56 protein-coding genes (1 of these 56 only partly in view) are annotated in these 56,904 nt (G+C 67.6%); 42 read left to right on the top strand and 14 right to left on the bottom strand.

The annotated features are described in order from the left end of the window. A protein-coding gene (locus VKV57_04870) for a hypothetical protein (GenBank protein HLW59243.1) crosses the window boundary here: on the bottom strand, positions 1-22 show its start. 227 nt of this gene lie to the left of the window's left edge; 22 of the gene's 249 nt are visible here — the first part of the coding sequence; its start codon is at positions 20-22; the stop codon falls past the left edge of the window. Between the two features lie 280 nt (positions 23-302). Between VKV57_04870 and VKV57_04865 the strand changes: the two genes are divergently transcribed. The 3 genes from VKV57_04865 (at position 303) to VKV57_04855 (ending at position 2,704) form a co-directional block, all read left to right on the top strand. After that, positions 303-932: a response regulator gene (locus VKV57_04865; GenBank protein ID HLW59242.1), complete on the top strand. Its 630-nt coding sequence runs from the start codon at positions 303-305 to the stop codon at positions 930-932. A gap of 74 nt (positions 933-1,006) precedes the next feature. Then, entirely contained in the window at positions 1,007-1,711 is a 705-nt protein-coding gene (locus VKV57_04860; protein HLW59241.1) for a protein phosphatase 2C domain-containing protein, read from the top strand. Between the two features lie 21 nt (positions 1,712-1,732). Beyond that, positions 1,733-2,704 (top strand): serine/threonine-protein kinase, encoded by a 972-nt coding sequence (locus VKV57_04855; protein ID HLW59240.1) that lies wholly within the window; start codon positions 1,733-1,735, stop codon positions 2,702-2,704. A 39-nt stretch (positions 2,705-2,743) separates the two neighbouring features. On the opposite strand, the gene VKV57_04850 is transcribed toward VKV57_04855, so the two are convergent. Next, a complete protein-coding gene (locus tag VKV57_04850; GenBank protein ID HLW59239.1) occupies positions 2,744-3,226 on the bottom strand; it encodes a YbaK/EbsC family protein in 483 nt (160 codons plus the stop codon). Positions 3,227-3,332: 106 nt separating this feature from the next. On the opposite strand from VKV57_04850, the gene VKV57_04845 reads away from it, so the two are divergent. The 5 genes from VKV57_04845 to VKV57_04825 all read left to right on the top strand — a co-directional run bounded on the left by VKV57_04845 (position 3,333) and on the right by VKV57_04825 (position 8,172). Then, complete coding sequence (locus VKV57_04845; protein ID HLW59238.1) at positions 3,333-4,550, top strand: CoA transferase; 1,218 nt, start codon at positions 3,333-3,335, stop codon at positions 4,548-4,550. Positions 4,551-4,604: 54 nt separating this feature from the next. Further along, a complete protein-coding gene (locus VKV57_04840; protein ID HLW59237.1) occupies positions 4,605-5,792 on the top strand; it encodes an acyl-CoA dehydrogenase family protein in 1,188 nt (395 codons plus the stop codon). Positions 5,793-5,821: 29 nt separating this feature from the next. Then, positions 5,822-7,111 (top strand): MFS transporter, encoded by a 1,290-nt coding sequence (locus VKV57_04835; GenBank protein ID HLW59236.1) that lies wholly within the window; start codon positions 5,822-5,824, stop codon positions 7,109-7,111. Positions 7,112-7,232: 121 nt separating this feature from the next. After that, positions 7,233-7,709, top strand: a complete 477-nt coding sequence (locus VKV57_04830; GenBank protein ID HLW59235.1) for an MOSC domain-containing protein — start codon at positions 7,233-7,235, stop codon at positions 7,707-7,709. Continuing rightward, on the top strand, positions 7,702-8,172 hold the full coding sequence (locus VKV57_04825) for a hypothetical protein (GenBank protein ID HLW59234.1): 471 nt from the start codon (positions 7,702-7,704) through the stop codon (positions 8,170-8,172). Before VKV57_04830 ends, VKV57_04825 begins: the two co-directional genes overlap by 8 nt. 13 nt (positions 8,173-8,185) lie before the next feature. On the opposite strand, the gene VKV57_04820 is transcribed toward VKV57_04825, so the two are convergent. Further along, complete coding sequence (locus tag VKV57_04820) at positions 8,186-8,617, bottom strand: hypothetical protein (GenBank protein HLW59233.1); 432 nt, start codon at positions 8,615-8,617, stop codon at positions 8,186-8,188. Positions 8,618-8,739: 122 nt separating this feature from the next. Here VKV57_04820 and miaB point away from each other — a divergent pair, with 122 nt between their 5' ends. Next, positions 8,740-10,074, top strand: coding sequence for a tRNA (N6-isopentenyl adenosine(37)-C2)-methylthiotransferase MiaB (miaB, locus tag VKV57_04815; GenBank protein ID HLW59232.1), 1,335 nt, complete (start codon positions 8,740-8,742; stop codon positions 10,072-10,074). 80 nt (positions 10,075-10,154) lie between these two features. Here the strand turns inward: miaB and mutL are convergent, their stop codons facing one another. Both mutL and mutS read right to left on the bottom strand, forming a co-directional pair. After that, positions 10,155-11,888 (bottom strand): DNA mismatch repair endonuclease MutL, encoded by a 1,734-nt coding sequence (mutL, locus tag VKV57_04810; protein ID HLW59231.1) that lies wholly within the window; start codon positions 11,886-11,888, stop codon positions 10,155-10,157. After that, complete coding sequence (gene mutS, locus VKV57_04805) at positions 11,885-14,590, bottom strand: DNA mismatch repair protein MutS (protein HLW59230.1); 2,706 nt, start codon at positions 14,588-14,590, stop codon at positions 11,885-11,887. The genes mutL and mutS overlap by 4 nt, the downstream gene beginning before the upstream one ends. A gap of 78 nt (positions 14,591-14,668) precedes the next feature. Between mutS and VKV57_04800 the strand changes: the two genes are divergently transcribed. The 4 genes from VKV57_04800 (at position 14,669) to hflX (ending at position 19,214) form a co-directional block, all read left to right on the top strand. Beyond that, positions 14,669-15,685, top strand: coding sequence for a hypothetical protein (locus VKV57_04800; protein ID HLW59229.1), 1,017 nt, complete (start codon positions 14,669-14,671; stop codon positions 15,683-15,685). 9 nt (positions 15,686-15,694) lie between these two features. Beyond that, positions 15,695-16,636 carry a tRNA (adenosine(37)-N6)-dimethylallyltransferase MiaA gene (gene miaA, locus VKV57_04795; GenBank protein ID HLW59228.1) on the top strand — a complete coding sequence of 314 codons (942 nt, stop codon included), beginning with the start codon at positions 15,695-15,697 and terminating at the stop codon, positions 16,634-16,636. Between the two features lie 44 nt (positions 16,637-16,680). Continuing rightward, on the top strand, positions 16,681-17,865 hold the full coding sequence (locus VKV57_04790) for an LL-diaminopimelate aminotransferase (GenBank protein HLW59227.1): 1,185 nt from the start codon (positions 16,681-16,683) through the stop codon (positions 17,863-17,865). A 122-nt stretch (positions 17,866-17,987) separates the two neighbouring features. Beyond that, positions 17,988-19,214, top strand: coding sequence for a GTPase HflX (gene hflX / locus VKV57_04785; GenBank protein ID HLW59226.1), 1,227 nt, complete (start codon positions 17,988-17,990; stop codon positions 19,212-19,214). Positions 19,215-19,252: 38 nt separating this feature from the next. On the opposite strand, the gene lexA is transcribed toward hflX, so the two are convergent. Continuing rightward, a complete protein-coding gene (gene lexA, locus VKV57_04780) occupies positions 19,253-19,867 on the bottom strand; it encodes a transcriptional repressor LexA (protein ID HLW59225.1) in 615 nt (204 codons plus the stop codon). Positions 19,868-19,981: 114 nt separating this feature from the next. Then, the gene (locus tag VKV57_04775) at positions 19,982-20,746 is read right to left on the bottom strand and encodes an SDR family oxidoreductase (protein HLW59224.1); all 765 of its coding nucleotides are present in this window, start codon (positions 20,744-20,746) and stop codon (positions 19,982-19,984) included. Between the two features lie 63 nt (positions 20,747-20,809). Here VKV57_04775 and amrB point away from each other — a divergent pair, with 63 nt between their 5' ends. Next, positions 20,810-22,066, top strand: coding sequence for an AmmeMemoRadiSam system protein B (gene amrB / locus VKV57_04770; GenBank protein ID HLW59223.1), 1,257 nt, complete (start codon positions 20,810-20,812; stop codon positions 22,064-22,066). Beyond that, positions 22,041-22,841, top strand: coding sequence for a hypothetical protein (locus tag VKV57_04765; GenBank protein ID HLW59222.1), 801 nt, complete (start codon positions 22,041-22,043; stop codon positions 22,839-22,841). Before amrB ends, VKV57_04765 begins: the two co-directional genes overlap by 26 nt. A 5-nt stretch (positions 22,842-22,846) precedes the next feature. Here VKV57_04765 and VKV57_04760 read toward each other — a convergent pair whose 3' ends face one another. After that, on the bottom strand, positions 22,847-24,202 hold the full coding sequence (locus VKV57_04760; protein ID HLW59221.1) for an aminotransferase class III-fold pyridoxal phosphate-dependent enzyme: 1,356 nt from the start codon (positions 24,200-24,202) through the stop codon (positions 22,847-22,849). A gap of 89 nt (positions 24,203-24,291) precedes the next feature. Here VKV57_04760 and VKV57_04755 point away from each other — a divergent pair, with 89 nt between their 5' ends. From VKV57_04755 to VKV57_04745, 3 genes are all read left to right on the top strand, one after another. Further along, positions 24,292-25,341: a zinc-dependent alcohol dehydrogenase family protein gene (locus tag VKV57_04755; GenBank protein ID HLW59220.1), complete on the top strand. Its 1,050-nt coding sequence runs from the start codon at positions 24,292-24,294 to the stop codon at positions 25,339-25,341. Between the two features lie 65 nt (positions 25,342-25,406). Then, a complete protein-coding gene (locus VKV57_04750) occupies positions 25,407-26,198 on the top strand; it encodes an SDR family oxidoreductase (GenBank protein ID HLW59219.1) in 792 nt (263 codons plus the stop codon). Positions 26,199-26,218: 20 nt separating this feature from the next. After that, entirely contained in the window at positions 26,219-26,761 is a 543-nt protein-coding gene (locus VKV57_04745) for a carboxymuconolactone decarboxylase family protein (GenBank protein ID HLW59218.1), read from the top strand. Positions 26,762-26,775: 14 nt separating this feature from the next. Here the strand turns inward: VKV57_04745 and VKV57_04740 are convergent, their stop codons facing one another. After that, complete coding sequence (locus VKV57_04740; protein HLW59217.1) at positions 26,776-27,180, bottom strand: VOC family protein; 405 nt, start codon at positions 27,178-27,180, stop codon at positions 26,776-26,778. 139 nt (positions 27,181-27,319) lie between these two features. Between VKV57_04740 and VKV57_04735 the strand changes: the two genes are divergently transcribed. From VKV57_04735 to VKV57_04710, 6 genes are all read left to right on the top strand, one after another. Further along, complete coding sequence (locus VKV57_04735; GenBank protein HLW59216.1) at positions 27,320-28,501, top strand: acetyl-CoA C-acyltransferase; 1,182 nt, start codon at positions 27,320-27,322, stop codon at positions 28,499-28,501. A gap of 76 nt (positions 28,502-28,577) precedes the next feature. Then, entirely contained in the window at positions 28,578-28,850 is a 273-nt protein-coding gene (locus tag VKV57_04730) for a hypothetical protein (GenBank protein HLW59215.1), read from the top strand. After that, positions 28,850-30,322, top strand: a complete 1,473-nt coding sequence (locus VKV57_04725) for an FAD-linked oxidase C-terminal domain-containing protein (protein ID HLW59214.1) — start codon at positions 28,850-28,852, stop codon at positions 30,320-30,322. The genes VKV57_04730 and VKV57_04725 overlap by 1 nt, the downstream gene beginning before the upstream one ends. Next, the gene (locus VKV57_04720; GenBank protein ID HLW59213.1) at positions 30,319-30,891 is read left to right on the top strand and encodes a hypothetical protein; all 573 of its coding nucleotides are present in this window, start codon (positions 30,319-30,321) and stop codon (positions 30,889-30,891) included. Before VKV57_04725 ends, VKV57_04720 begins: the two co-directional genes overlap by 4 nt. Before the next feature lie 52 nt (positions 30,892-30,943). Then, entirely contained in the window at positions 30,944-31,924 is a 981-nt protein-coding gene (locus VKV57_04715; GenBank protein ID HLW59212.1) for an aldo/keto reductase, read from the top strand. A 101-nt stretch (positions 31,925-32,025) separates the two neighbouring features. After that, complete coding sequence (locus VKV57_04710; protein HLW59211.1) at positions 32,026-32,820, top strand: glucose 1-dehydrogenase; 795 nt, start codon at positions 32,026-32,028, stop codon at positions 32,818-32,820. A gap of 60 nt (positions 32,821-32,880) precedes the next feature. Here the strand turns inward: VKV57_04710 and VKV57_04705 are convergent, their stop codons facing one another. After that, entirely contained in the window at positions 32,881-33,405 is a 525-nt protein-coding gene (locus VKV57_04705; protein HLW59210.1) for an LOG family protein, read from the bottom strand. 259 nt (positions 33,406-33,664) lie between these two features. Between VKV57_04705 and VKV57_04700 the strand changes: the two genes are divergently transcribed. From VKV57_04700 to VKV57_04680, 5 genes are all read left to right on the top strand, one after another. After that, positions 33,665-34,051: an ATP-binding protein gene (locus VKV57_04700; protein HLW59209.1), complete on the top strand. Its 387-nt coding sequence runs from the start codon at positions 33,665-33,667 to the stop codon at positions 34,049-34,051. A 161-nt stretch (positions 34,052-34,212) separates the two neighbouring features. Then, positions 34,213-35,298, top strand: coding sequence for a GDP-mannose 4,6-dehydratase (gmd, locus tag VKV57_04695; GenBank protein HLW59208.1), 1,086 nt, complete (start codon positions 34,213-34,215; stop codon positions 35,296-35,298). A 14-nt stretch (positions 35,299-35,312) separates the two neighbouring features. After that, positions 35,313-36,293 carry a GDP-L-fucose synthase gene (locus tag VKV57_04690; protein ID HLW59207.1) on the top strand — a complete coding sequence of 327 codons (981 nt, stop codon included), beginning with the start codon at positions 35,313-35,315 and terminating at the stop codon, positions 36,291-36,293. Positions 36,294-36,766: 473 nt separating this feature from the next. Beyond that, entirely contained in the window at positions 36,767-37,168 is a 402-nt protein-coding gene (locus VKV57_04685; GenBank protein HLW59206.1) for a type II secretion system protein, read from the top strand. Positions 37,169-37,456: 288 nt separating this feature from the next. Next, positions 37,457-37,747, top strand: coding sequence for a hypothetical protein (locus tag VKV57_04680; GenBank protein ID HLW59205.1), 291 nt, complete (start codon positions 37,457-37,459; stop codon positions 37,745-37,747). A 254-nt stretch (positions 37,748-38,001) separates the two neighbouring features. Here VKV57_04680 and VKV57_04675 read toward each other — a convergent pair whose 3' ends face one another. From VKV57_04675 to VKV57_04665, 3 genes are all read right to left on the bottom strand, one after another. Further along, positions 38,002-38,805 (bottom strand): HAD family hydrolase, encoded by an 804-nt coding sequence (locus VKV57_04675; protein HLW59204.1) that lies wholly within the window; start codon positions 38,803-38,805, stop codon positions 38,002-38,004. Next, the gene (locus VKV57_04670; protein HLW59203.1) at positions 38,802-39,800 is read right to left on the bottom strand and encodes a phosphotransferase; all 999 of its coding nucleotides are present in this window, start codon (positions 39,798-39,800) and stop codon (positions 38,802-38,804) included. Before VKV57_04670 ends, VKV57_04675 begins: the two co-directional genes overlap by 4 nt. A gap of 165 nt (positions 39,801-39,965) precedes the next feature. Further along, complete coding sequence (locus tag VKV57_04665) at positions 39,966-41,213, bottom strand: Glu/Leu/Phe/Val dehydrogenase (protein ID HLW59202.1); 1,248 nt, start codon at positions 41,211-41,213, stop codon at positions 39,966-39,968. A gap of 172 nt (positions 41,214-41,385) precedes the next feature. Here VKV57_04665 and VKV57_04660 point away from each other — a divergent pair, with 172 nt between their 5' ends. The 10 genes from VKV57_04660 (at position 41,386) to VKV57_04615 (ending at position 53,494) form a co-directional block, all read left to right on the top strand. Beyond that, positions 41,386-42,783 carry an aspartate aminotransferase family protein gene (locus VKV57_04660; protein HLW59201.1) on the top strand — a complete coding sequence of 466 codons (1,398 nt, stop codon included), beginning with the start codon at positions 41,386-41,388 and terminating at the stop codon, positions 42,781-42,783. A gap of 309 nt (positions 42,784-43,092) precedes the next feature. After that, on the top strand, positions 43,093-44,127 hold the full coding sequence (locus VKV57_04655) for a tyrosine-type recombinase/integrase (protein ID HLW59200.1): 1,035 nt from the start codon (positions 43,093-43,095) through the stop codon (positions 44,125-44,127). A 218-nt stretch (positions 44,128-44,345) separates the two neighbouring features. Next, complete coding sequence (locus VKV57_04650) at positions 44,346-44,948, top strand: DUF1326 domain-containing protein (protein HLW59199.1); 603 nt, start codon at positions 44,346-44,348, stop codon at positions 44,946-44,948. A gap of 25 nt (positions 44,949-44,973) precedes the next feature. Next, positions 44,974-45,753: a DUF2182 domain-containing protein gene (locus VKV57_04645; protein ID HLW59198.1), complete on the top strand. Its 780-nt coding sequence runs from the start codon at positions 44,974-44,976 to the stop codon at positions 45,751-45,753. Positions 45,754-45,912: 159 nt separating this feature from the next. After that, positions 45,913-46,704, top strand: a complete 792-nt coding sequence (locus tag VKV57_04640; GenBank protein HLW59197.1) for a TetR/AcrR family transcriptional regulator — start codon at positions 45,913-45,915, stop codon at positions 46,702-46,704. Next, the gene (locus VKV57_04635; GenBank protein HLW59196.1) at positions 46,679-48,832 is read left to right on the top strand and encodes an alpha/beta fold hydrolase; all 2,154 of its coding nucleotides are present in this window, start codon (positions 46,679-46,681) and stop codon (positions 48,830-48,832) included. Before VKV57_04640 ends, VKV57_04635 begins: the two co-directional genes overlap by 26 nt. Positions 48,833-48,896: 64 nt before the next feature. Beyond that, a complete protein-coding gene (locus tag VKV57_04630; protein ID HLW59195.1) occupies positions 48,897-49,151 on the top strand; it encodes a DUF1059 domain-containing protein in 255 nt (84 codons plus the stop codon). Positions 49,152-49,538: 387 nt separating this feature from the next. Further along, positions 49,539-50,741, top strand: coding sequence for a M20 family metallopeptidase (locus tag VKV57_04625; GenBank protein HLW59194.1), 1,203 nt, complete (start codon positions 49,539-49,541; stop codon positions 50,739-50,741). 63 nt (positions 50,742-50,804) lie between these two features. After that, a complete protein-coding gene (locus VKV57_04620; protein ID HLW59193.1) occupies positions 50,805-52,199 on the top strand; it encodes a DUF1800 domain-containing protein in 1,395 nt (464 codons plus the stop codon). An 11-nt stretch (positions 52,200-52,210) separates the two neighbouring features. Beyond that, positions 52,211-53,494 (top strand): DUF1501 domain-containing protein, encoded by a 1,284-nt coding sequence (locus VKV57_04615; GenBank protein HLW59192.1) that lies wholly within the window; start codon positions 52,211-52,213, stop codon positions 53,492-53,494. 87 nt (positions 53,495-53,581) lie between these two features. Here the strand turns inward: VKV57_04615 and VKV57_04610 are convergent, their stop codons facing one another. Next, complete coding sequence (locus VKV57_04610; protein HLW59191.1) at positions 53,582-54,079, bottom strand: hypothetical protein; 498 nt, start codon at positions 54,077-54,079, stop codon at positions 53,582-53,584. Positions 54,080-54,256: 177 nt separating this feature from the next. Here VKV57_04610 and VKV57_04605 point away from each other — a divergent pair, with 177 nt between their 5' ends. The 3 genes from VKV57_04605 to VKV57_04595 all read left to right on the top strand — a co-directional run. Continuing rightward, positions 54,257-55,183, top strand: a complete 927-nt coding sequence (locus VKV57_04605; protein ID HLW59190.1) for a dihydrofolate reductase family protein — start codon at positions 54,257-54,259, stop codon at positions 55,181-55,183. Between the two features lie 43 nt (positions 55,184-55,226). After that, a complete protein-coding gene (locus VKV57_04600; protein ID HLW59189.1) occupies positions 55,227-56,327 on the top strand; it encodes a M20/M25/M40 family metallo-hydrolase in 1,101 nt (366 codons plus the stop codon). A 253-nt stretch (positions 56,328-56,580) separates the two neighbouring features. Next, positions 56,581-56,904: hypothetical protein (locus VKV57_04595; GenBank protein ID HLW59188.1), on the top strand; the 324-nt coding region annotated here is incomplete at its 3' end.

Below are 56,904 nucleotides of genomic sequence, written 5' to 3'. Positions count from 1 at the left end.
ACAGCTGTAATTTCGCCATCATGCGCTCACCCCTCCCTCGGCGTCACTCCCGAGCAAGTGCCAGGGGGAGGACCCTGGTGCTCGCATCTATGATGGCCCGGGACCGGATCATCAACAATCCCCCAAGTGGAGGATTGGTCGCGTGTCGAGCGAGGAGGCTCCAGGAGGGTTGCCAAGATCTTCTTGAAGATTGCCGGAGACATGTGATAGCATGGCCGTGGGCCGAGACGCCCCTGCCATTTCGGAGGGGCGTCTCGGCTTTCTTGATCACCGGATCGGGCGCTCCAGCGGGGGGAAGGCAGATGGAGGAACCGTCGAAAGGGCGCATTCTCCTCGTCGACGACGAGGCCCTGATCCGGATGGGGATGCGGGCGATCCTGAAGGATCTGGGCTACGAGGTGGTGGGCGAAGCGGCCGACGGCCGGGAGGCGCTGCAGAAAGTCGCGGCGCTGCGCCCCGACGTCGTGCTCATGGACATCAAGATGCCGGGGATGAACGGGTTGGAAGCGACCCGCCGGATCATGGCCACTCACCCCGTGCCGATCATCGTGCTCACGGCGTATAACCAGCGCAGTCTGGTGGAGGAGGCGGCGGACGCGGGAGTCCTGGCCTACCTGATGAAACCCGTGCGGGAGTCGGACGTCGCCCCGGCGATCGAGGTGGCGCGCGCACGCTTTGCGGACCTGTGGTGGTTGAGTCGCGGGAGCGAGCCGGCGTCGGGAGACGAGGCCCGGGACGACGATGGGGTGGAAGGCCGGGTCGCGCTCCGCCTCGAGGCGGCCGCCCGCATTCTGCGGGATCGGTATCAGCTCACCGGGGCCCAAGCGACCTCCCGCCTGCGCCGACTGGCCCGGACCTCCCGCAGAACGCTGGCCGAGGTCGCCGAGGCCGTCATCGCGCTCGAGGGCGAAGCGTCCGGAGACGTGGGGTGATGCGCCTTCACAAGGGGCCCGCGCCCCCCCGCCCGGCTACCCTCGATTTCGGCGCATCGACAGATCCGGGCAGAGTGCGGCCAAAGAATGAGGACTATCACCGCTGCGAGATCCCCGAGGATCGGGCGTTGCTCGACAGCCGCGGTAGCCTGTTCCTGGTCGCGGACGGGGTCGGCGGGTCGGGGGGAGGAGCGGTGGCCAGCGCCGAGGCCGCTCACGCGGTGATCCAGGAATACTATCTCGGGCCGGGCGGCGATCCCGGGCGGGCGCTCCGCCGGGCGGTCGAACGCGCGAACCTGCACATCTGCCATCTCCGGGCGGGCCACCCGGGATTGGCGGGGATGCAGACCACACTGACGGCGCTCGTCCTATGCGGCAGCCGCTATTGGATCGGGCACGTCGGAGATTCCAAAGCATTTCTGATGCGCGGCGGATCGCTGCGCCAACTCACACGGGACCACACGATGGTGCAGGAGATGCGCCGCCTCGGGCTCGTGTCCGCGAGGCGTGCGACCCGCCACCCGCACCGGCACCTGCTGACCCGTACGATCGGGGGGGATCTCCTGGTCGCGGTTGACCTGCAACGCGGCGAGGCCTGCCCCGGGGACTGTTTTGTCCTCTCGACGGACGGGCTCTTCGAGCACTTGGAGCCCGAGGAAATCCGCGCGACGTTCGCGGGCTCTTCGGCGGCCGCCGCGGCCGCCGCGTGTGTCGCCGAAGCCAAGCGGCGGGGCGGGTTTGACAACCTGACCGTCGTAGCCGCCCGGATCCCAACCTGAACCCGTCCCGCCCCTCCTCGCATGCCAACCCCCGGTGACCGCGTCGGCCCGTACCTCGTCGAGCGCCCGCTGGGGAGGGGCGGAGAGGCGGCGGTATTTCAAGGGAAGGATCTTCGGTCTCAAGCCGCGGTGGTGCTGAAGTTTCTCGAGCCCACCCGGTTGGGCGAAGTCGCCGCGTACGAGCGGTTCCGGCGGGAGGTAGCGATCGGCCGATTGCTCCACCATCCCGGCGTTCCCCGACTCCTCGACGCCCAGGAGGATGCCCACCCCCCGTTTCTCGCCCTCGAGTACACCGAGGGGGACTCGTTGCGGACGCTGATCGATCCCGCGCGCCCCCTCCCGGTGGGGCGTGCCGTCGACATCGGCGCCAACCTGGCGGAGGTCGTCGCCTACTGCCACCAACACCGCGTCTATCATCGCGATCTCAAGCCGGAGAACGTCCTGGTGAGTGAGGGCGATCGGGTGAAGATCATCGACTTCGGGATCGCGCTGCTCGAGGGCGCACCGCGCGTGACCTGGCGCGGGTTTTCCGGCCTCGTCGGGACCCCCGAGTACATGGCCCCCGAGCAGATCCAGGGGGAGCGCGGCGGCCCGGAGGCGGATGTCTACGCGCTTGGCGTGATCCTGTACGAACTGCTCGCCGGGCGCCCGCCGTACCGGAGCACGAACCCGCTCAGCACGATGTACCAACATCTCAACATGGATCCTGAGCCGCTCACCCGGCGGCGGCGCGACGTTCCCCCGGCGGTGGCCGCGGTCGCCGCCCGGGCCATGCGTCGCCGGAAGCAGGAGCGGTACCCGAACGCGGAGGAGTTCGCTCGGGCGCTCCGCCATCCCGAGTCGGTGGATCTGAATGTGCTGGCCCGGCGAGACCCCCCCCTAGGCGCCCCGATCCGCGACCGTCTCCTCCGCCATCCGTTCATCATCCTCGGGCTCGTCGCGCTGGGGACGGCGGCGCTGGTGCTGATCGCGGAGTTGCTGGCGCGGCGCTGAGCGCGTCTTCGGCCCGCGCTGGGCCCGGCCGCCCCGGCGTCAGACGTCCTCCCCGACCTCGACGACGATCGCGCCGGTCGCCCGGATCAGCGCTTCCGCTTCGAGTTCGAGCTGGAGTCCGCGCATCCCGCCGTTGACGAACACCCGAGCGACGCCCAGCACCGAGACGTCGCAGTACACCGGATGCTTCGTTCGGCCGCCGAGGGGGGAGACCCCGCCGCGGAGGTATCCGGTGAGACGACGCAGATCGGCCACCGGGACCAGGTCGACCCGCTTGTTCCCCGAGGCCTGGGCCAGCTTTTTCAGGCTGAGGCGTTTGGTTCCCCCCACGCACACCCGCAGCACCCCGGTGCGGTCACCACGCAGGACGAGAGTCTTGACGATCGCAGCCAGGGGCGCCCCGAGCGCCAGGGCCGCTTCTTCGGCGGAGAGGGCCGTCGCCTTGAATCGGCGGAGCGTGTAGGGGATGGCCAAATCGTCGAGCGCGCGCACGGCCTCGGTTTTCATGGGTTGGATGGGCATTTGGCGCTGCCCCTCGCCGCCCCTTCCGCCGCCCCGGGGGGCGGGGTACAATGGCGTCATCCGCGGAGACGAATGCGCAGATGCAGGCACTTCACGGGAGGGCACTGTGGCGCGCACATCACCAGGAGCAGTCGCACCGACGTCCCCGCTCGAAGGGGTCCGGGTCGTCGATCTGACCCGGTTCATGGCCGGCCCGTTCGGTACCGCGATGCTGGCGGACTACGGAGCGGAGGTGCTGAAGATCGAATCGCCCGGCGAGGGCGACGGCGCCCGAGCCTGGGGTCCACCGTTCGCGGGGGGGGAGAGCATCTATTTCCTCAGCGTGAACCGCAACAAGCGGAGTCTGACCCTCAACCTCCGGCATCCTGAAGCGACCGCGATCTTCCTCCGACTGGTGGACCGGGCCGACGTCGTGGTCGAGAATTTCACCCCCGGCACGATGAGCCGGCTCGGGATCGGCGAGGAGGTCTTGCGTCGACGGAACCCGCGGGTGATCTACTGCGCGATCTCGGGATTTGGGCAGACCGGTCCCTACCGCGACCGTTCCGCGTTCGACCTCATCCTCCAGGGGATGGGCGGCGTGATGGGGACGACGGGGGAAGAGGGAGGGGGGCCGGTGCGGGTCGGCGTGCCGATCACCGACATCGCCGGCGGTATGTACGCGGCGTACGCGATCACGCTGGCGCTCTTCGCCCGCGACCGCACGGGCGTCGGTCAGTCGCTGGATGTGTCCATGCTGGACGCACAAATTTCCTGGCTGTCCTACTACACGGGAATCTACCTGGCCTCGGGGGAGATCCCTCCCCGCCGGGGATCCGCGCACGCCACGGTTGTTCCGTACCAGGCGTTTCTCTGCGCCGATGGCCGCTACATCACGCTCGGGACGGGCAACGACCGCCTCTTCCGCCGGTTCTGCGAATTGGCCGGCCTCGGGCTCGCCGACGACCTGCGGTTCCGCACCAACCCGGACCGGATCCGCAACCGGCACGAGTTGATCCCGCTGCTCGAGGTTCTGTTCCGAACCCGCCGCGCGGCGGAATGGCTCGAGGCGCTGACCGCGGCGGGCGTGCCCTGCGGGCCGATCTCCACGGTCGATGAAATCGTCCGCGACCCACAGGTCCGCGCGCGCGAGATGCTCGTCGAGATCGACCACCCGACCGCCGGGCGCATCGCCATCCCGGGACTGCCGGTGAAATGCTCCGCCACGCCGGGGTCGATCCGGCGGCCGCCCCCCCTTCTGGGGGAGCACACGGACGACGTGCTCGCCGAGCTCGGCCTGGCGGCGGAGGAGATCGCCCGCCTCCGGCGCGAGGGGGTGGTGTAGTCCCGGGCGCGGCGGAGCACAGGAGACCCCCGATCGTCCGCGAATGGTTGGCCCATGACGACAGGGACGGGCATGCTCGATTACTTCAACATCGATCCACTGCTCACCGAGGAAGAGCGGCTGACCCGGGAGACCGTGGCGCGGTTGGTCGACCGCGAGGTGATCCCTCGCATCGGCCGAGCCTGGCTCGCGGGCGAATTTCCGCGCGACCTGGTCCAGACGCTCGGCGCCCTCCGGCTGTTTGGCGCCACCCTGCCCCAGGAGTACGGGTGCGCGGGCATCACCAACGTTGCCTACGGGCTGATCATGCAGGAGCTGGAGCGGGGGGACAGCGGCGTGCGGTCGTTCGCCTCGGTGCAGGGCGCGCTCGTCATGTACCCGATCTTTGCGTACGGGAGCGAGGCGCAGCGCAGACGGTGGCTGCCCCCGATGGCGGCGGGCGAAAAGATCGGCTGTTTCGGACTCACCGAGCCCAACGCCGGCAGCGATCCGGCGGCGATGCAGACCCGCGCGCGCCGCACGGACGGCGGGTGGGTGCTCGACGGAACGAAGATGTGGATCACCAATGGGTCGCTCGCCGATGTCGCGCTGATCTGGGCCAAGACGGAGGATGGGCAGATCCGAGGGTTCCTGGTCGATCCCCACACGCCGGGGTTCTCCGCGCACGACATCCATACCAAGGCCTCGATGCGCGCCTCGGTGACGAGCGAGCTGGTGCTGGAGGACGTCCGAATCCGAGACGAGGACGCACTCCCCGGGGCCACCGGGCTGGGGAAGGCGCTGGGCTGCCTGACGCAGGCTCGGTACGGGATCGCTTGGGGGGCGGTGGGCGCGGCGATGGCCTGTTACGAGGAAGCCTTGGCGTATGCGCGCGGTCGGATCGCGTTCGGCCGGCCGATCGCGGCGACGCAGATCATTCAGGAGCGGTTGGTGAACATGCTGACCGAGATCACCACCGCCCAGCTGCTTGCGTACCAGCTCGGTCGGCTCAAGGATGCCGGCACGATGCGGTACACCCACGTGAGCATGGCGAAACGGAACAATGTCCGGATGGCGCTGCGCGTCGCTCGGGAGGCGCGGACCATTCTCGGCGGGTACGGGATCACCCTGGAATATCACGCGATGCGGCACGCCGCCAACCTCGAATCCGTCGACACCTATGAGGGTACCTACGACGTCCACACGTTGATCCTCGGGCGCGATATCACGGGGATCGACGCGTTTGGCGCCGTCCCGTCGTGATGCAGGCGGTCGCGCAGGTCCGGTCCGGGATGGGAAGGCTCCCCGTCCGGGTCACCATCCTCGCCGGCCTGGCATTCGGCAGCAACGGGATGAACCTGGGGGTGCTCAGCTTTGCGCTGCTGGGGCTCAAAGCGTCCTGGGGGCTGACGCCGGGGCAAGCCGGGCTGCTGATCATGGCCGCGGGGGCGGGGCAGCTCGCGGGCGGCCTCCTTATGGGATTTGTGGCGGACTGGGTGGGGCGCCGGGTCGGCTTCGGCGCGACGGTCGCGCTCAGCAGCCTGGGCACCGGCGCCGCGGCGCTGGCGCCGTCGCTCTCCTGGATCGTGCTCGCCCTCTTCCTCGCCGGGATCGGCTTCGGCGGGGTGGCCCCGGTGGCGACAAGCCTGGTGGGGGAGTTCGCCCCCCGCAGGTCCCGCGGCGCGCTGATCGGGTGGACGCAGGTCGTCTGGATTCTCGGGTGGATCCTGGCGGCGGTCGGCGGCGTGGTCGCGGGGCACGGGCTGGGGTGGCGCGCGGTCTTCCTGGTCGGGCTGCTGCCCGTCGTCCTGGCCGTGATCGGCCCATGGCTCGTCCCCGAGTCGCCCCGGTACCTGCTGGCCCACGGCCGGCGCCGCGAGGCAGAGGCGCTGGCCCGAACCCTCTCCGAGCGCTATGGGGTGGCCCTCGAACTCCCAGACCAGGAGCAAGCCGGACGCGCCTCGATCTTCGCGCACCTCGCCGAGCTGTGGAGCCCGCGGTTCCGGCGGCACAGTTTCTTGATCTGGGCCGTTTGGTTCGTGATGATCGGGGCCTACAACGGCCCGATCATCCTGCTTCCGGCGCTCCTGTCGGCTCAAGGCTTCCCCAACCCCGATCAAGCCTCGCTCCTGGTCGCGATCGTGATGGGCCTGCCGGTGGTCGCGGCGACACTGCTCATCGACCGGGTGGGACGCAAGCCCGTGATCATCTGCGGCCTGGTCCTGGGCGCGGCGGGGGCTGTGGGGGTCGCCGCGGCACGCACCGAGGCCGGGATTCTCGCGGCGGCGATGACCCTCGCCGGCGGGGTGCTGGCATCCTGGCCGGTGATCCTGAGCTACGCCGCGGAGCTGTACCCGACCCGGATTCGGGCGACGGCGATGGGGTGGGCGTCAGCGGCGGGCCGCACGGGCGCGATCCTGGCGCCCGCGATGCTGGGGATCGTGATGCGGTCGTGGACGACCGGGCGCGGGCCCGCCTTGAGCATTTTCGCCTTCACCCTTGTCGTCGCCGCCCTGATCATCCTCTTTTTGGGAGAGGAGACCGCCGGGAGGTCGCTCGAGGAGACGGCCGGCGTCGCTTGAACCATCCGGCCGCGGGTATTACCATCGTGTCGGGGTTGGCTCCCGCCCATAACGGCGGTCCCCGGGCGCCGCGCCCCCACAAGCGCCGGCAGCATCACGAAGGAGGATGAGTTTCCGTCCGATGAACACTCGCGGGATCGTCAGACAGATCAACATCTCACACGGCGGAGTTCCCAAGCGTCCCGTCCCCTCGGCGCACATCGGCTCGGCGGGGGTCGAGGGGGACGGACACGACGATCCCCGCCATGGCGGACTGGACGCCGCGATCTGCCTGTACTCGTTCGAGGCGATCCAGCGCGTGGCGGCGGAGGGGCATCCAATCGCGCCCGGCACCGCGGGCGAAAACCTCACCGTCGAGGGGTTGGATTGGTCGCTGGCCGCACCGGGGGCGCGCTTTCGGTGCGGGGACGTCGTGCTCGAGGTCACCCGATACACGACTCCGTGCCGGACGATACGCGGGTCGTTCCGCGACGGTGCGTTCGATCGGATCCACCACCAGCATCACCCCGGCGATGCTCGTGTCTACGCGCGGGTCCTGGCGACGGGAACGATCGCCGTCGGGGAGACGATCGAGTGGATAGGAGGCGACAATGCGTAGGGTCTTTGCAGTGTGGGTCGTCACGGCCCTTCTCGCGGGGGTGCTGATCGGCGGAGCGATTCAGCCGGTGATGGGCCAGGGGAACCTGATCATTCAAGGCATCAAGTTGTTCGGCATCGGCTACGTCGTCAAGCTCTACGGCCCCCAGATCAACGACGCGATCAACAAGTTGATGCTGAACAACAAGGCGCAGAACACGCAGATGACCAAGGTAGTGCCGATTCTGAGCGTGGGGATCGGCATCGTCTCGAGCAACCCCGGGTCGTACATTGGAGCCGCCCAGGTGCAGGGGCCGGCGTCCGCGGTGAACAAGGTGCAGGCCGTGGCCCAGGTCGAGGGATCGTTCCTCAGCGTGGTGCGGATCAAGGCGCTGATCCCGGTCGACAGCCTCAACCCCCTTCCCGGTAACATTCACCGGATCCAGGGCGTCGGCGTGACGGCGCTGGTGGATTTTCAGCTCTAGCCGGTCCGGGCGGTTAGGTGTTGGAGATCGCGCGCAGCCGCTTGAGCGGGACGCCGCACCCCTGGCAGTAGTGCTGATCCAGCGAGACGATCCGGGCGCCACACTTCCAGCAGTGTGAGACGAGCGGCGAGTGGCACTGCGGGCAGCGGGAGGGAAACGTCACCGTGTGGCGGGTTTCGATCCCGCCGCTGCATTCGGGGTTGGCGCAGATGGCGAGCAGGGGTTCCGGCCGGGTTACCTGGGGGAGGATGCGCTTGAGCGGCACCCCGCAGTCGACGCAGTAGGACGTGAACGGGTTGGTCAGCAGCCGCTCGCACTTCCAGCATCGCGCGAGCATCACCGCCCCGCAGGAGGGGCAGTCCACGGGGAGGTCGCTCGCCCGCGCCGAGGCAGCGTGCCGGGTGCACTCGGGATTCGAGCAGATCGCGATCAGGACCGCCGGCATAATCGGTCCCTCCTTTGGCCCCTTCTTCGAGGCGCCGCCGCAATCTCCTGTTTGGGAGCGGGCGGGGCGTCCCGGGAGGACCATTCGGGGGGCGGGGCGTAGACTCCCCGGGGGGAACGCCGATGTCAACGGGATCGCGTTTTCATATCATCACCCAAGGCTGCCAGATGAACGTCCGCGACTCCGAGGCGATGGCGGGGTTGCTGCTGGAGCTCGGGTACCAGCCGACGGACAGCCCCGCCGATGCCGATGTGATCCTCATCAACACGTGCACCATCCGCGAGGGAGCGGATGACCGGGCGTATGGCCGGCTGGGGGAGCTGCGCGACCTCAAGCGGCACCGGCCCGGCCTGATCCTCGGGCTGGCCGGGTGCCTGGTGCAAAAGGACCGCGAGCGGGTTCGCGCCCGAGCCCCGTACCTGGACTTGGTCTTCGGCGTCCACAACATCCACCGGCTCCCGGAATTGCTTCGCCAGGTCCGCGACGGGTGCCAGCCCGTGTACGAGGTCTGGGATCGATCCGATCGAGCCCATCCGTTGCCCATCCTGCCGGCGCATCGGGGGAGCGCGGTCCGCGGTTTCGTGAACATCATCCACGGCTGCAACAAGTTTTGTACCTTCTGCGTCGTGCCCTACGTGCGCGGGCGCGAGCGCAGCGTGCCTCCAGCGACGGTCGTCGCCGAGGTCGCCGGCCTCGCGGCGCGGGGGTATCGGGAGGTCACGCTGCTCGGCCAAAACGTGGACAGCTACGGGCACGACCTGGCCCCGCGGTGCAATTTGGCGGATCTGCTGCGGCTCGTGCACGAAGTGGATGGGATCGAACGGATCCGGTTCACCACCAGCCACCCCCGGGACATGACCCGCGCCTTGATCCGCACGGTGGCGGATCTGCCGAAGGTCTGCGAGCACATCCATCTCCCCGTGCAATCGGGGGACGACGGGGTGCTCCGGCGCATGCACCGCGCCTACTCGACCGCGCAGTACCGGGACACCGTGGCCGCGATCCGCGAAGCGGTGCCGGCCGCAAGCGTGACCACCGACGCCATCGTCGGTTTTCCCGGCGAGACCGAGGAAGAGTTCGAAGGGACCGTTCGGCTGGTCAACGAGGTCCGGTTCGACGCGATGAACACGGCGATCTACTCGGCCCGCCAGGGCACCCCCGCTGCGGGATACCCCGACCAGGTCCCCGACGAAATCGCCCGGCGCCGCCTCCTCGATCTCAACCGCGTGGTGGAGCGCGTCGCCTGCGAGGTCAACCAGCGGCTCGTGGGGACCCCTCAAGAGGTGCTCGTGGACAGCCCCGGCGCCCGGGGGGGTGTCGTCGGTCGCACCCGGACGAACAAGGTGGTGACCCTTGAGGGGGACGAGCGCCTGGTCGGCTCGACGGTCGTGGTGGAGATCACCGCGGCGGGTTCCTGGGTGCTCCGAGGGCGTGAGACCGCCGGCGTCCGCACCTGAGCGGGCACCTGCGGTTCAGTGCCGTCCGTCGATGGCGTCCAGGGAGGGCGGGCGCCCGGGGGGTCGACCCCGTCCGGCGGTTACGTCCGGCGGTAGAACCATTTCTCGATCTCGGCCCCTCGAACCCTCACCAGTGTCGGGCGTCCGTGGAAGCACGAGAACGGGTCCTTCGCCCGCGCCAGGGCGGTGAGGAGATCCGCCATCGTCTCGGCGTTCAGAGGATCGCCGGCCCGCACGGCGGTGTGACAGGCGGTCGCAATCGCCAGCCGCTCTTCGAGTGACCGGCCGGCGTGCGCGCCGTGATCGTCCGCGAGATCCGTGAGGCAGGCGCGGAACACGTCCCCCGGCGCCCGGGCGGCCGCGATCGCCGGCACCGACGAAAGCCGGACCGTTGCCCGCCCGAAGTCCTCGATGCCGAATCCGAGTTCCTCCAGCGCGGGCGCCAGCTCCGGCAGGAGCGCGGCTTCGCCCGGCGTCAACTCCACGACTTCCGGGACCGCGAGGCCTTGGGCCCGCCCGCCTTCGCCAGTCTTGCGCGCGATCAACTGCTCGTAGAGGACGCGCTCGTGGGCCGCGTGCTGGTCGATCAAGACGAGATCTCCGCCGGATTGGCCGACGATATACGTGAGGGCCAGCTGCCCGATCACCCTGATCGCCGGCCACCGTCGATCCGTGAGCGGGGCCCCGGCTTCCCAGAGGGTCCCTCCCGTTGCGGGCGCGGTCGGAGGAACGCGCAGATCGGGAGACGATCCGCGGGCGGCCGGGATCGGAGCCGGGTCCTCGCGGGCCATTCCGGCCGCATCTGACGGGACGACGTGCAGCAGCGGCACGCGGTGCAGAGCGCGCCGGACCTCGCGCACGACCTCGTCGAAGATCTGCCGCTCGCGGACGAACCGGACCTCGGTCTTGCGGGGGTGGATGTTGGCGTCGACCTCGGCGGGGGGCAAGCGAAGGCCGAGCACCGCCGCTGCGTACCGGTCGTCCGGGATCAGCGTGTGGTAGGCTTGGGCGAGCGCGCGGGCCAGCAGAGGGCTCCGCACCGGACGGCCGTTGACGAGGAACCACTGGTGCGTCCGCCGCCGCTGCGCGACCTGGGGCATGCCGAGCACCCCGGCGAGTGCCGCGATCCCACCACCGGCCGACAGGTCGATGGCCTGCTCGGCCGCCTGCGACCCCAGCACGCGCCGCGCCCGCTCGAAGAACCCTTCCGGGGGATACCAGAACACCTCGCGCCCGTCATCGACCAGCCGGAAGCCCACCTCCGGCGCGGCCAGGGCCAGCGCCTCGACCGTCTCGACGATCACCGCGGCCTCGCGGGCGGGCGACTTCAAGAATTGCCGCCGCGCCGGGGTGTTGAAGAAGAGGTCCTCCACGGCGACGGTGGTCCCGTAGGGGCCGCTGGCGGGGCCGACGGCTTCCTCGGTGCCCCCGGAGACGAGAATGCGGGCCGCCTCCTCGCCGGCGGGGCGCGTCACCATCTGAACCCGCGCGACGGCGGCGATGCTGGGGAGCGCTTCGCCCCTGAACCCATAGGTGTGGAGCCGCTGCAGATCCTCCGCGCTGCGGATCTTGTTGGTCGCGAACCGCTGGAAGGCGACCCGGAGCTCCACCTGCGGGATCCCCGTGCCGTCGTCGCTGACCCGGATCAGCCGCCGGCCCGCCCCGGCGATCTCGACGGTGATGCGGCGGGCCTCCGCATCGAGGCTGTTCTCGACCAGCTCCTTCACCACCGACGCCGGGCGTTCTACGACCTCGCCGGCCGCGATGCGTTCCGCGGCGCTTCGGGGAAGGACTTGGATCGGGCTCTGCGTCATGATCCGCGTTGGGGACGCGGGGGGAACGGGATCACGGTGCTGCCGGATCGCCCGCCCCCGCCGGGGTCGGATTCGGGGGCCTCGGGCGTGGCGGTCTTCGGCTCGAGCTGCGCCCGCAGGGTGGACAGGAAGTTCAAGGCATCGAGCGGGGTCATCCGGGCGAGATCGGCTTGGCGGAGGGCCTCTTCGACGGCGGAGGGGAGCAGCAGCGGCAGCTGCCGGCCGCGCGACGGGCCCCGTCGACCGCGGGGGGGCCGCGCGGATCCGGAGGCTGCCTCCAACCCCGCCAGCACCTCGCGTGCCCGCTCGATCACCGGCTCGGGGACCCCGGCCAGGCGAGCCACATGGATCCCGTAGGACGACGCCGCCGCTCCGTCGGCGACGCGGTGGAGGAACACGATATCCCGGCCGGCCTCCTTGATGAGGACCTGGATGTTGCCCACGCGGGCGAGTTGGGGGGCCAGCTCCGTGAGCTCGTGGTAGTGTGTGGCGAAGAGGGTGCGGGCCCCCACCCGGTCGTGCAGGTCCTCGACGACGGCCCAGGCCAGGCTCATCCCATCGTACGTGCTGGTGCCCCGGCCGACCTCGTCTAAGATCACCAAGCTGCGGGCCGTGGCCTGGGTGAGGATGCGGGCGACCTCGATCATCTCGTTCAGGAATGTGCTGCGTCCGGCGGTGAGGTCGTCCGTGGCCCCCACCCGGGTAAAGATCCGGTCGACCAGACCGATCTCCGCCTCCCGCGCGGGAACGTAGGAGCCGATCTGGGCCATGATCACGATGAGCGCGGCCTGGCGGATGTAGGTGCTCTTCCCGCCGAAGTTCGGACCGGTGACGATGAGGATGGTGCGGCCGTCGACCCCCAGGGAGAGATCGTTTGGGACGAACCGCTGGGGGCCGATCGCCCGCTCCACCGCGGGGTGCCGCCCTTCCACGATTCGCAGGCCCCCGTCGAGGGAGAGACGCGGCCGGACGTAGCGGTGGCGGACCGCGACCTCGGCGAGCGCGGACAGGGCGTCGAGCTCGGCGAGCGCGCGGGCGGCGGATTGGAGCGGGCCGAGGTCGGCGCGGACGGCGTCGCGAAGCGCGCAGAAGACCTCGTATTCCCGCATCGCGATGCGCTCTTGCGCCGTCAGGATCAGCGCCTCGCGGTCCTTCATCTCCGCCGTGATGTACCGCTCCGCGCCGACCAGCGTCCCTTTGCGGATGTAGTCGGGCGGGACGAGGCGTTCGTTGGCCTTGCTTACCTCGATGTAGTAGCCCATCACCTGGTTGTAGCCGACCTTGAGGCTGCGGATGCCGGTTCGGGCGCGTTCGGCCGCCTCCAACGCCGCCATCCACTCGCGGGCCTCCCGGCTCCCCGCACGCAGGCGGTCGATTTCGGGGTCGACCCCCGGCCGGATCAGCCCACCGTCCTTTGGAGAGAGCGGGGGGGCATCGACCAGGCTAAGCTGCAGAAGCTCGCCGACCTCCGGCGGGACCGCAAGGGCCGGCAGGAACCCCTGGATGCCGACGTCGGCCATCCCGGCGAGGAGCGGCGGAATGGGCGGCAGCGCCTGGAGGGAGTTCCGGAGGGCGGCGAGGTCGCGAGGGGACCCCGCCTCGTGGGCCAGCCGCCCGGCCAACCGCTCGATGTCCCCCACGGTCCGCAGGCGGGCGCGCAGCGCCTCGCGGGCGGAGGCGTTGCCGACGAAGGATTCCACTCCATTCAAGCGCGCCTCGAGCGCGGCGAGATCGATCAAGGGGTGCTGCAGCCACCGCCTGAGGAGTCGGCCGCCCATCGGGGTCTCCGACAGATCGAGCACATCGAGGAGCGTCTCGCCTCCCCTGCCGTCCCTCGACGCCGGCCACAGGGCGAGCGCCCGCTGGGTGGCCTCATCGAAGACCAGCGCGGATTCGCGGGGGATCAGTCGGAGGTTGCGGAGGTGCGGCAGCGCGCCCTTTTGGGTCTCGCGGAGGTACAGGATGAGCGCTCCTGCCGCGCCGGTGGCGAGGGGGGCCTCCGCGAGCCCGAAGGCGTCGAGGGTCGCCACCCCCAAATGGTCGCGCAGGATGCGAGCCGCGGCCTCGGGGTCGAACCATTGCGCGTCGCATGGCGTGGTGGTGATCCCCTCGACGGTGACCGCGATCATCTCGGGATCATCGGGAACCAGAACCTCTCGCGGGTGCCACAGCGCCAGCGTGTCGGACAGCTCGACCCCGGCCTCTCCCTCCATCGCGAAGAACTCGCCGGTGGAGAGGTCGGCCCAAGCCATCCCCCAGCCGTCGGCCCGACCTGCCCCCTCGGCCCCTCGCGTCGACCGCGGTCGCCGCATCACCGCGGCAAGGAAGTTGTTCTCGCGGGGGGTGAGGAGGTCGTCCTCGATCACGGTGCCCGGCGTGACGATGCGGACGACTTCCCGGCGAACCAGCGTCCGCGTGTGTTTCGGATCCTCGACCTGGTCGCAGATCGCGACCCGGTGTCCCCGATCGATCAGCCGTCGCACGTAGGTGTGCAGCGCGTGATGGGGGATGCCACACATCGGGATTCGCCGGCCCTTGGCCACCGGCCGGCTCGTCAGGGTGAGCTGGAGCTCGCGCGCCACAATGGCCGCGTCCTCGTCGAACGCTTCGAAGAAATCACCGAGGCGGAAGAGCAGAACCGCGTTGGGGTGTTGATCCTTCAGCGAGCGGTACTGCTGCATCATCGGGGTAAGGCTGCTCATGGCCACCCCTTTCTTCGGCGCCCCCGGTCGGGGTCCCCCTTGGGGGGAGGCGCGAGCGGAGCCGCCGAACTGAGATGTATGACCAGGCCGAGGCAGCGCCGGCGGCACCGCCCCGCCGGGATCACTCCCCTCCCGGAGGCGCCCTCCGCATTGCCGGCGCCCCCGCCGGCTCCGATCGCCCCCGTGTTCAGGGACGTTGCCACCGAATCCAGCACGGACGGGCAGGCGCCGGGCGTCACGCCCTCGGACCAGCCGGCGGTCGGGGGCGCGGCCAAGCCGATCCGGCGTCGGCGGCGCCGTCCCACCAGAAAATCTCCGGCCGCGCTCCCCGCATCTCCCGGTGTCCCTCCCAGCCCGGCTGCGGTGGGGGGAGCGGCGGCGGAGGCGGGGACGGGGGAGCAGGCATGGGAGCGAACCCATCTCGAGCAGACAATGTTTGCCCTCGCCCGCGAGCATGCGGATGCCGCGGCGCGGTGCGCGCACGCCTCGCCGCCAAACCGGGAGGGGGAGCAGACTCACAGCTTGGTCGCGCTCCTGATGTCGTTCCTCGCCCTGGAGGCGTTCATCAACATGGTCGGGGCGGATCGGCTGGGCGGCCGGTATCGGCATTACGATCGGATGTCGCCGGAGGGCAAGTGGATGGAGGTCACGCGTCTCGTGAGCAAGACGGGGAAGACCTTCGGCGAGGAGGGCAAGGAGCTCCGCGCCATGTCCGAGCTGCGAACTTGGCGAAACATGCTCACCCACTATAAGGGGGAGTACGAGGACGTGCAGCACGCCGGTCGGGGCGGGGAGACGCGGATCGAGGCGTTGCTCTCCGCCGAGAACGCGGCGAAGGCGGTGGAGATCGCCCGCTCGCTCTATCAGGGGTTCTACGCGTTCGATCGGAGGTCCGCCCCTCGCCAGTTCGTCTGGCTCGATGACCGTCCCCACCGCTCGCGGCTGACCGGCACCCCGGCCGTGACCGCTCGCGCCTCAACTGCCGACGCGACCCCGACGCCCACCCCCGTCGTTCCGGCGGGGGGCCCGGTGGTCGCACCCCCCGCCTCCGTCGTCCCGCCCGCGCGGCGCCGCCGGCGCCGGCGGAGACACTAGGCCCGCGGGGTGAGCGCTCCCGCCCTGATCGTCATCGGGGGACCGACCGCCATCGGAAAGACCGCGATCGCGGTCGCGCTCGCCGAACGGCTCGACGCCGAGATCGTTTCTGCCGACTCCAGGACGCTCTACCGGGGGATGGACATCGGCACGGCCAAGCCGACCCCGGAGGACCGGCGGCGCGTGCCGCACCACCTGATCGACGTCGCGGCTCCAGACGAAATCGTCACCCTCGCCGACTACCAGCGCCTCGCCCGGGTCGCCCTTGAGGGGATCCGCGGGCGCCACCGCGTCGCGCTGCTGGTGGGAGGGACGGGGCTGTACATTCGGGCGGTCGTGGACGATCTCCGGATCCCATCGGCCCCCCCGAACTGGCCCCTGCGCGCGGAGTTGGAAGCAGAAGAACACGCCGGCGGTCCGGGAACCCTCTACCGGCGGCTTCTCCTGGTGGACCCCGCCGCGGCGATGCGGGTGCATCCGCACAACGTCCGGCGGATCATTCGCGCCCTCGAGGTGCACGCCGGCACGGGGGTGCCGATCTCGATGCTCCAGCAGGCGCTGCTCCCGGCGACCGTCGACCGCGCGCCGGTGCCGGGGGTCGCCATGTTCGCGCTGACGATGGACGGAAGTCTGCTGCAGGCGCGGATCCGCCGCCGGATCGACCAGCATCTGGCGGCGGGCCTGGTGGAGGAGGTCCGCTCGCTGCTTCGGACGGGATTCTCCAGAACGCTCCCGGCGCTCCAAGGGCTGGGGTACAAGGAGATCGCCGCGCACCTAGACGGCAGCGTGTCGCTGGAGGAGGCCGGTGAGATTCTCCGGCGCAACACCCGGCGGTACGCAAAGCGGCAATCGACCTGGTTTCGCGCCGACCGGCGCTACCGGTGGCTGGACGTTGGCGAAGCCCCCCCCGAGGCGGTGGCCGAGCAAATCCGTGTTATGATCACGATGTAACCACTCGGGAGTCGGAAGGCATCACCGAGTGGGGGAGGGCCTGAATGGAGCTCGCACGCCGGATGCAGAGCATACCGCCGTACCTGTTTGCCGACCTGGATCGGAAGCGGGCTGCGCTTCGGGCGACGGGGGTCGATGTGATCAACCTCTCGATTGGGGATCCCGATCTCCCCACCCCCCCGCACATCATCGCAGCGCTCACCGACGCCGCGCGCAACCCGGCGACGCATACCTATCCGCCCTACCAGGGCACCGCCGACCTCAGGCGCGCGATCGTGGGATGGTACGCGCGCCGCTTCGGCGTCTCCCTCGACCCAGACCGCGAGACGCTGGTGCTGATCGGTTCGAAGGAAGGGCTGGCGCATATTCCCTGGGTGTTCGTGAATCCCGGCGACGTTGCGCTGGTGAGCGACCCAGGGTACCCGGTGTACGCGACCGCCACGATCATGGCGGAGGGGGAACCCTATCCGGTGCCACTGCGCCGCGATCAGGGATGGCTGCCCGACCTGGGGGCGATTCCCGACGCGGTCGCCCGCCGGGCGAAGGTGTTCTTCTTGAACTACCCAAACAATCCCACCGCCGCCACCGCCGATCTGTCTTTTTTCAACGACGTCGCCGATTTCGCGCGCCGGCACGGCATCCTGATCGTTCACGACAACACCTACTCGGAGATCGCGTATGAGGGATACCGACCGCCGAGCTTCCTGCAGGCCCGGGGGGCGATGGAGGTCGGAATCGAGCTCCACTCGCTGAGCAAGACGTACTGCATGACGGGATGGCGCTTGGGGTTTGCCGTCGGGAACGCCGACGCGCTCGGGGCCTTGGGCACGCTCAAGACCAACATCGACAGCGGGCAGTTCGCGGCGATTCAGGCCGCGGGCGTGGCGGCCCTCACCGGTCCCCAAGAGCCGGTCCGCGAGCGCGTGGCGATCTGGGAGGCCCGGCGAAACGCGGTCGTGAAGGGTCTGCGCGAAGCCGGGTTGGACGTGCCGATGCCGCGGGCGACCTTCTATCTCTGGGTTCCGGTGCCCGCCGGCTACACCTCGGTGTCTTTCGCCGCGCACCTGCTCGAGGATGCTGGGGTCGCGGTGGCACCCGGCGTGGGGTACGGCGAACGGGGAACCGACTATATCCGCGTCTCCCTGACGGCGTCCGACGACCGGTTCGCGGAGGCGATCCGGCGGATCCGGGACCGGTTGAGGGTGGCCGCCCCCCCGACGATCCGGTAGGGGGAAGGACGATCCGGACCACGGGGACCCCTCAAGGCCGCAAGCTTCGTCGGGGGCTTCATCCAGCGGACCGCGAGCGTTCCTCTCTCTTTCAAGTCGCGGACGGGCGGTCGGAGCGCGCGGTGCTGGTCGGGCTCACGTCTTCAGACGACGACGGCGGGACACTCGAGGAGCTCACGCGGCTGGCGGAGACCGCCGGAGCGTCCGTGGTGGGGATCATCGTCCAGCGGCGGGCCCGTCCCGATCCCACGACGTTCGTGGGGCGCGGGAAGGTCGAGGAGATTCGGGCGCGCGTCCTCGAGATGGGCGCGGACCTGGCGATCTTTGACGAGGAACTGACCCCTGCCCAACAGCGGAATCTCGAGCGGCGGATTGATACCAAGGTCCTCGACCGCACGGCGCTCGTGCTCGACATCTTCGCGCAGCGTGCGCGCACCCGAGAGGGACGGCTTCAGGTCGAGCTCGCCCAGATGACGTACCTGCTGCCCAGGCTGGCGGGGCGCGGGGTGGTGCTGTCGCGATTGGGCGGCGGCATCGGCACCCGGGGGCCGGGCGAGACGAAGCTCGAGGCCGATCGGCGGCGGATCCGGGCACGGATCACGGATCTCAATCGCGAGATTGCGGCGATGCGGCAGCACCGGCGTTTGCAACGGCAGGTGCGCCACGACGCCGCGCTCCCGTTGGTCGCGCTGATCGGGTACACGAACGCCGGGAAGTCCTCACTTCTCAACAGCCTGACCGAGGCCGGCGTGATGACCGCGGACAAACTCTTCGCCACGCTGGACCCCACCGTGCGGAAGGCGCGGCTCCCCAACCACCGTCCAGTGCTGTTGGTCGACACCGTCGGGTTCATTCAGAAGTTGCCGCACGATCTCGTCGCCGCCTTTCGGGCAACGCTGGAAGAGGTGGCGGACGCCGATCTCCTCGTCCACGTCATCGACGGGGCCCATCCGCGCTGGGCGGAGCAGATGGCGGCGGTGGAAGACGTCCTGGTGCAGTTGGGGGCCGCGGAGACCCCGCGGGTGAACGCCATTAACAAACAGGACCGCATCACGCGCGAGGTGCTGCGGGACATCCAGGCCGAGATCCCCGATGCCGTGCCGATCTCCGCGCTCCACCGAGTGGGGCTGGTGAACCTGCTGCGGCGGATCTCCCAGCGGCTGCCCGATCCCGCCCGGCGGGTCAGTCTCCTGATTCCGTACGCCGACGGCCGGGTGCTGGCGCAGATCTACGCGCACGGCCGCGTGCTCCGACGCGACGATCGGGATGACGGGGTGGCCGTGGAAGCTGAGATTCCGGCGAGCGGCCTCGACCGGTTCCGACCGTACCTGGCGGAAGGGCGCGGGTAGCCGCGGCGGGCGCGCCGGCCCCCGTCGTCAGCGACCGGCTAGGGGAGTCGGCGGATCAGGACCACGACCTTTCCGAGGATCGTGACATCGCGGGTGAGGATGGGTGCCATGGTGTGGTTCTCGGGTTGGAGACGGATGTGGTCGCGCTCCCGATAGAAGCGCTTGACCGTCGCCTCCTCGCCGAGGAGCGCGGCGACGATCTCCCCGTTGTTGGCCGTCGCCTGCTGTCGCACGACGATGTAATCGCCGTCGTAGATGCCCGCTTCGATCATGCTGTCCCCGCGCACGCGGAGGATGAACGAGGCGTCTTCCCGGACGAGGTCGCGGGGGAGGGGAAAGACATCCTCAACGTTCTCTTCGGCGAACAGCGGATGCCCCGCGGCGATGCGCCCCAACACGGGGACGTTAACGACCCGCTTGGGAGGTTGGCTGGCGCCGTCCTTCAAGATCTCAATCGCGCGCGGCTTGCTTGGGTCGCGGTGAATGAATCCCTTTTTCTCCAGGGCAGTGAGGTGGCTGTGGACGGTCGAGCTGCTCGTCAGCCCCAATGCCGCTCCGATCTCGCGGACCGAGGGCGGGTATCCGCGCAATTGCATATTATCCATGACGTAGTTCAGAATCTCGCGCTGGCGCTTCGTCAGCCCTTTGCCCACACTCCAGCCCCCCCACACTCCCCGTCAGTCGCCTGCGAACGTTCCCGGATTATAACACAACAATCACCGGGGCGCAAACAGGTGTTCGCTACTCCGGCGTCATCTTCCTGGCGATTAGAGCAGGGCCCCGCCGTCGACGACGATGATTTGTCCGGTGAGAAAATTGTCCGATGCGGCGAGCGCGGCTGTGATGTGTGCGATGTCGGCTGGGGCACCGATCCGCCCGGCAGGGAACCGCTCGGCAGCTCTGGCAATTTCGGGTTCCCTGCCGGCGTGCCATCGGGTCTCGATCAGACCCGGGGCGATCGTATTCACGGTGATCTTCGGCGCCAGCACCCGGGCGAGGGACTTCGTCATCGTGTGGATGGCTCCCTTGCTGGCGGCGTAGGCGATCGAACTTCCCGCTCCGCTCACCCCGGCGACGGATCCGATATTGATGATCCGCCCCTCGGTCATGACCTTGGCCCCCGCACGGATGCAGTAGAACGTCCCTTTCACGTTGAGGTCGAAGATGCGGTCCCAGACGTCCGCGGTCAGCCCATCGAGGTTCTTGTGCTCGACAAACACGGTGGTCCCGGCATTGTTGACCAAGATGTCCAGCCGTCCCCACTCGCGGACCACCCGCTCGATCATCGCCCGGACTTCCTGGTCGCGCGAGACGTCCGCCTGCACGGCGATTCCCCCGCGGCGGCGCTCGCGGATCTCGCCGGCGGTCGTCTCCGCATCCTCCCGGGACCGGTTGTAATTCACCGCGACGTTCGCGCCGTCGTCGGCAAGGCGGAGCGCGATCGCCCGACCAATCCCGGTGCCGCCTCCGGTCACCAAGGCCACGCGGTGGGCAAGCGGAGCGTCCATGCCCACGCTATACGGCGCCGTCACCCGGGGCTCCTCTCGCCGTTCGGACCCTGATATAATCATCTCCGAGGCGGTGATCCGCGGTCGATGCCGGTTCCGAAGTTGCGACCCCTAGATCTTACGGCCGGTGAGTGGCATGGGCGGCAGGCGGTGCACGCTCGCGACTCCGAGGGCCTGCTGGAATCTTCCGTCCTCCTCCCCCTGCCGGTCTTCCTCGTCGCGATTCTCCTCGATGGGCAGCGCGAAGCGATCGATGTCCAGGCCGGGTACGCGCAGGTGACCGGCGGGGTGATCCTCCCCCGTGGTGACCTTGATCGCATCATCGGCGACCTGGATGCCCACTACCTCCTGGAAACGCCTCGCCTGGAGCAGCGACGGGGGGAGATCGCGCGGGCCTATCGGGCGGCCCCCCACCGCCCCCCGGCGCACGCCGGCGTCTCCTACCCGACCGAACCCCGGGCCCTCGCCGCAACCCTGGAAGAGTTCCTGGGGGCGACCGCAGGGGGAGCGGGCCCCGCCGACGGGATCGGCGGGCGGCCCCCACGGGGGATTCTCGCCCCGCACATCGATTTCCACCGCGGGGGCCCCACGTACGGTCGCGCCTACGCCGCCCTGCGGGAGATTCCCCCCGGAGCCTGCGTGGTGGTGTTGGGGGTGGCCCACGCCGGCCCGCCCAGTCCCTTCGTGCTGACGACGAAGGGGTACGCGACGCCGGGCCGCGTGATCGAGGTCGATCGGCCGCTGCTGGACGCGGTGGTGTCCCGGTGTTCGTTCGACCCGCTTGCGGATGAGCCGGTGCACCGGACCGAGCACTCGATCGAATTCCAGGTGGTCTTTCTCGACCATGTGGCCCGGGGGCGACCATTCACCATCCTGCCGGTGTTGTGCTCGGGGTTTGAGCGGTGGTGCGGGACGGGCAGTCCCGCCGGAGTCCCGGAGATCGAATCGTTCATCGCGGCCCTCCGGGCCGCGATCGCGGCGCTGGGGCGTCCGGTGATCGTTGTGGGCGGGGTCGATCTCAGCCACGTCGGGCCGCGGTTTGGTGACGCGGAGGCGGCCGACTCGCTGGCGGCGATGGCCCGCCAGGGAGATCTTGCCGCGCTCGACCGGGTCGTCGAGGGCGATGCCGAAGGGTTTTGGCGAACGGTGATGGCCGACGGCAACCGCCGGCGCGTCTGCGGATTGTCGGCGATCTACACGGTGCTAAGGGTGCTGGCGTCTAGCCGCGGTCACCTATTGGCATACAGTCAAGGCGAGGATCCCGCGGGCGGGCTGGTTGGGATCGCCGCCGCGGTGCTCGGCGAGGTGAATGTGGGCAATGGACGTCCCGGTCCTCACGGATAACGACCTTCGGTTTGTCGCCGAGACCATCGGCGACGACCGCCACGGGGCGATGCCGTCGCTTGACGTGCTCCGCGCCCGTGATGACCTCGTGGATGTGATGCTCGAGGACGACCGGCTGGTGCGCCGCCTGCTCGGCGATGAACAGGCGCTGTTGCGGGTGTCCCCCGCGTTTGTCTTCTCCGTCCTCCTGCGCCGCGTGATCCGAGACCTGGAGCAGCATCCGTACACGCTGGAGCGCACGCCGGCGGAAACCGTGGCGGTGTTCGACGCTCCCCGCGTCCGTCGCTTCATCGCCGAGCCGGGGATCTGGGGGTACCTCGTCGGCATGCTCACGTCGTTCATCCGGGCCGAGACGGTGACCGTTTTTGTCAAACAGGGGGAGGGGTACCGCCGCCGCCGCTTCAACACCCTGAACATCGATGACATGATCGCGTTGGCGGCGCTGGTCGGCCAGGACGAGGCCCGCCCGATCTTCAAGCGGGTCGCAGACATCGCGTTGTTTACGAGCGGGATGTTCCCCGACTACCTCCGATCGCCGCGCCACGGCGGCCCGGCGCTCCATCGCGGGCAGGCCATTCCCCGCACCGTGGAAACCTACGAAGAACACGGACGGCGGTTCTATCGACTGGCGGCGAAACCGGAGGGACGGCCGGAGGGGCGGGTGCTCGCGACGCTCGCCGACGAGTTTCCGTTGGCGCGGAAGTCGCTGGAGCTCCTCTCCGACCGCTACCTCCGCTGGACCCGGCTGTCCTGGTTTCCCCTTCCCAGCCAATAGGCTCCCTACCGGGGGGCGATCGCCTCCACCTGCTCAAGCGCGGCGTCCAAACCGTCCACGGTCCGATCGATGTCCGCATCCGTGTGCGCGACACTCACGAAGCCCCCGGTGCCCATGAAATGCACCCCGTGGAGGAGCAGGGCCAATGCCAGGCTGGTCGTCATGGGGGTCTGCCGTTGCTGCTTGAGGTCGTCGGCCGGGATATGTCGAAGCGATGCTGGATCCCCGGGGGTCAGCCGCTGATCAAACGCCAGGTGGAACCTTGAGGCCTCTCCGTAGGCCACGCCCCGCACCCCGCGCTTGGCCAGGCGCGCGTTCAGCTCGCGGAGGAGGCGGGCCGTCATCGCGTCGACCTGGGTGTGGACCCGTCCGTCGCGGATCACATCGAGGCAGGCGATGCCGGAGGCGGCCGACAGCGGGTTGGCGTTGAACGTGCCGGGATGACGGACCCGGCGGCCGGTTGATGGAGCGGCGCCGATCGCCGCAAGCAGATCGCGCCGTCCGGCCACGGCTCCTCCGGGGAGGCCGCCGGCGAGGATCTTGGCCAGCGTTACCAGGTCCGCCGTGACGCCGTACGCCCGTTGGGCGCCTCCCGGAGACCAGCGGAATCCGGTGATCACCTCATCCATGACCAGGCACACCCCCCGCGCGGTGGTGAGCGCGCGGAGGTTCTGGAGGAAACCGCGAGGGAGGGGCACCGCTCCCGCGGACGCGCCGCTCGGCTCGATGATCACGGCGGCGATATCGGGATCCGCAGCCAAGGTTTTCCCGACGGCGTCCAGATCGACCGGCAGGACGACCGTTTCGCTCGCGGTGGCCGGGGTGATCCCGGGCGGCCGGTCGGTGAAGGGGGGCGCTTGGCCGGGGCTCACGGCATCGTGCCATCCGTGAAAGTGCCCCTGGAACTTCACGAGCTTCCTCCTTCCCGTCGCCGCGCGGGCCAGCCGCAGGGCGAGCAGGGTGGCCTCGGTGCCGGAACTTGTGAAGCGCACCATTTCGGCGCCCGGAACCAGCGCGCGGACGCGCTCCGCCCACTCGATCTCCCCCAGGTGATTGGCCCCCGGGTGCGTTCCGAGGGTGATCTGCCGGTGAACGGCCTCCACCAATGTGGGATGGGCGTGCCCCAGGATCAGCGCGCCGTGCCCCATCGCGTAGTCGACGTAATCGTGCCCGTCCAGGTCCCATTTATGGGCGCCGCTGGCGCGCGCGATGTACGGGAGGAACGGAAGAAACGACCGGCTGTCGTGGGTCACGGCGCCCGGCAACAAGCCGTCGGCGCGTTCGTGCGCGGCCCTGGACAGCGGGTTGGCCTTGGTGTAGGTCTCGACGAGCGCGGCTTCGACCGTTTGGGTGTCGGGCACGGCTGCTCTCCTCTGGGAAGGCGTTGGGGTGCGCGGGGGAGTACTTGCATCCCAAGAACAGGAAATCCTGTGTCGCCACGGAGTGTTCGATGGAGGCCCTCCTCTTGCGATCGCCGGCGCCTCTCGCGGCGAAGCCGTCGCCGCTCGAACTGACCGAGGTACCCACACCGGTGCCCGGTCCCGGGCAGATCCGCGTCCGGGTGCGGGCCTGCGGCGTCTGCCACACCGACCTCCACATCGTCGAAGGCGACATCACCCCTCCGGTGCTGCCGGTCGTCGTCGGCCACCAGGTGGTCGGCACGGTCGACGCGGTGACGCGGGGGGTGGAGCGGTGGCGTGTGGGGGACCGGGTGGGGATCGCCTGGCTCGCCGGAGCGTGCGGGACCTGCGCCCGCTGTCGAGAGGGTCGGGAGAACCTCTGCGAGCAGGCCCGCTTCACCGGTTACGATGTTCCGGGCGGCTACGCCGAGGCGATGGTCGCCGACGCCCGGTTCGCCTACCCGCTGCCGGCGGCCTACGACGATCTGGAGGCCGCTCCGCTCCTCTGCGCGGGGATCATCGGATACCGGTCGCTCCGGCTGGCCGACGTCCGCGGGGGGGAGCGCGTGGGACTGTTCGGGTTCGGCGCCTCCGCTCACCTTGCCATCCAGGTGGCGCGCCACTGGGGGTGCGAGGTTCACGTGTTTACCAGAAGCGCCGCGCACCGCACGCTCGCCCGAGCACTCGGGGCCGCCTGGGCCGGGGGGCTCGATGAGGCGGCGCCCGCCGAGGTCGATCGCGGCGTCGTCTTCGCCCCTTCCGGGGAAGTGGTCGTGGGGGCGCTCAGGCACCTGCGCCGAGGGGGGACGCTTGCGGTCAACGCTATCCACCTCGACCGGATCCCGGAGTTTCCGTACGCCCGCCTCTACTGGGAGCGGACCGTGCGCAGCGTGGCCAATGCCACCCGGGCGGACGCGGAGGAGTTCCTCGCGATCGCCGCGGAACTGTCGTTGCACGTCACCGTGACGCGGGTGGCGCCGCAGGGGGCGAACCGCGCTCTTGGTGCTCTGAAGCGAGGCGAGCTGCAGGGGGCGGCGGTCCTGGACTTCTCGGGGGCACCGACCGACGGCTCCGCGGGAGATCCCGGGCCTCGGCGTTGAGGTGAGGGCAGCGCCGCCCCCGGATGTCCGGGGCGGGGCCCGGATGAGGATAGGGGAGGGGAGCCGTGGACTACGCCCGGCTGTTTCGATTGGACGGCAAGGTGGCCCTCGTGATCGGAGGGGGATCGGGGATCGGGCAGTCCGCCGCTCGAGCGCTGGCGGCCCACGGGGCGCTGGTCGTCTGCGCCGACCTCAACGAGGCGAGCGCGCGGGAGACCGTCGGCCTGATCGGCGCCGCCGGGGGCCGCGCGGAGCCCCGCGCCGTGGACATCGTGGACGAAGCCCGAGTTCGTGCCCTGGTGACCGAGGTCGGGTCCCGCCACGGATCGCTCGACGTCGTCGTATCCACGCCGTCGATCAACGTGCGCAAACCGATACTCGACTACACCGCCGAGGACCTGGATCGCGTGCTCACGGTCAATCTGAAGGGGACGTTCTTCGTGCTGCGCGAAGCCGGGCGATTCATGGCCGGGCAGGGGCGCGGGAGTATCATCGCCTTCGCTTCGATTCGCGCCCTGGTGGTCGAGCCCGGGCAGAGCGTATACTCCGCGACCAAGGCCGGCACCGTGCAACTCGTCAGGACGCTGGCCGCCGAACTCGGTCCCAAGGGCGTCCGGGTCAACGCCGTGGCCCCCGGCGTCGTGGAGACGCCGCTCACCCGGCAGATCACCCAGAATCGGGACTGGTACCAGGCGTACGCCGATCGATCCGTGCTGGGGCGATGGGCGTCGGCGGATGAGATGGCCGGCCCGGTCGTTTTCCTGGCGTCGGACGCCGGCAGCTATGTGACCGGATCCTTGCTCTTTGTCGACGGCGGGTGGACGGCCGTGGACGGCCGATTCACCCCGCCGTTGTGAATCCCGGTGGAGGTGCAGTGATGGCGCGCGTCCCGTACCTGGATCGAGAGGACCTTCCGCCCGGGGACCGGGAGATCTACGACGACCTTGTCGCGACGCGTGGGTCGGTGCTCAATCTCTTTCGGGTCCTCGCTCATACCCCGCTGCTCCTCAGGCGGTTGCTGGGGTACAGCAGCGCCCTCCGCAACGATCTCAGCCTGAGCGCGCCCCTCCGCGAACTCGCGATCATCACCGTCGGGCGGATCTGCGGGGCGAGCTATGAATACACCCACCACTGGAACAGCGCGCGGCGTCTCGGCATCCCTCGGGAGAAGCTGGAAGCGCTGGAGGCCTATCCGCGCGACCCGCAGTTCAGCGCCGAGGAGCGGGCGGTGCTCCGGTACAGCGAGGAGGCCACCCGGGCCGTTCGGGTGGGGGAGGAGACGTTCGACGCGCTTCGCAAGTTCCTCACCACCCGGCAGATCATGGAGCTCGTGCAGGTCGTGGCCTACTACAACATGATCGTCCGCATCTTGGAACCGGTGGGCGTCGCCCTGGAGTCGGGGGTGACGAAAGCCCCCTAGCACCCCGGCCGGCGCTATCGTCCCCGCTCGGGCGGCAGCGTCTCCGCCAACTGGATGAGGACCCCGTGGCCGCTCTTCGGATGCACGAACGCCTCCCGCCATTCGGGGTTGTCATAGTTCTCGCCCACGACCCGATACCCGGCGTCCCGCAGTCGTTCCGCCCATCGCGGGAGATCCTGGACCTTGAAGGTGATGTGGTGCAAGCCTTCGCCGCGCGTGTGGAGGAATCGGTGGAGGAAGCTGTCGGCGCCTCTGGGTTCCAGCAGTTCCACGGTCCCGGCGGGAAAGGTCAACTGCTGAAAGGTGAACCCCGTGCCGATGCCCCGCTCGGCGGGGACGCCCCCCAACAGATCTCGAAACAGCGCCATCGCGTCGCCGATGCGGTGGACGGCAACCGCGACGTGGTCGAACGTGATCATGGATCCGCCTCCCTCTGGGCATGCCGGTGCGGCGTGACGGTCCGGTCGGCCGGCAATGGATTCTCGGTCGCAGGAGGAGTTCCCCGCCTCCTACGGAAGAACCGGGAAGTTGCGGGCGGCCCTGGGTGGAGGCACGTGGATGGGCGACGTCGTGATCATTGATGGAGCGCGGACCGCGTTTGGGCGTTTCGGGGGGGGCCTGCGCGGAGTCACCGCGACGCAGTTGGGCGTTGCGGCCGCGGGGGGGGCGCTCGCCCGCGCTCGGGTCGCCCGGGAGGCGATTGACCACGTGGTGTTCGGCAACGTCGTGCAGTCGAGCGCCGACGCGGTCTACCTGGCTCGACACGTGGGGCTGGGGGTCGGCGTGCGCATCGACTGCCCCGCGATCACGGTCAATCGATTGTGCGGGTCGGGGCTCGAAGCCGCGGTGACCGGCGCCCGCCTGATCCAGGCGGGGGAAGCGGAAGCGGTGCTCGCCGGCGGATGTGAAAACATGAGCCAGGCGCCGTTCGTCGTCCGGGGTGCGCGCGAGGGACTGCCGCTGGGCCCGGGGGTGCTTGAAGACACCCTGTGGGCGGCCCTGACCGATTCCGCCTGCGGGCTCGGGATGGCGGAGACCGCGGAGAATTTGGCGGAAAAGTACCAGGTGACCCGCGATGAACAGGACGCCTTCGCCGCTCGGAGCCACGCCCGCGCCGCCCGTGCGCGCGCCGCCGGGAGGTTCGCGGAGGAGATCGTGCCGGTAGAGATCCCCGCAGGGCGCCGGGGTCCCTCCGCGGTGGCGGAGGATGAGCACATCCGCCCCGAAACGACGGTCGAGCAGCTGCGGCATCTTTCCGCGCGGTTTCGGGAGCGCGGGACAGTCACGGCCGGCAACAGCAGTGGGATAAACGATGGCGCGGCGGCGGTGATCCTGACCACGGATCGGTTCGCGGCGCGCGAGGGACTCCGGCCGCTCGGACGGCTGCGGTCCTGGGCGGTGGTCGGGGTCCCGCCGGAGATCATGGGCATCGGCCCGGCCCCGGCCACCCGAGAGGCGTTGGCGCGCGCCGAACTGACCCTCGCCCAACTCGGGGTCATTGAGGTCAACGAGGCGTTCGCTGCCCAGTACCTGGCGGTCGAGAGGGAGCTGGGCCTGGATCGGGAACGCGTGAATCCAAACGGCGGGGCGATCGCCCTCGGCCATCCGATTGGGGCCAGCGGTGCCCGGCTGCTGCTGACCCTGCTCTACGAACTCCGCCACCGGGGAGAGCGGTACGGGCTGGCCACCCTCTGCATCGGCGGAGGCCAGGGCATCGCGGCCGTCGTCGAGGCCGCGTGATCCTCCCCCCACACGATCTCCGCTGCGTGGCCCACGCCTCGCATCTTTTGGGCGGTGAGCCAGGCGGACCGCGGCCGTGATCGGTCCCCAGCGCGGCATCGATCGGCACCTGCCGGACGGGGTGCGGGCGACGGGGGGGATGCGCGGGAGCGCGTCCGTTTCGCTTCCGTCCCTTGCGGAACGCTCTGCCGAGCTGCCCCGCCGGTCGCGGTCGGTCGCGGTCCGCCGCGCCACCGAGTTCCGGTCCGCGGTCGCGGCGAGCCTTCTCCAGCGGGGCGGGGTCACCGAGGCGGTCGATCTCGCTCGGGGGATCGCCGCGCGGAACACCTCCCTGCCGCAGATCGCCTGATGGACCTTGCCGGCGCCCGCGTGCGCCTGGCCTCCCGGCCGGACCTCCTGCGTGAGCTGGGCGAGGTCGTCGGCGGGGCGAACGTGTTCTCCGAGCTCGGGGATCTTCTGGCCTACGAATACGACGCGTCAAACATCACCGCGGTGCCCGATCTCGCCGTGCTGCCCGGATCCGCAGAGGAGGTGGCTGGGGTCCTTCGGGTGGCGGCCCGGCATCGGGTTCCCGTGATCCCGCGGGGGGCCGGGACGGGGGTGGCGGCCGGGGCGCTCCCCATCATCGGCGGCGTGGTAGTGGTCATGACCCGGATGAACCGGATCCTGGAGATCGATCTCGATAACCGGGTCGCCGTAGTGGAACCCGGCGTCACCAACATCGACATCACGCGGGCGGTGGCCGATCGGGGGTACTTCTATGCCCCGGATCCCAGCAGCCAGTACGCGAGCAGCATCGGGGGAAACGTCGGGCACAACTCCGGCGGGCCGCACACGATCGCCTACGGGGTGACCACGAACCATGTGCTGGGACTGGAAGTCGCGCTGCCGACCGGGGACCTGGTTCGGGTGGGAGCGCGCGGCCCCGACGGAGCCGGCCTTGACCTGACCGGGCTGATCGTGGGGTCGGAGGGAACGCTCGGGATCGTGACCCGCATCTGGGTGCAGCTGCTCCGTAAGCGGGAGGCGCTGACGACGCTCCTGGCGATCTTCGCGGATCTCGATCGGGCGAGCGAGGCGGTGACGGAGATCATCGGCCGGGGCGTGGGACCCGTCGCACTCGAAATGATGGACCGCAACGCCATCCAGGTGATCGAGCCGTTCGTGCACGCTGGGTATCCGCTGGACGCCGAGGCCGTGCTCCTCGTCGAGGTGGAGGGTCTTCGCGAGACGCTGCCGAGGCTCGGGCGCATCGTGGACGAGGTCTGTCGCCGCCACGGCGCGTCGGAGGTGCGCCTTGCGCGCTCGGAGGAAGAGCGTCAGGCCTTGTGGCTGGGGCGGAAGGCGGCGTTCGGGACGCTCGGCCGCATCGCGATCAACTACTATCTGCACGATGCCGCCGTTCCCCGCTCGAGGCTCCCCCAGATCATGCGCCAAGTGCAGGAGATCGCCGAACGGGACAAGCTGACCCTCGTCAACATGTTCCATGCCGGCGACGGGAATATTCATCCGCTGATCGTGTTCGATGCGCGAATCCCGGGGGAGACCGAGCGCGTCATCCGCGCCGGGGAGGAGATGCTGCGCCTATGCGTCGAGGCGGGAGGAACGATCTCGGGAGAGCACGGGATCGGTTTCGAGAAGACCAACTATATGCACTGGATCTTCGCCGCGGCGGATCTCGAGGCGATGCGGCGGATCAAGGCGGTGTGCGATCCCGAGGGGATCATGAACCCGTGGAAGCTCTTCCCGACCCCGATCTCCTACTCGGAGGTCCTGATGGCGGGTGGAGGAAATTCCCCGCGTCCGGAGGCCGGCCGGTGAGGCGCGTCGCCCGCTCAGCCGCAACCGTGCTGGCGATCGCCGCGGCGGTGCTGGTCGTGGCGGTGGGCCGAACCCATGCCGCCGGCGGGATGACGCCGGGGGTCGCCGCCGGCGGCGTGCCGATCACCGCGAACGTGGAGACGGTTCAGCGGATCATGGGCCAACCCGCCGACGAGCTCAAGGATCCGTCCAACACGCGGATTTACATCCAACGGTGGGAAGACCGCTGCCTGGGCGCCCGATATACACCCCAGGGCAATCTGCTGGCACTGGATGTATGGTTCGACGTCGGAAAGGCCTGCCCCGGATCGGGCTACACCGTGCAGGGAAGGGGAGGGGAGGCAGTAGGGTTCGCCGACGGGGGCGCGGACGTGAAGCGGGTGTTCGGGTACCAGCCCGATCGTGTCCTCCGCGCATCGAGATTTACGATTTTCGTCTACGACGCCCAGGGGATCGCCTTCTACATCCGCGAAGGCGGGGATCGCGACGGTCACGTGGACGTGATGACCGTGTTCTTGCCGACCACCTCGCGCAGTGTCTGGTCCCCCGCCGCGTGGGGCGGCCGATAGGGCGGGGGGCCGAGGGGGAGGGACGTGCGCGCGTGAAGGGAAGGGGGGGCTGATGCGTACCCGCACGCTTGGAGCCGGTGGGCCACAGGTGTCGGCGTTGGGACTCGGGACGATGTCGATGTCGGGCATCTACGGGCCCGTCGATGAGGCCGAGGCGGTCGCGACCATCCAGCGCGCGATCGATCTCGGCATCTCGCTGATCGACACCGCCGAGGCCTACGGTGCAGACGGTCACAACGAGAAGCTGGTCGGTCGGGCCATCCACGGTCGCCGGGACCGGGTGGTCCTGGCGACTAAGTTTGGCGGCGGGCTCGAGGTGGGCAGAGGCCGCGTCGATTACGTTCGTCGGGCGATCGACGCCAGCCTTCGCCGCCTGAATGTCGAGACCATCGATCTCTATTACCTCCACCGGGTCGATCCCACCACGCCGATCGAAGAGACCGTCGGGGCGATGGCGGAGCTTGTTGCCGCTGGAAAGGCGCGGTTCCTCGGTCTCTCCGAGGCCGCCCCCGCCACCATCCGCCGAGCGTACGCCGTCCACCCGATCACGGTGCTGCAGAGCGAGTATTCGCTCTGGACCCGGGACGTGGAGTCCACCGTCCTCCCCACCGTTCGCGCCCTCAAGATGGGGTTCGTCGCCTACAGCCCGCTGGGACGTGGGTTTCTGGGGGGAGCGCTCCGGGCACCCGAAGATCTGGCGAAGGGAGACCGGCGCCGCGATCACCCGCGCTTTCAATCCGAGAACTTCCACCGCAACCTGCCGCTCGCCGGACATCTGCGGCGGCTGGCGGCCGCACGGGGGGTGACCCCGGCCCAGCTCGCGCTGGCCTGGCTCTTGCACCGCGGCGACGACATCGTACCGTTGTTCGGCACCCGGCGGTCGGCCCGTGTGGAGGAGAACTTGGCGGCCGCTGAACTCAGGTTGACATCCGAGGAATTAGCCAGGATCGACGAGCTGTTCCCGTTGGGCGCGGCGGCCGGCGCGCGATATCCGGAGCCGGCGATGCGGCGGGTGGAGTCCACCGCGGACTGATCGGCCCGGCGGCGCGATCACCGCTTCTTCGCCGGGGCGCCCCTTTCTCCAACGACGACGCAGCGTGGCGTGGACATCGACAGAGGCAGAGGAGGGGACAGATGCGCTTGCGCAACAAAGTTGCGGTGATCACGGGTGGGGCGTCGGGGATCGGGGCGGCGGCGGCGCGCCTGTTCGCGCGCGAGGGGGCGAAGGTGGCGGTCGGGGATCTCGCGGATGCCACCTCAACGGTGAGGGAGATCGGCGGCGGCGACGCGTTCTCGATGGTCATCGATGTCACCGCGGGCGGGCGCGTGGACGCGCTGATCCGCGCGGCGGTCGAACGCTGGGGCGGCCTTGATATCATGTTCAACAACGCCGGGGTGGGGCTGCCCAAGCCCATCACAGAAGTGACCGAGGGCGAGTTTGACCGCGTGTTCGCGGTGAACGTCAAAGGCCTGTATTTCGGCTGCAAGGCCGCCCTGCCGTTCCTGCTGAAGCGCGGCGGCGGATCGATCATCAATATGTCGTCCAACGGCGGGCTGATCGGACGGGCGAGCGATCCCGTGTACTGCGCCTCGAAGCATGCGGTGATGGGCTTGACCAAGGCGCTGGCGGTCAGTTATGCGCACCTCAATATTCGCGTCAACGCCCTCTGTCCGGGACCGATTGATACCCCGATGTTATGGCTCGGGGTCGAGACGCCGGAGCAGCGTCGGGAGAGGCTCCCCGCCGTTCTGGCGACATGCCCGGCCGCCCGGTACGCCTCTGCCGACGAGGTGGCGTCCGCGGCGCTGTTTCTGGCGTCCGACGAAAGCGCGTTCATCACGGGGATCGGGCTGCCGATTGATGGGGCCAAGGCGGCGGGGGTGATGCCTCTGGAGCGCTACCGGCTGGATTTTGCCGTCAACATGTGAGACGTTGTGCAACTGCCCTTGCCCACGCGCAATCGGGATGAGACCCGTACCGCTCTAGAGTCATCGGGGCAGGACGGACGGGTGGCCGGGGAGCAGGGGGAGGACGTCCTCGACGGTTTCCGCAAAGCGGAGCAGGGCCAAATCGCGGGGTTCCACCCGAAGCCCCGTCTCGAAGGACCGGACCAAATCGCGCCACTTCGGGCCGACGAGCACCAGGGGGCGGAGGGGGATCGACTCCGTCTGGAAGAGATTCCAGGCCAGGGCCACTTCTCCCAGCGTCCCCGGCCCGCCGGGTAGCGCGACGTAGGCGTCGCTCTCCATCAGGTACTGCAGCCGCTCGAAGAGATGCGGGGCGGGGATCTCCTTGGTCAGCCAAGGATTTGCCTTGAGCCGCTCGGCCCAAAGGGTCACCGTGATGCCGATCGCCGTCCCGCCGGCCTCAGCGGCGCCGCGGCTGGTGGCCTCCATCGCCCCCCCGTACCCCCCCGAGCACACCGTGTAGCCCGCCTGAACCAGGAGGCGGCCCAACCGTCTGGCCTCTTCGTACTCCGCGTCGGCTTCCGTCAGCCGGGATGATCCAAACACCGTGCCGTCCCAATCCCATGGTGCTTTCCGCCACCTCCACGGCTCGCTCCCCGCGTCCCTGAGCGTTTGGGAAGCGCCGTTCCTGGGTAACTATAGGGAAAACCGAAGAAAGCGTTGGTAGCGTCGCTTGGGGCGTGTTTCTACATGGTGTGCGGGCTTCCTGCGGAGTCGTCGACGGCGCTTACCCTACGGCCGGTGGTCTTCTGACGTGGTCCTCGATCGGGCTCCGCAGATTGGTCGGCGTACCTTGAGCCCTGTGATGCTCGACCTCACGGTTCCCGCCGACCCCTCAGTCCTGCAGGGGATTCGCCGATCGTTGCGGGGGGTCGCCCGCGATCTCGGGATCGATCCGGACAAGTCCGAGGAGTTGCAGGTGGCCGTGGGAGAGGCGATGAGCAATGCCATCGAACATGCTTATGCCTCCGATCCCGGGACGATCCACCTGCGCGTCAGGTGCGATGATGCTCGGCTCGTCGTCGAGGTAGAAGATCGTGGTCGCTGGCGACCGCGGCGGCCTGGGCGGCAGGGGTACGGTCTTCGGTTGATGCGGACGCTGATGGACGACATGAGTGTAGATACCACCGCCGACGGGACGACAATTCGCCTCATGCTCACGCTTGAGCACACCTCGTCTGATCACCTCTAAGGACTGGAACGACAGTTATCAACGAAGTTTTCAAAAGAACTCGGACTGCTCATCCCAGCGCGGAAATTCCTCCCCAACCCTTTTCCCCAGGAATTAAGAGGTCCTATGGTACTCAGAAATGGGAACCACACAATGGTAATGACTGGTTGGGCGGTGACCCAATGAATCGGGCGCTTATCACAGGCATTTCCGGGCAAGATGGCTCGTATCTTGCAGAGCTTCTTCTCGCCAAGGGGTATGAGGTCCACGGCCTCATTCGGCGTGCCTCCACATTCAATACGTACCGGATCGAGCATATCTATCAGGATCCACACGACCCCGGGGCTCGACTCTTTCTTTACTATGGGGATCTAGCCAACCTGGAGCAATTGGCTAACATCATCTATAACGTACGGCCAGATGAAGTGTACCATCTTGGCGCACAGAGCCACGTCAAAGTGAGCTTTGAAATGCCAGAGTACACGGGCGATATTACTGGCCTGGGAACGGCCCGTATCCTCGAGGCAATCCGCCGGAGCGGGGTGCGGACTAGGTTCTACCAAGCGTCCAGTAGCGAGATGTTTGGAGATGCCCCTGCACCGCAAAACGAGAGGACCTCGTTGCAACCGAGAAGTCCATATGCGGCTGCTAAAGTGTATGCCCACTGGATAACGGTCACCTACCGGGAAAGTTACGGGATTTTCGCTAGCAGTGGGATACTCTTTAACCATGAGAGCCCCCGTCGAGGCGAAACATTCGTCACCCGCAAGATTACCCGTGCTGTGGCGGCGGTTCTGGCTGGGAGGCAAAACCGGCTCTTCCTTGGGAACTTAGATGCCAAGCGTGACTGGGGGTATGCGCCGGAATATGTGGAAGCGATCTGGAAGATTTTGCAGCAAGATCGGGCCGACGATTTTGTCATCGGAACAGGCGAAACCCATTCGGTTCGTGATTTTCTAGAAGAAGCGTTCGCCTATGTGGGTCTGGATTGGCGCGAGTACGTGACCGCCGACCCGCGGTATTTTCGGCCATTGGATATACCGGTGCTCCGGGCCGACGCCTCAAAAGCGAACCACGAGTTCGGCTGGGAACCGCGGGTGAGTTTCGGCGAACTCGTGAGGATAATGGTCGACCATGATGTCGCGAGACTCGGGCTGGAACCGCCGGGAGAAGGGCGCAAGGTTCTCGAGGAAAAGAGGTTTGGGTGGCACCGGTGGAATGCCCAGACCCCCGCCGCTTTAGAATCCAACTTGGAAGCGGTTTGGTAGGGGAGCTGCACTTAATGAGATCCTGGGGCGAGGCCCGAGTTGTTGTGACCGGCGGCGGCGGATTTCTCGGGTCGTACGTAGTCGAGAAGCTTCGCGAGCGGGGGGCCGCTCAGGTGATCGTGCCCCGGCGGAGCGAGTACGATCTTCGGGATGCCGGTGATGTGGTCAGAATGCTCCGTGAGACTCGTCCCAATATGGTGATCCACCTAGCGGCGCACGTCGGCGGCATCGGAGCGAACCGCGCCCGCCCCGCTGAGTTCTTCTACGACAACCTCATGATGGGTGTTCAGCTTCTTGACGCATCCTGGAAGGCTGGGGTCAACAAGTTCGTGGCCATCGGCACGGTATGCTCGTATCCGAAGTTCACTCCGGTGCCCTTCCAAGAGAAAGACTTTTGGAATGGTTACCCTGAAGAGACCAACGCACCTTATGGGATCGCGAAGAAGATGTTGGGGGTGCAATCACAAGCCTATCGCCAGCAATACGGCTTCAACTCGATCTTTCTTATCCCAGTAAACCTCTACGGCCCGAGGGACGATTTCGACCTTGAAACCTCGCATGTCATTCCGGCACTCATTCGCAAGTGTCTGGACGCAAAGGCGAATGGTGATGCGCACATCACCGTTTGGGGTACAGGGGAGGCAACACGAGAATTCTTGTACGTCGCTGACGCGGCCGAAGGGATTGTGGTTGCTGCCGAGCGATACGACAGTAGTGCTCCGGTGAACCTGGGTTCTGGGATGGAGATTCGAATTCGTGATTTGGTCGCAATCATCGTCCGCCTGACAGGTTTCGAGGGTGAAGTAGTTTGGGATGCCACCAAGCCGGATGGCCAGCCAAGACGAGCTTTGAACATCAGCGAAGCGAAACGATTGTTGGGGTTCTCCGCGAACACGCTCTTTGAAGAAGGTCTTCGCCGTACGATTGATTGGTACCGCGAACATCGATTCGACGACCACCCCATTCGAGCCCCACAACTCGACACGCTCCGGTAGTTCTCTCGGTTCAAGAATCTCCATCGAGTTTCGGCCGCGGGAACTTTCCCGGCCCACCCGCGCGCTATCAGGACCATCTCACCCAAGTATGGGAAGGAGGCCAACGAAGAACGGAAACGGCCACCGGGACAACGATTCGCCTCACACTCACGTTGGAGAACGGCTCGGCCGATCACCTTGGCCGCAAATATTAGGACCCGGGCGCCATCTGCGGGTTTCTCACGTATCTGCCATGTTGGTTATCGCCGGCGGGATGTATGGGAAGCTGTGGGATGTTTTTCTGGAAGGTTGTGGGGGGATTATTCCCTCCTTTCTCTTCCCCCCGACGTGTCGGTTGCCGCCTGGGGTCTTCTGGAACCCCGCTTCCGTCTAATTTTCCTAGCGCAGGGGCATATTTAACATCTTGAAGCTATTTCGGGGGCGCTATATATGTCGGTGGCCTCCATAATAACAATAGGGGGGTGTTTTAGGAAATGTTCTCGTGGCTTTCGCGATCCATGCATGACCAATCCGGTTTCACACTTATCGAACTTGTGGTGGTGTTGGCGATTTTGGGCATTTTAATTGCACTTGCGGTTCCCCGCTACCTGGCCGCCAGGAAGAAGGCGTACAAGGCTGAGGCAGACAATATTCTCCAGGAAACGAAGACACTGGAATGGGCCTACTATCAGCAATACAATACGTTCGATAGCACGGGGGGGTCGCTTGGGCTCGCTATGCCGGGTGGTTCGTACTGGAACACCCCAGCGATCACTGGCGCAGCGACTAACGTGACGATTACGATGACCGGACTGCAGAGTCCTCTGAGCGGCACCGACAGCGTATGGATTACGTTGTCGAGCGATGGATCGTCGAGCGGTGGATCCACGTTCTAAATTATTTAGTGCAGCCTTTTTGAACACAATCTTCAGGCGGCCGGTAGTCGAAATCCCGGCCGCCTGAACATTTCAGGGTGATTGTATCCGAGGATCTCGGAAACCCCGCGAATAGTGATCGGCCGCCGCCTTAACTCGAGCGTTGCAGTAGATACCACCGCCTGGGTCTGACTTCGGTTCGCGAAACTCCATCAAAGTTTTGGCCAACCTTTCCCAGCCACGGGAACTTTCCCGGCCCACCCACGCGCTATCAGGACCATCTCACCCAAGTATGGGAGGAGGCCAACGATGAATGGAAAACGGATCCTGGGTTTCACCGCGGCCGCCGGCGTAGCCGTGATGCTCGCGGCGTCAGGGGGGTTCGCGCAAACCACTCCGCCTCCGAACTACCAACGCGGGGAAGTGGGTAGCGCGCGCAACCTCCAGCGGATCGATACGGGGCTCAGCCGGTTGATCGACCAGCTCCAGGGGGACCAGCACGACTACGATGGGTACCGCGTGAAGGCGATCGCGGAGATGCGGCAGGCAAAGGCCGACCTGGACCAGGCGCTTCAGTGGGATGCGACCCACCCGCATTAGCTACTGAATATTGAGATCGGAGCGGGAGCCGCGGGGCCATCCCCGCGGTTCTCGCATTTCCTCACCGCGCGCGCTCCAAACGGGCGCGCCACCGCCATGACCCATCTGGTCGCGGCCCGCAAACGGGCCATTTTTGTTTGCATAAGCCCCGTTATGTGATCTAAGGGTCTCGCGAGCCGCCGGTGAGGGTTCCGCTAGCTTCCGGCGCTGTACGGCCTCAGGCGATGGTGCGCCGGCGCCGCAGCCCCCACCCCCTAGGGGGAGGCGTGATCGTTGAAATGACGGTCAAGCGCAGCCTCGAGGTCACCGTAACTCTGGAAAGAGGCGTCGGGTTTGAGGCCGTTATATTCCGCCTCCCCCCCGCGAAAGAGGAAGCACTTCATCCCCGCATTGTGCGCCCCAACGAGATCGCGGGGCGGATTATCCCCGATGTAGACGGCCGTTTGGGTGGGCACGCCGAGCGCGCGCGTCGCGGCGGTGAAGATCCGAGGGTCGGGTTTCCTCACGCCGATTCGTGACGACAGGATCCGTACGGGGAAGAACCGGTCGAGGCCCGACATCTCAAGCTCCGGTTCCGTAAACACCCACTGAGCGTCCGAGATGAGCCCCAAACGGTACCTTGTCTGCAGTCGCGTGAGCACGGGGTGGACGTCGGGGAAGACGGCAAAGTGCCGGCGGGTCAGCGAACGGAAGAGAATGGCGGTGGTGTGCACCAGAGTGGTCACATCCGCGGGGACGTCGCCCGCTGCGAGGGAGGGGACCCCCTGCTTCTCTCCATACGTCGCGAGGATGTTGCGGAAGATCTCGAAGACGTCGACCTCGGGAAATTGCCCGGCGCCCCATTCCAGTTGGGCTCGCACCCTCTTCCGATATTCCTCGCGCAGCGCCTCCGCCCCGATCGCCACTTGGAAGTAGCTGAGATATTGGGCCAGCGCGGCGTAGACAGAAGGGTCCTCCTCGTCGGTGCGAATGTCGATGAGGGTTCCGTAGAGGTCAAAGAAGACCGCCCCCCTGCCGTCCGGCACCCCGGGGGCGCTCTGGGGCGAGCCCGACGTCACCTCTGAAGTCCCCAGGCCAGGCACTCGTGGGCTTCCCACACCAGGCGCTTCCGGTAGGCCCAGTCCAGCCACGGGTTCCGGGCGATCCGGAGTTCGGTGAGTCCCATGTAGAACGGCAGCCGTCGCGTGATCTCGCGGAATGCAGTGTTGGGAGACGGAAAATGGTGGCAGTAGTTCTTTAGAAAATGCTTGATGAACGGCTCCGACGTCCACGTGCTTCCCGTTCTCCAGAGGAACGCGTGCTTCAGTTCCCCACAGACCATGCCGATGTCGTAGACGCGGTCGGTTTGCTTCATCCGCTCGAGATCGATGCCGACGACGTCTTCGCTATTCGGGAATAGAAAGTTGGTGGGGGTCGCATCTCCGTGGACCGTTACAGCCTCCGCCACCATGCGGGGGCCTGCCAGCCATCGATCCCGCAAAGTCAGGAACTCCCAGACATGATCGACGGTGATGACCTCCTGACGCAGAAGCTTGTCGGCGATCCGGAGGTAGTAGCTCCCCACCCCCTCGAGGGGCGCACAGGCGGTCGCGATCGTCTTACTGTGCAGCAGGTAAAGAAACGTGGCGAGGCGTTCGAGCACGTTCCGCAGGGCCGTCCCGGCATCATCCGTGACCGCGCGCTTGAGATAGTGATCGAGGTCCGGCCCTCGAACGAACTCTTCCGCGACGGCGAGGCCGATCCGCTCCTCTCGGCAGAAAGGGTTGACGACGTAGTGCGGATGCGAGTTCAATCCTAAGTATCGCAGCCGGATCAAGTTGCGGTATTCGCTCTTGATCCGCTTGACCTTGGCCGTATTCGGATCATCCATGTTAAAGAACTTCGCGACCACCGCCCGGTTCGTGTGCTCCTCCCGATAACGAAAGACGAGGCGATGCGCAGAGAGCCGTTCGACGTGGAACACGGGATTGGAGATCTCGGGATAAACCCGGATCGCCAGCACGTCATAGAGGGGGTCGGTGCGATCGAGCGTCCCTAGATACCCGGCACTCATTGAGGCCACTCCGTCCCGCACGTTGTGCAGAGGGGGCAAACGGCCTGAGCCGTCCGCGATTTGACGCACCATTAGTATACTCCAGGGATGGATGGGCCGGTTCCCCTCCCCTGCCCTTTCACCTATCCCCGTCATCAGCCCCCCGCTCCTACCAGAATGGCAGGATTACGGATAGATGCCTCGGGTTAGCAAGGCATCGGCCACGCGCTGCACCGCGACGACCAGCGCTGCGGTGCGGAGACTGATTTTTTGGTCCGCCGCCAGCGCGGCGACCCGCTGAAAGGTCGTGGTCATGATGCGTTCCAGGTGCTGGGTGATCTCCTCCTCGCTCCAGAACCATGACTGCAGGTCCTGCACCCACTCGAAGTACGAAACGGTGACGCCGCCGGCATTGGCGAGGATGTCCGGAACGACGAGGATGTCCCGGTCGGCCAAAATCGCATCCGCCTCCGGCGTCGTCGGCCCGTTGGCGGCTTCGACGATGATTCGGGCTGTGACCCGGGGGGCCGTCTCCTTGGTCAGCTGCCCTTCGATCGCGGCGGGGATCAGAAAGTCACACGGCAGCGCGAGAAGATCGGTATTGGAGACCTCCTCCGAGCCCGGGAACCTCGCTACCCGGCCGGTTCCTTGCGCGTGCCGGGTCACGGCCACGGGATCCAGTCCTCCAGGGTTGTAGATGCCTCCGTAGATGTCGCTCACGGCGACGATCCGACACCCCTGTGCGTGCATCAGCCTCGCGGTCGCCTCGCCGACGTTGCCGAAGCCCTGGATGGCCACGCGGCTGCCGGCGAAGGAGATCTTCCGCAGGGGCGCCGCCTCGCGGGCTGCGATGGCAACTCCCCGCCCGGTGGCGTCGCTGCGGCCGACCGATCCGCCGATGGGGATGGGCTTGCCGGTGACCACGGACGGGACCGAGAACCCGTGGTGCATGCTGTAGGTATCCATAATCCAGGCCATCACCTGGGCGTTGGTGCCGATGTCGGGTGCGGGGATGTCGCTCTGTGGGCCCATCAACACGCTGATCTCCGTCGCGTACCGCCGGGTGAGCCGCTGGAGCTCACCGCGCGAAAGGTACCGAGGATCGCAGGCCACCCCCCCCTTCGCTCCTCCGTACGGCAGATGCATCAACGCGGATTTCCAGGTCATCCACATCGCCAGGGCCCTGACCTCGTTGAGGCGGACCCCCGGGCTGTACCGGATCCCGCCTTTGGTGGGTCCGAGGACGGTGCTGTGATGGACGCGGTACCCGGTGAAGAGCTGAACCGAACCGTCGTCCATTTCGACGGGGAAGTTAACCACGAGCTCACGGTGGGGGTGCACGAGATAGTCGCGGATCCCGCGTTTGAGCGACAAACGGCCGGCGGCGAGATCGAACTGCTGAAGGGCCATCTCCCAGGGGTCTTGTGGCACCATCGGACGTCGAGCGAATCCTCCTTCTGTACGGACCAGCGACTTTGGGTTCGCCGAGAGGGTGACCACTTTCCGGGAACCCGTGAGCGCTGCGGGTGGTGTGTTCCCTACGGTCCCCGGGACTCCCTTCGGCCCGACAGGATGATGCTGTCGGGGGGCCGAAGAGTGTTCGAAGATGATCTCGCCGGTTGTGCGAGACGGCAAAGCGAAGGATGGTGCGACGATGGAAGCCCTGGATGTGCTCGTTCGAGAGGATCAGCAGCACTTGATCCACCCGCTCCACCACCCCCAGGACCACCAGCACCCCATCGTCATGGTCAAAGGGCGCGGGGCGATCCTCACGGACGCCGAGGGCACAGAGTACATCGACGGGTTGTCGTGTTTGTGGAACGTCAACGCCGGGCACGGACGGGCGGAACTGGCGCAGGCCGCCGCGGAGCAAATGGAACAGCTCGCATTCGTCTCGACCTACGTGGGGACATCGAACATCCCGGCGATCCGTCTCGCGGAGCGGTTGGTCAAGATCGCGTACCCCAACACGTCCGGCGTCTATCTCACCACCAGCGGGGCCGAGTCGAACGAATCGGCCTTCAAGATGGCGCGGTATTACTGGAAGGTGCGGGGTCGGCCGACCAAGGTAAAGATCATCTCTCGGGTCCACGCCTACCACGGGCTGACGCTGGGGGCGATGAGCGCCACGGGCATGGCGGCGTACCACAAGATGTTCGGTCCGCTCGCGCCGGAATTCTTGCAGGTTCCCGCTCCCTACGCGTACCGCTGGCCCACCGGGGGGGACGTCGGGGTGCAGGCGGCGGATACGCTCGAACAGGCGATCCTCCGGGAAGGGCCGGATACGGTCGCGGCGTTCATCGCCGAGCCGGTGATGGGGGCCGGAGGGGTGATCGTGCCTCCCCCCACCTACTTCCCGCGTGTTCGCGAGATTTGTGACCGGCACGGGGTGTTGTTCATTGCCGACGAGGTCATCACGGGGTTCGGCCGGACCGGCAAGTGGTTTGCGCTGGGGCACTGGGGCGTGCAGCCGGATCTGGTCTCGTTCGCGAAGGGGGTCACGAGCGCCTACCTCCCCCTCGGCGGCGTCCTGGCCTCGAAGGCGGTCCACGATGCATTGCTCGAGGCTCCTGCCGACAAGAAGTTCATGCACGCTGCCACCTATTCCGGCCACCCGACCTGCTGCGCCGTAGCCCTCCGCAACTTGGACATTCTTGAAAACGAAGGGTTGGTCGAGCGTGCCGGGCCGATGGGTCGTCGGTTGCTCGCCGGGCTGGAGGGCCTCCGCGACCTCCCGAACGTGGGGGACGTCCGCGGGTGCGGCATGATGTGCGGGGTCGAACTCGTCACGGACAAAAAGTCGAAGGCCCCCGCGCTCGGGCTGGGAGGGAAAGTGATCCAGGAGGCGCGGAAGCGGGGGCTGCTGGCGCGTCTTCGGGGGGGAGCGGCGGACCCGGCGATCGGGGACACGATCTGCATCGCGCCGCCGCTGATGACCCCGCAGGAAACGCTCGACCAGATCGTCGAGATCTTGCGCGCTTCGCTCGTCGCGGTGACCCGCTAGGCCGCGACCGCGCGCGGGGCTCGGTCGCCCCGGCTCAGGAGTGCTGCACGAGGATATCGTCGGCAGACGATGTCGGCGCTGCCGGGTTCTCGCTGACCGTTGAGTCGTCTCGCGGTCAGCGGGGGCCCGATGGCCACCTTACGGTCGACCGTCGCCCTGGAGTTTGCCGCCACCAATTTCTTCGCGAGATGCTCGCCCGGGCCGATATCGGCGGGAGAGGAAAATCCCGCCCGCTGTGGAACAGCCTGCTGAGTCGCTGTCGCAGCTCAATCGAACCAAACGTCGCAGCCTTCATCGGAGGAACCTACGATGCCCGGACGGCGGCACCTGCGATCTCCCATCCCTTCGGTTGACCCCCTGCTCCTCGAGTGGTGGACGGACCTTGAAGGGGCAGACCGCGGTCTCAACACCCGTCTCGCCTACATCCGCGACCTCAAGGATTTCTCCGAGTACATCCACGGCAAGCTTGAGGATGCGCGCACCGAGGACCTGGTCCAATTCGCGCGCCGGATGACCGAGGCGGGGTTGTCGGTGGCGACCCGCGCTCGGCGCATCACGGCCCTCCGCCAATTCTACGAGTGGCTCCGCAAACGCCAGGGCCGGCCGTACTCGATCGGTCAAGACATTCACCCGCCGCGACGGCCCTATCGAGTCCATCGCTGGTGGACCGAGGACCAGGTGGCCCAGTTTCGATCCGCGTTCCGAGAGGGGTCGCCGCGGGTGCTTCGGGATCGCGCGATGGCGGAATTGGGGCTGATGGGGTTGCGGGTGAGCGAAGTGACCCGCTTGGATATTGAGCGGGTGGTGAACCTTGCCGACGCGGAGCGTGCGGCCCTCGTGGTGCTGCGCAAGGGCAACAAAGAACAGGTGGTGCCGCTTACCGACGATGCGCGGGCGGCTCTCCTCGCTTGGCTGGCCGTGCGTCCCACCGCCCCCACGACCGCGCTGTTCTTTCGTCTGCCGTTTCAGCCCCGCCGGGCCCGGCTCCATTACGCCAGCGTGGAGAAGATCTTCAAACGCTACGCTGGGGTGGCCGGTGTCCCGATTCCCGAGGGGATCGCCTTCCACCACCTCCGCCACACCGCGGGGCAGCAGATGGCGACGGTGGGGCTCGGGATCGAGGAGGCTCAACGTCTCCTCGGGCACGCCAACCCGGCGACCACGCAGGTGTATTACGAGGTAACCGACGCCCGGCTCCGGAACGCGGCCCACCGCCTCCGGTACCGGGGCCGCGCGCAGACCCCCACCCCGCCCCCGCACACGCCAGCCGTCCTTTCGCGGCGGAGGCAGCCGCCGAGGGAACGGCCCGAACCCCCCTCGGCGCCGCACCGCCGGCCCGCCTGAGGCCGGGAGCCCCACCCCCGCTTCCGAGTCCCTTCCGGAGCCGCTCCGCGCCGGGCTTGATGCACTAGGCAGACGTGTGTTTGCCACTTGACAGGCGAAGGCGTCTTGGGTATTAATTGATCGACCGATCAATTGACAGGCAAGACCCGATCCAAGCAAGCGGAGGCGTGATCGGGGGCACGATCGGAAGGTACGAATCCAATCGGGAGGTGGAGAGCATGGGGTATGCGGTCGAAGGGCGGTTGCTGGAAGCCTGTTCCTGCGCGGGACCCTGTCCGTGCTGGGTCGGAGACGACCCCGACGGAGGCACATGTGATGCGTTTTTGGCCTACCACTACGACAAGGGGCACATCAACGACGTCGATGTCAGCGGGTTGACGCTGGCGTTGGTCTGCCAGATTCCCGGAAACGTGCTCGCGGGCAACTGGAGGGTTGCGGCATACGTTGACAGCAAGGCGTCGGCCAAGCAGAAGGACGCGATCCTGGCGATGCACACCGGGAAACTGGGTGGGCCGCTTGCCGACCTGGCGAAGCTGGTGGGTGAGGTCGTGGGGGCGTACGACGCGCCCATTCAGTTCAACCTCGTCGAGGGCAAGGGCACGATTCGCGTCGGGGATGCGGTGTCGGCGGATATGCAGCCCTATGCCGATGCCAAGGGGCGACCGACCAAGCTGGTCGACACCGTCTTCAGCACGATCCCCGGTTCCCCCGCGTTCGTCGGCAAGGCGACGGCGCATCGGGTGAACATCCCCCAGCACAAGATGGCCTGGGAGTTCACCAACCGGAACGCGGTGCTGGGAAACTTCCGGTTCGAGGGATAATGGGTCGGGAGAGGAGTACGGAGAGATGATCGGAGCAATCCGGACACCGGATGACACGCGCTGGTACCGGCTTTCCGTCGGGGCTCTCGTGGCCTTGGCGTGGGTCGCGCTCGCGGTGTGGGGGGCCTCGCCCTTCGCGGGGCTGCTCAGCCACCGGGTGATCATCGGCGACCGCACCCTCTCCCTCCCCCCGGTCTTCCGGCTGGGCCTTTTCGTCGTCGGGTGGACCCTGATGACGATCGCGATGATGCTGCCGAGCAGCCTGCCCCTCGTGCATCTCTTCCGGCGCATGGTGGCGGGGCGGTCGGATTGCAACGCCCTGCTGCGCCGGCTCGTCCTCGGCTACCTCGGCGTCTGGGTGGGGTTCGGCGCGCTGGCCTACCGGGGGGACGCCCTCGTGCACGAAGCGATCGAACTGGTTCCGTCCGCGGCCCCCTGGGTGGCGACGGTCCTCCTGCTCACCGCCGGAATCTACCAGTTCACCCCGCTCAAGCAGATGTGCCTGGAGAAGTGCCGGTCACCCTATTCGTTCATCGTGGAGCACTGGCGTGGGAGAGAGGCCCGTGATGCCCTTCAGTTGGGCGCCCGCCACGGGCTGTTCTGCCTCGGATGTTGCTGGACCCTGATGCTGCTGATGTTTGCGATCGGCGGGGCGAATTTGGGCTGGATGCTTGGGTTGGGTGCCGTCATGGCGGCCGAGCGGACGACTCGGTGGGGGCACCATCTGACCCGTCCTCTGGGAGTGGCGCTGGGCGTGTGGGCGCTGCTCCATCTGGCCGGCATCGCCCCGTTTCCGAGCACGTAGAGAGAGGAGAGCCGTGCGAAATACCACCGAGTTGACGCGACGCCGGGGTGTCCTCCCCCCAGGCGCCGGCAGCGGACGAGGAGGGGCGATGGTCGGCGGTGCCGCGGTGCCACCTGACGACGCGCATCCCGCGACGATCCCCCCGGGGATCTCGCCGAAGTGACGGGCCGCAAGCGGCACCTGCGTCACCCGGCTTCGGGGGGCAATGGCGGTCTCTCCCCCCGCGGCCACATCCGGGAAGACACAGCGGATCAGCGAAGCTCGCGTGGCACTCACCCGCTGACCTCCGCGGCGCAGGGCCCGAGGCCCGGGAGGAAGCGTTCCTCGCCCGCCGTTCTCATCTCCACGCGCGACAAGATCCTCGGCGCCGCTTTTCGTACCCTCGTCGATGTGGGGTACAATCAGATTTCAATGCGCAGGATCGCCGAGGAGGCCCGAGTCAACCAGAGCCTCGTCCACTACTACTTCGGCAGCAAGGAGAACTTGATGTTGGAAGTGCTTGAGTACGTCAACGAGCAACTCCTCGCCCGGCAGCGGAAGATGTACCAGGAGGTGCGGTCTTTCGAAGCCATCTGGGCGACGGCGCTCGAGTACTTCAAGGAGGATATGCAATCGGGGTACGTCCGCGGCCTCTGGGAGCTATGGGCTCAGGGCCTCAGCAATGTACGCATCAGAAAGCGCCTGGCGCAGATGATCGGACGCTGGCGTGACCTGGTCTCCGAGTTGGCGCGTCAAGGCCTGGCAGAACATGGGGTCGAAGGCGCGGTCGACTCACGGGTGTTGGGCCGGCTGTTCGGCGATCTCTATTTTGGGGCGGAGGTGGAGATCCTCGCCGGCGAGGACCCGCAGCTGCATATGGAAGCGATCCGGTTAATGGGGAACCTCCCGCGTTTGATGGCGCTGGATGCCCGAGGGAGGAAGCGACGTGAGGCCGCCACCGGAGATTCTTGACCGTCTCTGCGGGCGATTCGGGGCCAGCGACGTCGCTACCCCCGTTAGCGAGGGCTTCGCTCGACACGGCGAGATCCGCCTCGCCTTCCAGGTATTTGGGCACGCCGCCCCCACGCTGTTCTTGCTACCCGGCTGGCAGATGGCGCACAGTCGAGTTTGGAAGTTCCAAGTCCCTTACCTGGCCCGGTGGTTCCGGCTGGTGACGTTCGACGCCCGTGGCAGCGGCCGCTCCGATCGCCCGGCTACCGGCTACGACCACGACACGCTGACCGCCGACGCACTCGCGGTCTTGGAGGCGGCGGAGGTCGACCGCACCGCCGTGATCGGCTGGTCGGGGGGCGCCAACCATGCCATCATGTTGGCCGCGGACCATCCGGACCGGGTGAGCCACCTGGTGCTGATCAGCGGCGCCCCGAGCCAGGCCGTGGGGGCCGAGCGCGAGCGCCGCCGGGAGGAGGTCCTTCGGCTCTTTCACGAGGTGCGCGAGCGATACGCCGGCTGGGCCAAGTTGAACGCGAACTACTTCCGAGCCGATTACCTGGGGTGGGTCGAGTTTTTCGCCGCACAGATGCTTCCCGAACCGCATTCGACGAAGGCGCTCGCCGACGCGATGAGTTGGGGCCTGGACGGAGACCCGGAGATCCTCATCCGCACCCGCGACGAGTGGTGGAGCCGAACACCGTTTCCCGACCTGATGGGGCGAATCCGGACCCCCACCCTGCTCGTGCACGGGACCGAGGATCGGTTGGCGGCCCACGCCTTCAACGCCCCATCCATGCAGCGGACCATCGCCGGCTCAACCCTGGTGACGCTGGAAGGTACCGGCCACGCCGGCATTCTGCGCGAGTGCGTGCGGGTCAACCGGCTGATCCGCGACTTTGTGGGGATCCCTCCCGCCCCCCGCCGGGTGGCGCACGCGCTCACCGCCAAGCGGAAGATCCTCTGGGTCTGTTCCCCCATCGGGTTGGGCCACGTACAGCGGGATCTGGCGATCGGGCGGGAGCTTCGCCGATTGCGACCGGGGCTGGAGATCCACTGGTTGGCCGTCGATCCCGTACGATCGGTGGTCGCACAGGCGGGAGAGATCGTTCACCCGGCCAGCGATCGGCTGCTCAACGAATCGGCCCACATCGAGGCGCAGGCCGGCGAGCACGACGTCAACGTGTTCCTGGCGCTCTGGCAGATGGACGAGGTGCTGACGTCCAACTTCATGACGTTCGCCGACGTCACGGAGAGTGAACGCTACGACGCCTGGGTGGGCGACGAAGCGTGGGACGTCGACTACTTCATGCACGAGAACCCCGAGCTGAAAACGGCCCCCTATGTGTTTCTGACCGACTATATCGGGATGCTGCCGATCACCGGCTGGGACTCCTACGAAGGGCACCTGTGCTGGCATGCTAACGCCGAGCACGTCGCGCACGTTGGGCGCTACCCGCGCCTGCGGGACATGGCGATTTTCCTCGGCGATCCCGAGGATGTGTTGGACGAGCCGTTCGGCCGTGATCTCCCCAATATGCGGGGGTGGGCGCGAGAGCATTTCGAGTTCTGCGACTATATCCTGCCGTTCGATCCCGAGACCCTGCCGCCGGCCCCGGTGCTGAGGCGGCAGCTCGGCTACCCGGAGGACGCGACGCTCGTGATCGCGACGGCGGGAGGCACGTCGGTGGGCCGCCATCTCTTGGACAAGGTCGTGGCGGCCGCGCCTTTTTTGGCCCGAGCGATCCCCAACCTGCGTCTGGTGGTGGTCGCCGGCCCCCGGGCGAGGGTTTCCACGGACGGCGGGGGGCACGTCGACATTCAAGGGTACCTTCCCGACTTGTACCAGCATCTGGCCTGTTGTGACGCGGCCGTGGCCCAGGGCGGCCTGACCACCGGGATGGAGTTGATCGCGCTTCGGCGGCCGTTCCTGTCGTTCCCGCTGCGCAATCATTTCGAGCAGCGATTTCACGTGGCGAGGCGCCTGCGCCGCTACGGGCACGCTGCGCAGATGGACTACCAGGAGGTAAGCTCCGAGGGGCTCGCGGAGGGGGTGCGGCACGCGCTCGCCGCGTCCGTCGAGTACTCACCCGTCCCTTCTGGGGGGGCGGCGCGGGCCGCAGAGTTGGTAGCTCGGGTCTTGGGGTAGCTCAGATCCGCAAGTGTATCAGAAGGGAGGTGTGACCGGCCGTTGGGTGGAGCGAAGGATCGCGATGAAGTCCAGACTGAGAGGGGTGAAGGAAATGGACGCGACGCAACTGCGCCTGGCGAAGGGCACGTGGGTGGTGGCCAACTGTGGAAAGTTTCCGAGCGAGAAGAACTGCCAGCTGGTGATCATGGCCCCGCAATCTCAACGGGAAGATTTGGTCGAGGCGGCGGCGACACACGCCGCGAAGAGCCACGGCCATCAGAATACGCCTGAGCTGCGCAAGCAGTTGAGCACGATGTTGGAGACCGTGGAGATCTAAGCCTGCTCAGCATCGGTCGATTCGACGACCACGCCGCCATCCCGGTCCCGAAAACGATGGGACGGGATGGCGGCGCATCGGGCCCTCGGGCGGACCCGCCGTGGGATTCGGATGCGCTGCCCTCTGCCGATCCGAGGCTGGCGATGCCGGTCGCGTAGCCGGGTGAGGTCCCCAACGCCGGCGGGCTCCACCGGCCCGCCTCACCCGCTTCCCCTTTTTCCTAGGAAGGCGCGATCCAAGACCGATCGGATGGCCACCTCGCGCGCGCCGTCCCGATGGTCGCGGTCCGCCGGGGACGGCTTCGGTGGCATCGGAGGGGCGGGGCAGGAGGGACGGACGCCTCGCCGCGAACCACGTGTCATTCGTCAAGACCGAGGAGGCCACGTGGTGGTCACAACCGTACACGACGTCCAGGCACTCAAAGCGCGGGCGATGGCCGCGCTGGATGCGGTGGCGGAGGAGGCCCGCGACCTCGCGCTCCGGATCCACGCGAACCCCGAGATCGGATTCCAGGAGGTGCGGGCGGTGGAGTGGGTCAGCGACGCCCTTAGCCGCCACGGCTACCGTGTCGAGCGCGGGGTGGCGGATCTTCCCACCGCGATCCTTGCCCGGGCTGCCGGCAACGCCCCCGGCCCGACCGTTGGACTGATCGCAGAGTACGACGCGCTCCCCGGGTTGGGGCATGCCTGCGGCCACAACCTCATGGCGGCCGGCATGATGGCCGCCGCCTCGGCCCTGAGGGCCGTGCTGGGGGACCTGCCCGGACAGGTCATTTATTACGGCACCCCTGCCGAGGAGGGCGGGGGCGGCAAGATCCTGATGCTGGAGCGGGGGGCGTTTAGGGGGCTGGACGTCGCCCTGGCCTATCACGCCGGCGCGACGCCGCACGTGACCACGGGATGCCTGGCGGTGCAGCGCGTGGATTTCGCGTTCACCGGCCGGCCCTCGCACGCGGCCGCGGCACCGTGGTCCGGGCTCAACGCCCTCGATGCCGTGATCCTGACGTTCAACGCGGTGGGCGCGCTCCGTCAACAGATCCGCCCCGACGCACGGATCCACGGGATCGTCACCGACGGCGGTCAGGCGGTCAACATCATCCCGGAGCACGCCGCGTTGGCCTTGGGCGTCCGCTCCCCGGACGGAGTGTACGTCCGCGAGCTCGTGGAGCGGGTGAAGGGCTGCGCCCGCGGCGCTGCCCAAGCGACCGCCACGGTCCTCGAAGTGAAGTTGGATCTCTTCCACGACGCCATTCGATACAACCCCGCCCTTGCCGATCTGGTGAAGCGGAACGCCGATGCGCTAGGGTTCGAAATGGCCGAGGAGCCCTCAGGAGCGTCCACGGACCTCGGAAACCTCACCCAGGCCGTTCCCACGATTGAATACACCCTCCCCACCTGCCCGCCCGGAGTGGGGATGCACACCCGGGAGGCACTCGAGGCCGGGAAGGCCGAGATCGGGCTCGCCGGGATGCTCAACGACGCCAGGGTCATGGCGATGACGGCGATCGACGTGCTCGCCGACGGGGAGGTCCTGGCGCGCGCGCGGCGGGACTTCGCCGCGGGGAACTTTTCTGGAGGATCCCGCGCTTAAGAAGCAACATCCCCCCTCCCCCGCTCGGGGGGCGAGAGGTCGAATGCGTGAAGGAGATGCGCCATGCCGTCGGGCCTTGATGCCTTCTCCCCATCTGTCCAAGACCGCTGGGATGTGGCGAAAGCAGGGCACCTGCTGCGCCGTGCCGGATTTGGTGCGCTCCCTTCCGAGGTTGCCCTGGCCATCGAAGCCGGCCCCGACGGAGCCGTGGATGCCCTCTTTGATTCGCCGCCGGGTTCGGACACGGCGCCGCCGTTCGACGGAATCCGCCCGGCGGAGGTACGGGCCGACTCGATGGTCCAGGATGTCCTCCGGTCCAGGATCAAGCCCAAGGACAGCCCCCAGGTGCGTGCCGCCTACAACGAGGTGAACCGGGCGCACCAACGGGGGATCGTTGTCCTGACCTCATGGTGGCTCGACCGGATGGCCAGGGCCCAGGCCCCGCTCCGTGAGAAGCTGACGTTGTTTTGGCACGGACACTTTACCAGTTCGTTCGGGGACGTGCAGGACGCCATCGCCATGTACAACCAGAACCAGCTCTTTCGCCAGCACGCCGCCGGCAACTTCGCCCGCCTGCTCGAGGGGGTGGCGCGCGATCCAGCGATGCTCCGCTATCTCAACAACGACGCGAACCGCAAGGGCCACCCCAACGAGAATTGGGCGCGGGAACTGATGGAGTTGTTCACGATGGGGATCGGCCATTACACCGAGACCGACATTCGCGAGTCGGCGCGCGCCTGGACAGGGTGGACGCTGCGGGACTACCGCACCTTCGAAGACCGCCGCACGTTTGCCTTTCGGGCCCAACTGCACGATGACGGGATGAAGAGCTTTTTCGGGCAGTCGGGGGCGTTCGATGGAACGGACATCCTGCGGATCATCCTGGCGAACCCGGCGACGCCGCGGTATATTGCCGGCAAGCTGGCGAAGTTCTTCGTCTCCCCCACCCCCGACCCCGTCCTGGTCGAGGGGATGGCGCAGCGCTTGATCGCCACCGGCTACGAACTTGCGCCGGTCCTCCGGGCGATGTTCCGGTCGCAGGCCTTCTACCACCCGTCGGTGATTCACGCCCAGATCAAGAGCCCGGTCGAGTTTGTGGTGGGCGCGGTGCGGCATCTGGGGATCGCCACCCCGGACTGGGTGCGGCTCTCGCAGTTGACCGCGGAGGCCGGCCAGCATCTGTTCTTTCCTTCGACGGTCAAGGGATGGGACGGAGGCAAAGCCTGGATCAACGCCGCGACGGTGTTCGCCCGGGCCAACCTCGCCGGGGATCTGCTGGCCGGGCGGCTGGGGACTCCAAATACGACGGGGTTGTCGTCGGTGGAGACCATGTCGGCGTACCTGCTGCAGCGGTCCCTCCCGCCGGGCCGTCGGGCGATCCTGGCAGATATCGCCCGGAACAACCGGGACGCGGCCATTCATCTCATCATGAGCCTGCCCGACTATCAGGTCGCCTGAGGGGGAGCCCGATGCCCAACATGATGACGCGACGAGAGTTCTTGAACAAAGGGCTGACCATCGTGGCCGCGGGGGCGACCGCCCCGATGTTCCTCACGCGGACCGCCCTCGCGTTGAACAACCCCTGGGATCACACCCTGACCGCTTCCGCGGGCCAGTCGGGTGGCCCGATCCTGGTCGTCGTCCAGATGGGCGGAGGGAACGACGGCCTCAACACCCTCGTCCCGTACGGGCACGACGAGTACTATCGGGCCCGCCCCCATCTTTCTGTCCCGCGCGAGGCGGTCCTCAAGGTGAACGACGAGCTGGGATTCCACCCCGGGCTGAAGCCGCTCAAGGCGCTTTACGATGATGGCCGGCTGGCCGTGATCCAGGGAGCCGGCTACCCGAATCCCAACCGCAGCCACTTTCGCTCCATGGAAATCTGGCAGACTGCGGACCCGGCGGGAAATGGTCCGCGCACGGGGTGGCTGGGGCGGTTGTTCGACAGCGAGTGTCCGGTCTGCGGGCCCACGGCGGGGGTGGCGATGCTTGGGGCCGAGATGCCGTTGGCGATGCAGGGGACCTCCGGGCGGGCCGTGGTGCTCGAGAGTCCGCAGGCGTTTGCGTTCCATCCGTTGCAGGGGGCGGGTTCGGCGGAGGCCGAGGCCTACCGCCAGCTGCTGCAGCCGGTGCCCGGGGAGGAGCCGATGGTCGACTTCCTCACCCACACCGCGATGGACGCCGTCCTTGCCTCAGACGACATCCGGAAGGTCGCGGGGCATCTATCGGACAGCGGCAGCTATCCGCGCGACCCGTTCGGGATGAAGCTGCGATTGGTTTCGGAGTTGATTTCGGCCGGCTCGCCAACCCGGGTGTATTACGTCGGCTTGGGCGGGTTCGACACCCACGCCGCCCAGGCGGGGCGCCACGACCGTCTGCTCGAGCAGATGGCGGGGGGGCTCGACGCGTTCGTGAAAGACCTGATGCAGAAGGGACTCTTGGATCGGGTTCTGGTCATGACGTTCTCGGAGTTTGGCCGGCGGGTGGCCGAGAACGCGTCCGCCGGGACCGACCACGGGGCGGCCGCGCCGATGTTCTTGATCGGCGGGTCCGTTGCCCCCGGCCTGGGCGGCCCTCATCCCAGCCTGACCGATCTCGACCAGGGGGATCTGAAGTACAACGTCGACTTCCGAAGCGTCTACGCCACCGTGCTCGAGCAGTGGTTGGGGGTCTCCAGCCAGCAGATTCTCGGCGACCGGTTCCCCCTGGTCGATGTCCTCAAACCGCGCGCCGGCCTCCCCAAAGCAGGGTAACTCGTGTCGGTGAACCCTCCCCCGGGAAACCGGCACTTCAGACCGGCCGGGGTCCCTTAGGGGCCCCAGCCGGAGCTGGATCGCAGGCTACGCCCCGTTGACCACCGCGAGCATGGCGTTGCGGATTGCGAGGACCACCTCTTCGATGCCGAGGGCGAGCAGCACCGCTTTCGTTCCCGCCAGGTCGTGCCCCGGAGGCTCCACGACGTAGGGCGGCGCGTGCGGCGGGAGTTCTGGTCCCGGGAGGAACGCTTGTTCCTTCAGACCTACCGTCAGCCGAATGAGGGCTTCCAGGCGTGCGCCCACCGCTTCGGCACGCTCGTCGGCGGCCAGGCCAGGCTTCGGATCCTGCGCGAGGATGATGGGGGCCAGCGCCCGGACATTTCCCAGGCGCTGCTGCAGCCCGTCCAGCACATCCCGCACTTCCCCCTCGTGGGACCGGCTGGTGCCGGCGCGGGGGTACCCTCGGCGCCACTGCACCAGGGGCTCGCGCTGCGAGAGGTGCCGGAGCCGGGTCGCTTGGTCTTGAAGAGCCTCGAGGTTCTGCCAAAGTTGGCCCCACTGGGCCGCTGCGGTCTCCGACATCAAGCCCCTTTCGGGTATGTCTGCCACACTATTCCCTACGGGCCGGCGCCCGGCCTCCCAAGGTGACGCGGGACCGTTGAGGCAAGCGAAGCTGGCGGGCAACGCAGGACAGCGGCGAACGCATGATATCATGGGGGCAACCATGAGCGGCGGCCCCCGTCCTTCAGGCGGCGCGCGGTGAGGCCTTCGGACTGGAAGCGGACGGTCCCCCTCCCGGCGACCGTCCGGTTGGCCTGGAACGAGGTCGAACCCCACCCGCGCGAGATCCCCCTGGCGCAGTTCTACGCGTCGCTTGCGTTTCCATCGCTCCCCACCCCGGTTCCCTATCTGGTCGCACACATGGTGATGACGCAGAACGGCGAGGCGGTCGTTGAGGGGAAGGCGGCATCGATCGGTACCTCCGTCGATGGGGTGGCGTTGACCCGAGTACGCAGTGCGGTCGATGCGGTCGTCGTGGGATCGGGGACCCTGATCAGCGACGACGTCACCGCGGCGCTCCCCGACGGTGAAGTTGCCCGGCGAATTGCCCGCGGTTGCCCTCCGCGCCTCCTGGCGGTGGTGGTGACGACCACGCTGGCCTGGGACGCAACGGTTTTCGACAAGCGGTTCTTCTCAGCGGCTGGGTTCGACAAACTCGTGCTGACCGGGCTCCTGGCGACCGGCGACGAGATCCGCGCCGTTGAGGCCAGAGGGGTTGCCGTCGCCCGCGTGCCGTCGGGATCGGACGGTCGTCCGCGGATCGAGGGTGTCCTCGACGTCCTGACGAGCCATGGCGTGCATACGGCGGTATGCGAGGGCGGCCCGCGTTTCCTCCCGAGCCTGCTCGCCGCCGGAGTGATCCGGGAATATTTTCTGACCACCAGCCCGATGGCAACTGGGGACCCTCAAGTTCCCCGGCCGATCCACGGGCTCATGGGCGCGCGAGTCCTGCTGTCGAGGATCAGCCGCTACGAGCACGACTTTCAAGATCCCGAGACCGCGGCACGTTTAATTGAAGCCTTCGATCGGTTTCGGGTCGTGTACTTGGGAAGTCCCGGAACGGGATCCCCGGCTCGTGGGGAGGGCGGAGGGAAGGCCGTTTCCCCGGGCGAAGGGGAGCGCTGATCCGCACGAGTTCGTAGGGAAAGAGGTGGCCGGCGTGTCGGATATGGCAACGTACCTGGAGCGAACGCTCTGCGACCTCGTGAGCGTCCGCAGCGTCACCGGCGAAGAAGCGGCGCTCTCCGCGCATATCTTCGAGCATCTCAGCCGGGCGGGGGTCTCCGTCGAACGGGACGAGGAGGGGAACGTCACGGCGGAGATCGGGAGGGGTGACCAGTTGCTCGTAGTAAACGGGCACATGGACACCGTTCCTCCCGTCGACGGGTGGAAGACTGATCCGTTTCGTCCGCGCGTAGAGAACGGCCGAGTGCACGGGCTCGGCGCCTCCGACATGAAGGCGGGACTGGCCTGCATGATGTGGCTTACCCAGCACGTCCGGCCCAAGGTCCGCACGTGGTTTGCGTTCACCAACCACGAAGAAGGCGGATCAATCACCCCCCGCAATGGCGTCCGCCGGCTCATCGGGCGGGTGCGCCCGGATTTTGCGATCACGACCGAGCCGTCGTACGATGATGCCACCGGCCGCCTCTCGATCGGGATCGGGTGCCAGGGGCGGGCCATCGGGCACCTCACCGTGCTCGGTCGCAGTGGGCACTCCTCGGACTGGCGTCGAGCGGACAACGCGATCTACCATGGGGTCGAGGTCATCGCGCGCGTGAAGGGGATCGCGGAGAGCCTTCGCCCGGTCGAGGTGGCACCCGGGATCCAGAGCGTGCCGTCGCTCTCCGTCGTTGCGGCCCAGGCCGGGGTGGCGGACAACATTATCCCCGACCGCCTCCGGCTCACGGTCGACCGACGGCTGTCCGTGGGAGAGGACTTCGGCACTTTTGAGCGCGAACTCCGCGAAGCGGTACGGGGGGTAGAGCATGAGCTGGAGATCAGTCGGCTCTGCCTCCCCACGCTGGCCGATCGGCGCGGACACACACTAGCCGTGGCGAAAGAGGCCCTGGAGAGGACTCAGGGGGCGGCTCCGGTGCAATTCTCGCAGGGCCGACAGGATCTCTCGATCTTCGCAGAGCGCACGCACGATTTCTGCAACTTGGGGCCGGGGTCGATGGGTCAGGGGCACCGGGCGAACGAATCGGCCTCGGTGGCCGGGATGGTCGCGGCGACCACTTCCCTGCAAACGCTGATCGAATCGATCTAACCCGCGCGCTTCCCCTCCGGCGCCCCCGTGCCTGCGACCTCCCGTCTCAACCGAAAGAGTTTGATGCTGGAGAGGCGCTTCCGACCGCCCAGAACGCCGGGACACCGATGGACCCACCCACATCCCTTATCCGATGGTCTTAATGGCCCTGCGTTCCATCCCCACCGCCGCTCCCCTCGGAACCCGTGTGGTTGTTGCTATGGATGTCTCCGGTGGTATCTGGATCGCTGCCACGATCGCTAGAGCCAGTTGGGTGAACAACATCATCGCCACCTGCCCCCTTACCTTTGGAGCCCGTGTGGTTGTTGCTGTGAATGTCTCCGGTGATGTCCGGATCACTCACCTGTTCGCCAGGGTCGATCTGCTGATTCCCATCGTCGCCGCCCGCGCCGTTGCCGCTGGCGCCCGTGTGGTCGTTGCTATGGATGTCGCCATTTACGTCGTGATTGTCCTGCTGGCCACCGTTGCCCTGACCACCGTTGCCCTGACCACCGTTGCCCTGACCACCGTTGCCCTGACCACCGTTGCCCTGACCACCGTTGCCCTGACCACCGTTGCCCTGACCACCGTTGCCCTG

This window comes from bacterium, from assembly GCA_035307765.1.
Classification (GTDB): Bacteria; Sysuimicrobiota; Sysuimicrobiia; order Sysuimicrobiales; family Segetimicrobiaceae; genus Segetimicrobium.
This window is presented reverse-complemented; position numbering and strand designations above follow the sequence as displayed.

Coding starts and splice junctions, on each gene's coding strand:
- VKV57_04790 (HLW59227.1), top strand. CDS start 16,681: ATGGAGCTCGCACGCCGGATGCAGAGCATACCGCCGTACCTGTTTGCC.
- VKV57_04820 (HLW59233.1), bottom strand. CDS start 8,617: ATGCCGGCGGTCCTGATCGCGATCTGCTCGAATCCCGAGTGCACCCGG.
- VKV57_04825 (HLW59234.1), top strand. CDS start 7,702: ATGCGTAGGGTCTTTGCAGTGTGGGTCGTCACGGCCCTTCTCGCGGGG.
- VKV57_04710 (HLW59211.1), top strand. CDS start 32,026: ATGCGCTTGCGCAACAAAGTTGCGGTGATCACGGGTGGGGCGTCGGGG.
- mutS (HLW59230.1), bottom strand. CDS start 14,590: ATGAGCAGCCTTACCCCGATGATGCAGCAGTACCGCTCGCTGAAGGAT.
- VKV57_04700 (HLW59209.1), top strand. CDS start 33,665: ATGCTCGACCTCACGGTTCCCGCCGACCCCTCAGTCCTGCAGGGGATT.
- VKV57_04725 (HLW59214.1), top strand. CDS start 28,850: ATGGACCTTGCCGGCGCCCGCGTGCGCCTGGCCTCCCGGCCGGACCTC.
- VKV57_04855 (HLW59240.1), top strand. CDS start 1,733: ATGCCAACCCCCGGTGACCGCGTCGGCCCGTACCTCGTCGAGCGCCCG.
- VKV57_04685 (HLW59206.1), top strand. CDS start 36,767: ATGTTCTCGTGGCTTTCGCGATCCATGCATGACCAATCCGGTTTCACA.
- VKV57_04615 (HLW59192.1), top strand. CDS start 52,211: ATGCCCAACATGATGACGCGACGAGAGTTCTTGAACAAAGGGCTGACC.
- miaB (HLW59232.1), top strand. CDS start 8,740: ATGTCAACGGGATCGCGTTTTCATATCATCACCCAAGGCTGCCAGATG.
- VKV57_04665 (HLW59202.1), bottom strand. CDS start 41,213: ATGGTGCCACAAGACCCCTGGGAGATGGCCCTTCAGCAGTTCGATCTC.
- VKV57_04645 (HLW59198.1), top strand. CDS start 44,974: ATGATCGGAGCAATCCGGACACCGGATGACACGCGCTGGTACCGGCTT.
- VKV57_04660 (HLW59201.1), top strand. CDS start 41,386: ATGATCTCGCCGGTTGTGCGAGACGGCAAAGCGAAGGATGGTGCGACG.
- VKV57_04680 (HLW59205.1), top strand. CDS start 37,457: ATGAATGGAAAACGGATCCTGGGTTTCACCGCGGCCGCCGGCGTAGCC.
- VKV57_04755 (HLW59220.1), top strand. CDS start 24,292: ATGGAGGCCCTCCTCTTGCGATCGCCGGCGCCTCTCGCGGCGAAGCCG.
- VKV57_04650 (HLW59199.1), top strand. CDS start 44,346: ATGGGGTATGCGGTCGAAGGGCGGTTGCTGGAAGCCTGTTCCTGCGCG.
- VKV57_04765 (HLW59222.1), top strand. CDS start 22,041: ATGGACGTCCCGGTCCTCACGGATAACGACCTTCGGTTTGTCGCCGAG.
- VKV57_04830 (HLW59235.1), top strand. CDS start 7,233: ATGAACACTCGCGGGATCGTCAGACAGATCAACATCTCACACGGCGGA.
- VKV57_04620 (HLW59193.1), top strand. CDS start 50,805: ATGCCGTCGGGCCTTGATGCCTTCTCCCCATCTGTCCAAGACCGCTGG.
- VKV57_04735 (HLW59216.1), top strand. CDS start 27,320: ATGGGCGACGTCGTGATCATTGATGGAGCGCGGACCGCGTTTGGGCGT.
- VKV57_04600 (HLW59189.1), top strand. CDS start 55,227: ATGGCAACGTACCTGGAGCGAACGCTCTGCGACCTCGTGAGCGTCCGC.
- VKV57_04840 (HLW59237.1), top strand. CDS start 4,605: ATGACGACAGGGACGGGCATGCTCGATTACTTCAACATCGATCCACTG.
- VKV57_04715 (HLW59212.1), top strand. CDS start 30,944: ATGCGTACCCGCACGCTTGGAGCCGGTGGGCCACAGGTGTCGGCGTTG.
- gmd (HLW59208.1), top strand. CDS start 34,213: ATGAATCGGGCGCTTATCACAGGCATTTCCGGGCAAGATGGCTCGTAT.
- VKV57_04745 (HLW59218.1), top strand. CDS start 26,219: ATGGCGCGCGTCCCGTACCTGGATCGAGAGGACCTTCCGCCCGGGGAC.
- VKV57_04740 (HLW59217.1), bottom strand. CDS start 27,180: ATGATCACGTTCGACCACGTCGCGGTTGCCGTCCACCGCATCGGCGAC.
- VKV57_04690 (HLW59207.1), top strand. CDS start 35,313: ATGAGATCCTGGGGCGAGGCCCGAGTTGTTGTGACCGGCGGCGGCGGA.
- VKV57_04865 (HLW59242.1), top strand. CDS start 303: ATGGAGGAACCGTCGAAAGGGCGCATTCTCCTCGTCGACGACGAGGCC.
- mutL (HLW59231.1), bottom strand. CDS start 11,888: ATGACGCAGAGCCCGATCCAAGTCCTTCCCCGAAGCGCCGCGGAACGC.
- VKV57_04655 (HLW59200.1), top strand. CDS start 43,093: ATGCCCGGACGGCGGCACCTGCGATCTCCCATCCCTTCGGTTGACCCC.
- amrB (HLW59223.1), top strand. CDS start 20,810: ATGCCGGTTCCGAAGTTGCGACCCCTAGATCTTACGGCCGGTGAGTGG.
- VKV57_04630 (HLW59195.1), top strand. CDS start 48,897: ATGAAGTCCAGACTGAGAGGGGTGAAGGAAATGGACGCGACGCAACTG.
- VKV57_04670 (HLW59203.1), bottom strand. CDS start 39,800: ATGAGTGCCGGGTATCTAGGGACGCTCGATCGCACCGACCCCCTCTAT.
- VKV57_04610 (HLW59191.1), bottom strand. CDS start 54,079: ATGTCGGAGACCGCAGCGGCCCAGTGGGGCCAACTTTGGCAGAACCTC.
- VKV57_04850 (HLW59239.1), bottom strand. CDS start 3,226: ATGCCCATCCAACCCATGAAAACCGAGGCCGTGCGCGCGCTCGACGAT.
- VKV57_04835 (HLW59236.1), top strand. CDS start 5,822: ATGGGAAGGCTCCCCGTCCGGGTCACCATCCTCGCCGGCCTGGCATTC.
- VKV57_04800 (HLW59229.1), top strand. CDS start 14,669: ATGACCAGGCCGAGGCAGCGCCGGCGGCACCGCCCCGCCGGGATCACT.